We start from the raw sequence: 52,980 nt of genomic DNA on the forward strand, positions 1-52,980 counted from the left end.
GATGTCGGTGACCCGGACGGCGCGCCCGGCGTCCCCGTTGAGGACCGGCCGCCGCTCCACGCGCCCGCCGTAGGAGAGCGTGCCGCCCAGCCGGACGCCGAGGGCGCCGGCGAAGGAGGCCTCCACGGGCCCGGCGTTGGGGCTGGGATGCCGGGCCGCGTCCGCCTTCCAGGCGCGCAGCGCACCGCGCGGGTCGGGGCCGGCGAGGGCGGCGAGGACGGCGGTCAGGCGCGCCCCGGGCCACCCGGCGACGTCGTCCAGCCGGGCCGAGGCCCATCCGTAGCTCCGGTACCGGGGCGACCGGTGGCCCACCATCGCGTCCAGGGTGTTGACGGCGCGGAACCCCAGGAGGCCGGGCACCCCGCCGAGCGCACCCCACACCAGGGCGCCCACGACGGCGTCGGAGGTGTTCTCGGCCACGGACTCGACGACGGCCCGGGCGATCCCGTCGGCGTCCAGGGACTGCGGGTCCCGGCCGCACAGGTGCGGCAGCCGCGCCCGGGCCGCCTCGACGTCCCCCGCCTGGAGGGCGCGCCCGATGGTCCGGGCCTCCTTCACGAGGGAGGTTCCGCCGACGACGGCCCAGGTCGCGACGGCGGTCAGCGCCGCGCGGGCGGCGGGGGAGCGGCGTACGGCCCGCTCGGCCACGGTTCCCAGCGCGACGGCGCCACCGGCGCAGACGGCCGTGTGGAGGGCTCCCCACCCGCGGTGGTCGCGCCACAGCCCGCGCTCGACAGCCCCCGCCGCCCGTCCGAACAGGGCGACGGGATGGCCCCGGCGCGGATCGCCGAGGAGCAGATCGCCGAGGAGGCCGGCAGCGGCGCCGTACGCGTAGGAGCGATCGGCACCCATTGGCTCAGCCGGCCGTGGGCCGGGGGACGGTCCTGGTGCGTGTCCTCGATCGGCAGCCGAGCATGGCGATACGTGTCCTCACTCAGGGTGTCCGCGCCCTGGTTCGACGAGACCGGCGGCGAGAGTTCCTGGCTCCCGGGGGTTTCTACCCCGGTGACAGTGGCGGGACCGCGCCGGATTCGCACCGGCTTCCTCTCCTGCCGCCGTAGATGGCGTGGGCAGTCCACCACGGGCCGTGAACGGCCGTCAACCTGGCCGTGACCTGGGACGCCCGACTGTGCACAAGCCCACACCGGCCGGCTTCCGGCATGCGCGAGGCCCCCCACCGGAACGTGCCGGTGAGGGGCCTCGACCGCGGTCGATCAGGCCTTGGCCATGATCAGGTAGATCCCGTACGCCACCGCGGCCGCGCAGGCGGCGAAGCAGACGTACGCGCCCGTCAGGGCCAGGCCCGCGGAGCCGCCCTGTGCGGCGGCCTTCTCGCGCCGCACCAGGCCGTTGACGCCGAGCGTGAACACGGCCACGAGGCCCACCGTGAACACGAGGCTGACACCGAAGACGGAACCGATGGCCGCCCAGTCGATCTTCATATCAGTACTGCTTTCCTGTCACCGGGTGCTCGGGTCAGACCTTGGCGGCCGGCGGGGCCGCCTGGGTCGCGGAGGCGGGTTCGGCGCCGGCCGGAGCCGGGATGGTGGCCGCCAGGTCCTCGGCGGCCGCCGTGGGAGGCGGGATCACCGCGGCGATCGCGGCGGTCACCACGCCGGCCGGCTCGGTCTCGTCGACCTCGTTGACGTTGCTGTGGTCGACGACCTGGCGGCGCGAGAGCTTCCAGATGGCGGCGCTGGAGCCGACCAGGAACACGGCGACGACCGCGGTGCCCCAGTCGCCGAGGTCCGTCACGGCCTCGGCGCCCGCGCCGACCAGCGCGGCGGCCGGCAGGGTCAGCGCCCAGGCGACGACCATCCGGGTCGCCGTGGACCAGCGGACCACTCCGCCCTTGCGGCCCAGGCCCGTGCCCATCACCGAGCCGGAGACGACGTGGGTGGTGGAGAGGGAGAAGCCGAGGTGCGACGAGGCGAGGATGGCGGTGGCCGCGCTGGTCTGGGCGGCGAAGCCCTGCTGCGGCTCGAGGTCGGTCAGGCCCTTGCCCATGGTGCGGATGATGCGCCAGCCGCCGATGTAGGTGCCGAGCGCGATGGCCAGGCCGGCGGAGAGGATCACCCAGGTGGGAGGGTTGGAGCCGGGGGCGATGGCACCGCCCGCGATCAGCGCGAGGGTGATGATGCCCATCGTCTTCTGCGCGTCGTTCGTGCCGTGCGCGAGGGAGACCAGGCCGGCCGAGGCGATCTGGCCGGCGCGGTAGCCCTTGCGGGAGGCCTCGCCGTCGGCGTTCTTGCCCATGCCGTAGGAGAAGCGGGTGGCGAGCATCGCCGCGACGCCGGCCACGATCGGCGCGGCGACGGCGGGCAGCAGCACCTTGGTGACGAGGACGTCACCGTGGACGGCGCCGAAGCCCGCGGAGGCGATGGTGGCGCCGATCAGGCCGCCCATGAGGGCGTGCGAGGAGCTGGAGGGCAGTCCCACCAGCCAGGTCAGCAGGTTCCAGAGAATCGCGCCGACCAGGGCGGCGAAGATGACCTCGGGACGGATGCCGTTCTCATCGACGAGCCCCTTGGAGATCGTGTTGGCGACCTCCACGGAGAGGAAAGCGCCTACAAGGTTCAGCACGGCGGACATGGCCACCGCGACCTTGGGCTTGAGCGCGCCGGTCGAGATGGTGGTGGCCATCGCGTTGGCGGTGTCGTGGAAACCGTTCGTGAAATCGAACGCGAGTGCGGTTACCACCACAATCGCGAGGATCAGCGAGAAGCTTTCCATTTACCCAGGCAATCGTTCGAGCGTCATTGGCTGGATGAACGTAGGCAACCTGGGTGAACGGAAGGTGAACTGGGCCGGGCATCAGGGTGTCGGAAACAGGGGTGTGCCATTCCGGTCGCTCCCCGCCGCCACCGTCCGTGCCCGGCCGGTGGCAGGATCGGTACGGAACCGGCCGCGGCAGGCCGCCCAGGAGGGGAGCGAGCGGTGAGGGACGAGGAATCGCGGGTCTGGGAGACGTTGGTCACCACCGCCCGCCGGACCGTCGCCGACGGCCTGGTCGTCGGCACCTCCGGCAACGTCTCCGCGCGCGTCGGCGACCTCGTGCTGGTCACCCCCTCGGGCGTGCCCTACGACCGGCTGACCGGGGACGACCTCACCGCCGTCGACCTCACCGGGCGGCAGGTGCGCGGCACGCTCGTGCCGACCAGCGAGCTGCCGATGCACCTCGCCGTCTACCGCACCACCGACGCCCGCGCCGTCGTCCACACCCACGCCGTGCACGCCACGGCCGTCTCCACCCTGGTCACCGAGCTGCCCCCGATCCACTACATGGCCGCCGCGCTCGGCGGCCCGGTCCGGGTCGCCCCCTACGCCACCTACGGCACCGCCGAACTGGCCGAGAACATGCTGCGCGCCCTCGCCGGCCGCTCCGGCTGCCTGCTGCAGAACCACGGCACGATCACCTACGGCGCCGGCCTCGACCAGGCCTACGACCGCACCGCCCAGCTCGAGTGGATGTGCCGGCTGTGGCTCACGGCGTCCGCGGTGCCGGGCCGGACGCCTTCTCTGCTCAGCGAGGCACACATGGCCGAGGCCGGGGCACGTTTGAAGGGGTACGGCCAACGGAGGTGACCCTTGCTGTCCCGTTCCCTGTCCCCCCTGCTGCACGGCCCCCTGTTCCGGCGCCCGCCGTTCCCGGCCCGGTCCGGCCCTCGGCTGGCCGGTGACGGCGACCGCCCCGACACTGGAGCCGTGCGCACCGTCAGAGCGACCGCCGCCGCGCTCACCGCCGTCCTGGCCGCCGGCGCGGCCTCCGTGGCCGCCGGACGCCTCGCCAGCGACGCCGCGCTGAAGGCGCCCGCGGGCCGGCCCCTGCCCACCGAACCGCGGCTGACCGTGCACGCCACGGCCGCGGGGCAGATCACCCTCACCCGCGACCTGGCCTCGCTGCGGCCCGGCACCTACGGCCTGGCGGGCGACGGCTCCCACGCGGTCGTCGGCCCCGTCCTCGACGCGCCCGCACCCAGCGCGGACACGGTCGTGCGCCGCCTGGAGCGCGTCACGCACGGCACCCTCGCGCCCGGCGACTCCGTCCGGCTCACCCCGAACCTGTACGTCGGCGACCCGGGCACCGCCCTGGGACTCGAACACGCCGACATCGACATCCCCGGCGAGCTGGGCGCGCTGCCGGCCTGGTTCGTGCCCGGCGACCGGGACACCTGGGTGATCGCGGTGCACGGCCTCGGCACCACGCGCGAGCAGGCGCTGAACGTCATGAGATTCCTGCACGGCCGCCGTCTGCCGGTCCTCGCGCTCGCCTACCGCGGCGACCCGGGCGCCCCGCGCCCGCCGGACGGGCTGAACCACCTCGGCGAGACGGAGTGGCGCGACGTGGACGCGGCGATCCGCCACGCCGTCCGCCACGGCGCCCGCCGGGTCGTCCTGCTCGGCTGGTCCACCGGCGCCACCATGGCCCTGCTCGCCGCCCAGCACTCCGCGGTGCGTGAGCGCGTCGCCGGACTCGTCCTCGACTCGCCGGTGCTCAGCTGGCAGGCCACCCTGCGCGCCCTCGCCCGGGCCCGCCGCACCCCCGGGCCCCTGCTGCCGCTCGCGGTGCGGGCCGCGCAGGGCAGGGCCGGGCTGAACGCCGACCTGGCGGCCGGCCTCACCGATCCCGGCCGGCTCACCGTGCCGACGCTGATCGTCCACGGCCCGGACGACACGGTGGCCCCCTGGGTGTACTCCCGGCGTCTCGCCGACCGGCGTCCCGACGTCGTCGCCCTGCACACCGTCCCGCAGGCGCCGCACGCGGCCATGTGGAACGCGGACCCCGCGGAGTACGAGGAGCGCCTGCGCCGGTTCCTGACGCCGCTCATGTGACGCATCCCCGGTTCTCGACCGGGTTCCCGAGCCTGCTCCCGATCCGGCTTCCGCTCCGGTCGCGAACGAGGCGGAAGCCCCGGTTCCAGTGGTTCCGTTCACGGCTGTACGACTGGCCTGATGAGGACCACCGGCCCAGCCGGGAACGGTGTGCCTTGGCCAGCCCCGTCGCCCCGCGTGACATTCCGTTTGGGTTTTCGGACCGTCAACCGGAAGACTGCACCCGTGACGTCCCGTATCCCGCGCGACTCCAGGCTTCGACTCGTCCGACCGCGACCCCTGGCCGCCGCCCCCAGAGCTGTGAACCAGCGGCGCTCGCGCCGCCCCGCACCCCGGCCGCCGGAGGGCACCCCGGCCCCCGCCGAACTGGCCAGAATGGCGCGCATCGGCCTGGCCGGCGCGGTCCGTGTGGCCCGCTGGGCCGACGCCGCCCTCGGCCCCGGGAGCGACGCGGCCACCGCCGACGGCAAGGCCACGCTCTCCGAGGCGACCGCGGAACGTGCCGCCGCCGCGCTCGGGCTGAGCGCCGCTCAGATCCGCGCCGACTGGGACACCGCCCGCCTCGCCGGACTCGTCGAGGTGCACGGGGACAGCGCGCGCCCCGGCTGGCGCCTGCGCGCCTGGGACCGGGACGACAGCGCCGTGCTGCGCGGCTGGGTGGCCCTGTTCGACGCCTGGTCGCTCGCCTGCCCGGAGCCCGCCGGCCACGAGGCCGCCGGCGTCGCCGAGGTCGTCTCGGCCATGCCCCAGGTGCTCTCCTTCCTCCAGCTCTCCGCCGGCCCCGTGCCCGTCGACCAGCTCCTCGACCTGCTCCAGCAGCGGGTCACGGAACTGCGCACGGCCCGCTGCGAGGTCCCCTACGAGCCCGCCGCCGCGGGCCCCGCCGAGCCCGCGGCCACCGCCCCCGCCGGCGCCGCGGTCGCCGGGGCCACCGTCCTCGCCGAGGACCCCGCGGGCGCCGGGGAGGCCTCCCTCGCCCCGCTCCTCGACTGGGCCCTCCAGGCGCTCGCCTCCGTCGGCGCGCTGACCTACGGGGACGGCCAGGCGACGCTCACCCCGCTCGGCAGCTGGGCGGTCTGGGTCAAGCTGGAGCAGATCTGCGTGGCCGCGCAGAGCCCCGCCGGGAACATCGAGCAGTCCGCCGAGGACATGCTCCGCGGCTGCGCCCAGCTGCGCCCCAACGCGGCCCGCGCCGAGTACCGCGCCTGGCTCGCCGCCCGCCCCGTCGGCAGCGCCGTCACCGAACTGCTCGCCGCCGCCCGCGGCGAGGACGCCCTGCTGCGCGGCCTCGCCTTCGAGGCGCTGCGCGTCGTCGGCGCCCCCGCCGAGCCGGACGTGCGCGCCGTCGTCGAGGAGCCCGCCCTGCGGCCGTACGCCCTGCTGTGGCTCGCCGAGCACGACGGCGTCGACCCCGAGGACGCCCACGAGGTGCTCACCCGCGAGGAGGCCACCTGGCTGTGGGTCGACACCGCGGCCGCCGTCAGCGACCACGGCGAGACCGCGATGCTGGTACGGCACCTGGAGGCCGCGGTGCAGCCCACCGTGCCCGCGCTGCTGGACGAGGTCCGCGCCGTGGGACACCCGCGCACCGTGCAGGTCCTGGTCGCCCTCGCCGCGGCCCACCCCGACCCCGCCCTCGCCAAGGCCGTGCGCCGCGCCGCCTTCCAGGTGCACACCGGCGGATAGACCGCCGGGCGGGCGGTCCTCAGACGCCGGTCTGCGGGGCGTACGTCCCGAAGCTCCACACGTTGCCCTCGGTGTCCCGGGCCATGTAGTCCCGCGAGCCGTGGTCCTGGTCCGTCGGGGGCATCAGGATCTCCACGCCGTGCTCCACGGCCCGCTGGTGGTGGGCGTCGACGTCGTCCACGGCGACGTACACCCCCGCGGGCCCCGCGTCCTTCATCACCGCGTCGAAGAGCCCGCCGCGCCCCCTGGACCCGATCATCACCGCCCCGCCGCCCTGCACGAGCTCGGCGTGCAGCACCATGCCGCCCTCCGTCTCGTACACCGACAGCTCGGTGAAGCCGAGACCCTCCGTGAGCTGCCGGATCGCCGCCTTCGCGTCCGCGTACAGCAGCGTGGGGAACACGCCCGGCCGTCCACCCGTACCTGCCATGCCGATCACTCCCTCGTGTGCCGGTTCCGCCGGACCCCCGAGTCTTCCAGCCGCCACCGACAACGCCCCGCCCCCGACGCCCCGCCCCCGGACACGCGGACGGGGAAAACCGCTTGCACGGCCCCGTTAGACTGGTCCCCATGGCCATTCTCCTCGCGCATTAGACGGCGGGAACGTCCGCAGCCGCCCACCGCCAATCCCAGTACGCCCTGGAGTCTGTCCGTGATCACCGCCTCCGGTATCGAGCTGCGCGCCGGTGCGCGCGTCCTCATCGAGAACGCCACCTTCCGTGTCGCCAAGGGCGACCGCATCGGCCTCGTCGGCCGCAACGGCGCCGGCAAGACCACCCTCACCAAGTGCCTGGCCGGCGAGGGCATCCCGGCCGCCGGCCAGATCGCCCGCTCCGGCGAGGTCGGCTACCTCCCGCAGGACCCCCGCACCGGCGACCTCGACGTCCTCGCCCGCGACCGCATCCTCTCCGCGCGCGGCCTCGACGTGCTGATCCGCAAGATGCGAGAGAACGAGCAGCGCATCGCCAACGGCCAGGGCGCCACGCGTGAGAAGGCCCTCAGGCAGTACGAGCGCCAGGAGACGGAGTTCCTCACCAAGGGCGGCTACGCCGCCGAGGCCGAGGCCGCCACCATCGCCGCCGCGCTCAACCTGCCCGACCGGGTCCTCGGACAGCCGCTGCACACGCTCTCCGGTGGTCAGCGCCGCCGTATCGAGCTGGCCCGCATCCTGTTCTCGGACGCCGACACCCTGCTGCTGGACGAGCCGACCAACCACCTCGACGCGGACTCGATCACCTGGCTGCGCGACTACCTGAAGACGTACCGCGGCGGCTTCATCGTGATCTCCCACGACGTCGACCTGGTCGAGACGGTCGTCAACAAGGTCTTCTACCTGGATGCCAACCGCGCCCAGATCGACGTCTACAACATGGGCTGGAAGCTCTACCAGCAGCAGCGCGAGTCCGACGAGAAGCGCCGCAAGCGCGAGCGCGCCAACGCCGAGAAGAAGGCCGCCGCGCTCAACGCGCAGGCCGACAAGATGCGCGCCAAGGCCACCAAGACGGTCGCCGCGCAGAACATGGCCCGCCGGGCCGAGAAGCTGCTCTCCGGGCTCGACGAGGTCCGGATGTCCGACAAGGTCGCCAAGCTCCGCTTCCCCGAGCCCGCGCCCTGCGGCAAGACCCCGCTGATGGCCGAGGGCCTGTCGAAGTCGTACGGCTCGCTGGAGATCTTCACCGACGTCGACCTGGCCATCGACAAGGGCTCCCGGGTCGTCATCCTCGGCCTCAACGGCGCCGGCAAGACCACCCTGCTGCGCCTGCTGGGCGGCGTGGAGCAGCCGGACACCGGCCAGGTCGTCCCCGGCCACGGCCTCAAGCTCGGCTACTACGCCCAGGAGCACGAGACCCTGGACCCCGAGCGCACGGTCCTGGAGAACATGCGCTCGGCCGCGCCCGACCTGGACCTGGTCGAGGTCCGCAAGGTGCTCGGCTCGTTCCTGTTCTCCGGCGACGACGTCGACAAGCCGGCCGGTGTCCTCTCCGGCGGCGAGAAGACCCGGCTCGCGCTCGCGACCCTGGTCGTCTCCTCCGCCAACGTCCTGCTGCTCGACGAGCCGACCAACAACCTCGACCCCGCCAGCCGCGAGGAGATCCTCGGCGCCCTGCGCACCTACAAGGGCGCGGTCGTCCTCGTCACGCACGACGAGGGCGCCGTCGAGGCGCTCCAGCCGGAGCGGATCATCCTGCTGCCGGACGGCGTCGAGGACCTGTGGGGCTCCGACTACGCCGACCTCGTCGCCCTGGCTTGATCGAAAATCTGATCCACTGCGTATGGATCATTCGGCCGAGCCGTGATCCATCATCTGAGTGAGATCTCCTCGTATCGAGGTGTGTCCTACATCCATCCGCCGGCTGATCCCCCAGCATGCGGGGGGTCGGCCGACGCGCGCCTCTGACCTGGTACTTCGCGATTCCACCCGTTCGGCCCTGCGGACACGAGCCCCTGGAATACCGTCTTCCGCTTGTGGGGATCGGCTCCTGTCGTCACAACGATGTCTCACGGACCTTGCCGAATGGGTGGCCATCCCGCCCCGGAGGGGTGATCATGAGGAGACCAGAGCGCACTTCCCATGAGGAGGCACGGGTGGCCGAGACTCTGAAGAAGGGCAGCCGGGTGACCGGCGCCGCGCGCGACAAGCTCGCGGCAGACCTGAAGAAGAAGTACGACTCCGGTGCGAGCATCCGGGCGCTGGCCGAGGAGACCGGCCGCTCGTATGGCTTCGTGCACCGGATGCTCAGTGAGTCGGGCGTCACGCTTCGTGGGCGTGGTGGAGCGACCCGGGGCAAGAAGGCCGCTACGTCCTGACTCCGGGCGGCCCATCGGCTTCGATGGTGGCCACCCGGTCGGCCTGGTGATCGGCCGGGTGGTTACTGTGCAGTCACTTAGCATGCCGGTACGGCACTGCGCACTGACCGCACCCATCGGAGGCGCCCCATGGCTTCGCCCGACCAGGACCTCGCTCCTGTACTCGACAAGGACGGCGTACGGCTCACCGTCGACGACGCGCTCGCGACGGTGACGCTGGCCAACCCGGCCAAGCGCAACGCGCAGAGCCCCGCCCTCTGGCGGGCGCTCACCGAGGCCGGCCGGCTGCTGCCGGGCTCCGTCCGGGTCGTGGTGCTGCGCGGCGAGGGCAAGTCCTTCTCCGCCGGGCTGGACCGGCAGATGTTCACTCCGGAGGGGATCCCGGGCGAGCCGACCTTCATCGACCTCGCGCGCCGTGACGACGCCGGGCTCGACGCGACCATCGCCGAATACCAGGAGGCTTTCACCTGGTGGCGGCGCAACGACCTCGTGTCCATCGCCGCCGTCCAGGGACATGCTGTCGGTGCCGGTTTCCAGCTCGCGCTCGCCTGTGACCTCCGGGTGGTCGCCGACGACGTGCAGTTCGCCATGCGCGAGACCAGCCTGGGCCTGGTCCCGGACCTGACCGGTACGCATCCGCTCGTCGGTCTCGTCGGATACGCCCGCGCGCTCGAGATGTGCGTGACCGGGCGGTTCGTCGGGGCCGAGGAGGCGGTGGGGTCCGGCCTGGCCAACCTCGCCGTGCCCGCCGGTGAACTCGACGCCGCCGTACGGGACCTGGCCGCCGCGATGCTGGCCGCGCCCCGCGACGCCGTGGTGGAGACCAAGGCGTTGCTGCGCGGCGCACAGGGCCGGGACTACGAGTCCCAGCGCGCCGCCGAGCGGGCCGCCCAGGCCCGGCGCCTGCGGGACCTGGCCGGCCTCGGCGAGTGACCCGCGGGCCGGGCACCGGCCACCGCACGGATCCGCCGGGCCGCCTGCGCGGCCCGGCACTCCCGTCGGGTGCGCGCGGGACCGGCCTCCTCAGAAGCCGTGCCGCATCCCGCCGTCCACCGGCAGCATGATCCCCGTGAGGTAGGAAGCGGCCGGGGACAGCAGGAACGCCGCCACGCGCCCGAACTCCTCCGGCGTGCCGTAGCGCCGCAGGGGGATCCGCGACTCGTTGGCGGCGCGGGTGGCCTCCGGGTCCGCGGACAGGGAGTCCAGCTCGCGCACGCGGTCGGTGTCGATGCGGGACGGCAGCAGCCCCACGACCCGGATCCCGCGCGGCCCCAGCTCGTCGGAGATCGACTTCGCGAACCCGGCGAGCCCCGGCCGCAGCCCGTTGGACAGCGTCAGGCCCGGGATCGGCTCGTGCACCGATCCGGACAGCACGAAGCCGATGACACCGCCCGCCTCCAGCTCGGCCGCCGCCGCGCGGGCGAGCCGTACCGCACCGAGGAACACCGACTCGAACGCGTCCCGCCACTGCTCGTCGGTGTTGTCGGCGACGAAACCGGGCGGCGGGCCGCCGACGCTGACGAGCACCCCGTGGAAGCCGCCGAAGTGCTCCCGTGCCGCCGCGACGAGCCGCTCGGGCGCCCCCGCCTCGGCGTTGTCCACGGCCACGCCCACCGCGTTCGGGCCCAGCTCGGCGGCCGCGTCGGCCACCCGCTGCTCGTCACGGCCGGTGACGACCACCTTCGCGCCGTCGGCGACGAGCTCCCGTGCCGCGGCGTTGCCCAGCCCGCGGGTGGCGCCCGTGACGACGTACACCCGGTCCTTCAGTCCAAGATCCATGGTTCCCATCCTGCCGTGCGGTCATCCGGCCGTGTCCCCGGCCCCCGGGTCCCCGAAGAGGATCATGGCGGTGTTCACGAGGGCGATGTGGCTGAAGGCCTGCGGGAAGTTGCCCAGCTGGCAGCCGCCCACCGGGTCGTACTCCTCGGCCAGCAGCCCGACGTCGTTGACGAGCCCCGCCAGCCGCTCGAACAGCTCCCGCGCCTCCTTGGCGCGGCCCGTCAGGTGCAGGGCGTCGGCCAGCCAGAACGAGCAGGCCAGGAAGACGCCCTCGCCGTCCGGCAGCCCGTCGACCGCCGAGCCCTCGGTGTCGTAGCGGCGCAGGAACCCGCCGTGGCCCAGGTCGTCGCGCAGGGCGTCGACCGTGCCCACCACCCGCGGGTCGTCCGGGGGCAGGAAGCCCACCCGCGGAATGAGCAGCAGCGCCGCGTCCAGTTCCCGCGAACCGTAGTACTGCGTGAAGGTGTTCCGCTCGGGGTCGTACCCCTTCTCGCACACCTCCCGGTGCACCTCCTCGCGCAGCCGGCGCCAGCCCTCCAGGTCGCCCTTCAGGCCGGGGTGCTCCTCCAGGGTGCGCACGGCGCGGTCGGCGGCCACCCACACCATCACCTTCGAGTGGACGAACTGGCGCCGGCCGCCGCGCACCTCCCACAGCCCCTCGTCCGGCTGCCGCCACTGCGCCTGGAGGAACTCCATCAGCGCGCACTGCAGCGCCCACATGTGCGGCCGGGACGGCAGCCCCGAGGCCCGGGCGAGTGCCAGCGAGTCCATCACCTCGCCGTAGACGTCGAGCTGGAGCTGGTCCGCCGCGCCGTTGCCGGTGCGCACGGGCGTGGACCCGGCGAAGCCGGACAGCCAGGGCAGCTCGGTCTCCGACAGCCGCCGTTCACCCGCCACGCCGTACATGATCTGCAGGTCCGCCGGGTTGCCCGCCACCGCCCGCAGCAGCCAGTCGCGCCAGGCCGCGGCCTCCTCGTGGTAGCCCGCGGACAGCAGGGCGCCGAGGGTCAGGGTGGAGTCGCGCAGCCAGCAGTAGCGGTAGTCCCAGTTGCGCACGCCGCCGAGCTTCTCGGGCAGTGAGGTGGTCGGCGCGGCCACGATCCCGCCGGTCGGGGCGTAGGTGAGCGCCTTCAGGGTGATCAGGGACCTGACCACCGCGTCCCGGTGCGGACCGGCGTAGCGGCAGCGCGACGTCCAGCGCCGCCAGTCGGTGACGCTGCTGCTCAGCGCCTCGTAGGGGTCGACGAGCGGGGGACGCGGCTCGTGCGAGGGGTGCCAGGTGAGCACGAACGCGACCCGCTCGCCCTCGGCGACCGTGAACTCGGCGTGGGTGCCCATGTGCTCGCCCCAGGTGTGCACGGCCGGCTCGGAGCGCAGCCACGCCGAGTCCGGTCCGGCGACGGCCACCCGGTGACCGTCGGAGCGGCGCATCCAGGGGACGATCGAGCCGTAGTCGAAGCGCAGCCGCAGCGTGCTGCGGACGGTCACGCGCCCGCTGACGCCCTCCACGACGCGTACGACGTCGGGGGCGCGCTCGCGCTGCGGCATCAGGTCGGTCACCCGGACCGTGCCGTCGGCGGTCTCCCACTCGGTGTCCAGCACGAGGGTGCCGGGCCGGTAGGCGCGGCGGGTGGAGGTGTCCGCGCCCTTCGGCGCGATGCGCCAGTACCCGTTGTCCTCGTCGCCCAGGAGCCTCGCGAAGCAGGCGCCGGAGTCGAAGCGCGGCAGGCACAGCCAGTCGATCGAGCCGTCCCTGCCGACCAGGGCCGCGGTCTGTTCGTCGCCGATGAGGGCGTAGTCCTCGATGCGCGCGTTCACGGGGAGCGGTTTCCCTGCGGAAATGGGGGCCAATCAGGTGGTGCGCCGGGGGAGTGACGCCGCGGCGGCCTGCCGCGGGGCGCTCAGACCGTGGCCGGTTCCGATTCCTCCGTCTCGTTCTCGGCCGTGGCCTCCTCCTGGTCGCGGATCTCGCGCCGCACCAGGAACCACCAGCCGACCGGGACGCCCGCGGCGAACAGCCACCACTGGATCATGTAGGCGTAGTTCAGCGGGGCGTCCTCGCTGCCGGGGTCGGAGATCTGCTCCGGGGAGCCCCCCTTGGGCGCGGGCGCCGTCTGCTGGATGTAGCCGCCGAGCACCTCCGCGCCGAGCCGCCGCGCCTCCTGAGCGCTGTTGATCAGCATGATCTGCCGGTCCGGGAGGCCCTTGATGTTCTTGATGCCGCTCGCGGCGGTGGTCTCGTCCGCCATCAGCCGCCCGCTGACGGTGGTCCGCCCGGCGGGCGGCGCGGGGATCTTCGGGAAGGCGGTCTGGGCGCCGTCCGCGGGGATCCAGCCCCGGTTGACGAGCAGCACCTTGCCGTCACTCAGCACGAACGGGGTGAGGACGTGGAAACCGACCTCGCCGTCGGAGCCGGTCCGGCGCCGGACCACCACTTCGCGGGAGGTGTCGAAGGTGCCGGTCGCGGTGACCGTGCGGTACCTCTCGGTGCGGGTCACGGCGTGTCCGGGGGAGGTGAGGCGCTCCACCGGCACCGGCTTGGCGCGCAGTGCGGCCGAGACCAGGTTGTTCCGGGCGGTGCGCTCCTCGTACCGGTGCTGCTGCCAGAAGCCGAGCCTTATCATCGCCGGGATCAGTGCGATCGCGACGAGGGTGAGGATCACCCACTGGCGGGTCAGCAGGAAGCGGTAGCGGTGCACCCCACGACGGTACCTCCGGGCCGCGGGGTGCATTCAGGCGGGTACCGGGTCACACCCGGTCGACGATGCCCACCTTTCCCTCGGCGCGGGCGCAGTGGGCGCCGCAGTAGAACTTGCCGTCGGCCTCCACGCCCTGCCCGATGATCTGCACCCGGCAGTGCTCGCAGATCGGGGCCATGCGGTGGATCGCGCACGAGAAGCAGTCGAAGACGTGCACGGCTCCCTGTGCGTGGACCTCGAAGGTCATCCCGTAGTCATTGCCGCAAACTTCGCATTTCGCCATGCGCCACAGGGTGAGCCGTCACCCGGGTCCGGGCGAGCGCGTGCCGGGCGAGTCGCGGGCCAATCACCCGGTCGTACGATCATCCCCCCGGCGGGTCGCCCGGGTCACTCCCCAGCGGGCTCCACATCCCTCAGCAGCTGCCCGAAGGCGGCCTCGTCGACGATCGGCGTGCCGAACTGCCGGGCCTTGACCACCTTGCTCGTGCCCGAGTCCGGGTCGTTGGTGACCAGCAGGCTGGTCAGCCGGGAGATGCTGCCCGCCACGTGCAGTCCGGCCTCGGTCGCCCGGTCCTCCAGCAGCTCGCGCTCGGTGGAGGTGTCACCGGAGAACGCCACCCGCATGCCCTGTTTGAGTCGTTCGCCGTCCTCGTACCGGCCCGGGTTGGGGTACGGGCAGGCGGGTCTCTTCCGGGCGGGACGCCAACCGCCGGGCCGGTAGCCGCCGTAGCCGCCCGTGGACTGCCGGGGCACGGGCCGGTCCGACCACTCCGTCAGCGGCCGGCACTCCAGCAGCGGCAGCCGGACGCCGCCCGCCGCCGCGGCCCGCAGGCTCGGCCGGAACACCTCGGCGAGCACCCGCGCGTCGTCCAGCGCGTGGTGCGCCCGCTGCTGGACGACCCCGAAGTGCGCCGCCAGCGACTCCAGTTTGAAGTTGGGCAGCACCAGGCCCAGTTCCTTGGACAGCGCGATGGTGCACAGCCGCTGCCGCACCGGGGCCTCGCGCCGGGCGCGCGCGTACTCGCGCGCGATCATCTGCCAGTCGAAGACCGCGTTGTGCGCGACCAGCACCCGGCCGTCCAGCCGGGCCGCGAACTCCTCGGCGACCTCCCCGAAGAGCGGCGCCCCGTCGAGCACCTCGCTCGTCAGGCCGTGTATCCACACCGGGCCCGGATCGCGCTCCGGGTTGACCAGCGTGTACCAGTGGTCCTCGACCTCGCCGCGCTCGTCCAGCCGGTACACGGCCGCGGAGATGATCCGGTCGTCCCGGGCCAGGCCGGTGGTCTCCACGTCAACGACCGCGTATCCCTTCGGATACGCGGCCGGCCACTGGGTGGGGGAGGACACTGCGGTCGCACGGTCTTCGAGCATGGTCACTGAGGATAAGGGCCCCGACCGACACCGCGGTCCCGCAGGTGCCGGCCAGGGGCCTGCGACGCGCCCTGCCGCTCGAGGCCCGCACGCGCGTGCGCGTGCGGAAAACCGGCCGCGGCGCTCCGCCTGGCGCGGACGGCACGGTGCCGGGGACCTCCCGAACACCGGTCGACCGCAGGCCGCTTGGAGTGCCGGGCGCCGGTGCTTGCGCCGCGGACGGTTCCCCTGCCGTGGGCGGTTCCGGGTCGCGGTCCGCCCGCCGTCCCCCGTACGTCTGCCGCAGGTGACGGGCCGCCAGGAAAAGCGTCGCCGGAACGTGGGGGCGGTGGCGGCAGGGGCGTCGGTACGGGTGTCGTGAGCGTCGGGATGGGAAGCTGGACCGTGTGATGGAACCCACCCACGACGAGGCCCACGCAGGAGCGCTCGGCTCCCGGCTGAACTGGCTGCGCGCGGCCGTGCTGGGCGCGAACGACGGCATCGTCTCCACCGCGGGCCTGGTCGTCGGCGTGGCCGGCGCCACCCAGGACCGGGCCGCCCTGCTCACCGCGGGCCTGGCCGGGCTGCTGGCCGGATCGATGTCCATGGCGGCGGGCGAGTACGTCTCCGTCTCCACCCAGCGCGACTCCGAGCGGGCCGCGCTGGCCATGGAGAAGCGCGAGCTGAGGGAGGAGCCGGAGGCCGAACTGCTGGAGCTGACCGGGCTGCTGGAGGAGCGCGGCCTGTCCCGGGAGGTGGCCCGGGAGGCCGCCGAGCAGCTCACCGAGCGGGACGCGCTGCGGGCCCACGCGCGCGTGGAGCTCGGCATCGACCCGGACGAGCTGACCAACCCCTGGCACGCCGCCTGGGCGAGCTTCGTGGCGTTCACGGTGGGCGCGCTGCTGCCCCTGCTGGCCATCGTGCTGCCCCCGCCCGCCTGGCGGCTCCCGGTCACCGTCCTGTCCGTGCTGGGCGCCCTCGTGTTCACCGGCTGGAGCAGCGCCCGCCTCGGCTCCGCCGCCCCGAAGCGCGCGGTGCTGCGCAACGTGGCGGGCGGGGCCCTGGCGATGGCGGTCACGTACGCGGCGGGCAGCCTGCTGGGGGCGGCCGGAGTGTGACGCCCCGCGGGGTCCGGGTACCCCCGGTACGGCGGGACCGCCCGGCCGCGTACCGTGAAGGGCCGCCCACCACCCCCGGGCGCACCGCACGACCCCGCACGAGAAGGACCCTCGCCATGCGCGCCACCACCATCCACGCCCCCTACGACCTGCGCGTGGAGGACGTCCCCGAGCCGGCGGTGCAGCTGCCCACCGACGCCGTCGTACGGGTGCTGCGCGCCTGCATCTGCGGCAGCGACCTGTGGGCCTACCGCGGCGAGGCCGCCCGGCAGCCGGGCCAGCGGATCGGGCACGAGTTCCTCGGTGTGGTCGAGGAGACCGGCGCCGAGGTGGGCACGCTCCGGCGCGGCGACCTCGTGGTGGCGCCCTTCATGTGGTCCGACGGCGTCTGCGACTACTGCCGCGAGGGTCTGACGACGTCCTGCGAGCACGGCGGCTTCTGGGGCTCCGTCGGCCACGACGGCGGCCAGGGCGAGGCCGTGCGCGTGCCGTTCGCCGACGGCACCCTGGTGCGGCTGCCGAAGGAGGCGGCCGGCGACGACCGCCTGCTGTCGGCCCTGCTCACCCTCTCCGACGTCCTGGGCACCGGCCACCACGCCGCCCTCGGCGCGGGCGCCCGCCCCGGCGCCACGGTCGCCGTCGTCGGCGACGGCGCGGTCGGTCTGTGCGCCGTCCTGGCGGCCAGGCGGCTGGGCGCCGAGCGGATCATCGCGCTCGGCCGGCACGAGGCCCGTACCGGCATCGCCCGCCGCTTCGGCGCCACGGACGTCGTCGCCGAGCGCGGGGAGGCGGCCGTCGAGGCCGTCCGCGCGCTCACCCGCGGCCAGGGCGCGCACGCCGTCGTGGAGGCGGTCGGCACGGAGCAGTCCATGCGGACGGCCGTGCACATCACCCGCGACGGCGGCGCGATCGGCTTCGTCGGCGTGCCCCACGGCAGCGGGACCGGCCTGGACCTCGGCGTCATGTTCGACCGGAACATCGCCCTGCGCGGCGGCGTCGCCCCGGTCCGCGCCTACATCCCCGAGCTGCTTCCCGACGTCCTCGACGGCACGATCGACCCCTCGCCCGTGTTCGACCTGACCGTCGGCATCGAGGGCGTACCGGACGGCTACAAGGCCATGGACGAGCGCACCGCCCTGAAGGTGCTCGTCACCAACGGCTAGGCGTTCACGACCAGCGGATCGGCAGCGGCAGCGCCGTCAGCAGGCCCGAGACCGCCACCACCGCCCCCAGCGCGGCCAGCTCGGCCCGTGCGGGGACGCGGGCGGTCAGCGGGTCGGCCGCCCGGCCGAGCCGGATCCGCGCCCACAGGGCGAGCGCGGCGACGACGGCGACCAGCAGCACCTTGGCCAGCAGGGCGCGCCCGTAGGCCGTCGCCGTCAGCTGGTCCAGGACCGTGGCCGCCGGCATGCGCCGCAGCGCACTCCACACGCCCGTCGCGGTGAGGGCGGCGAGCAGAGCGGCCGCCACGCGCGCGTAGCGCCCCAGCAGCGCGGCCCCGGCCGCGTCGCCCCGCCACCGCCGCACGGTCCGCAGCGCGTGCAGCAGCCCGCCCGCCCACAGCGCAGCGCAGGTCAGGTGGACCAGCGTCAGGACGGAGCCGGTCAGCGGGCTCTGCTCGCTCACGGGATGCGCGCGCAGCACCTCGGCGACCACCACCGCGGCCAGCGGCCACACCTGGGCCGCCGGGCGCCGGGAGCGCGCGCACAGCGCCGCCGACAGGAAGGCGTTGACCTCCAGCAGCGCCTGCCTGCCGTCGCGGGTGCCGTACAGGCCGCCGGCGTCGATCTGGCCGAGACGGTGCGGGACCAGACCGCCGGCGGCGACCACCGCGGCGAGCGCCAGCGCGGCGACGAAGCCGACGGCGTTCGCGAACGGCGCCCAGCTGCTCGGCCGTGCGGGCGGGGCGCCGGGCAGGCGCCGGGCCAGCCGGAGCACGAACAGCTCGCCGAGCGGGACGCTCAGCGCGGCGAACAGCGTCCCGCGCAGCAGGGCCGTGCCGCCCGCTCCGGGGGCCGCGGCCTCGCCGGTGCCGTGCAGTGCGGCGGACGGGCCGAGCAGGGGGATCAGGGCGGCCAGGGCCACCAGCACCAGTGCGGTGACGGCCCGGCCGGTGCCGGGCCGCCGGGCCGCGGTGTTCGTGTCGGCCGCCGCGCCGGCCGGTGGTGACGGGCTCACCCCGTGATCCTGGCGAGCCGCCACGGAACGGGGCAAGTCCGGGTGGCCAAGCGGAGCCACGGCCTCCCGTCCTGCGTGCGTTTCCGGCCGCCGCTGCGGTCAGCTCCAGCGCGCGGGGCTGGTACCCCACGGCACCGGGGGCCGGCTCCAGCCGGTGGGGCCGCCCGCGAAGGACACCGGCGGCAGGGCGTACCGCAGCCGCCCCAGCGGGCCGTCCGTCTCGGCGAGCCAGGCCTCGGGGCCCGGATACGGCTCCCCGGCCGGGTCCGGGTCGTCCGGGATCCCGTCCGTCAGCCAGCGTGCGGTGCGGGCCAGCGCCAGCCGCACGCACCGGCCCTGCCCGTCGTACGACCGCTCGGTGACCGCCCGCAGGACGGCCGCCGCCAGCAGGTACCCCGTGCCGTGGTCCAGGGCCTGCGCGGGCAGCGCGCCGGGCTCCCGCGCCGAGCCCTCGGCCACCGCGATGCCGGTCGCGACCTGCACCAGGCTGTCGAAGCCGCGCCGCCCGCTCCAGGGCCCGTAGGCGCCCCAGGCCGACACCTGCGCCACGATCAGACCCGGGCGCCGCTCGGCCAGGGCCTCGGGGGAGAGGCCGAACCGGTCCAGGGCGCCCGGCCGGTAGCCGGTGACCACCACGTCGGCCGAGGCGAGCAGCTCCTCGAAACGCTCCCGGCCGGTGTCGAGGTCGAGGGTCGCCGACCGCTTGCCGAAGCCCGTGTCGGCGTGCTGGTCCGGCAGTTCGGGCAGGTGCGGGGCGTCCAGGCGCAGGACGTCCGCGCCGAGCAGGGCGAGGGTGCGGGTGGCGACCGGGCCGGCGAGGACCCGGGTGAGGTCCAGGACGCGCAGCCCGGCGGCGGGCAGCAGGGGAGCGGTGGCCGGGTCCGGCGCGGGCAGTACGCGCGCGGGTGCCGCGTCCGGCAGCTCCCGCTCGACCAGCGGCCGGGCGGCCACCTCGGCGGCCTGCTCGTGCGCCGCCCACTCCCCGGGGGTGCGCAGGGCCACGGCGAGGCCGCCGGCGCGGTACACCGCCTCCTCCGACTCCACGGCGGTCCGTTCGGCGAACCGTGCGGCCACGGCGTCCACGCCGGCGTCGTCCGGCAGGCCCAGTGCGGTCAGCAACCGGGCGCGGTGGTGCGGGTAGTTGGCGTGGGTGCGCACCCAGCCGTCGGCCGTCCGCCAGAACCGGGACAGCGGCGCGAACAGGACCGGGGCCCGTCCGTCGATCCGCACCAGCCGCTCGCTGTGGAAGGCGGCGGCGAGCGCACCGTCGTCCACCCGGACCTGCGGGACCCGCGCGAGCCCGGCCCGGCGCGCGCCCAGCTCGGCGGCGGCCAGCGCACAGGCGCCGACGCAGGCGCGCGCCAGCCGGCGTACGGGCAGCCGGGCCTCGAGCGCTCCGGGGCGGGCGACGACCGACACACGCGACACCAGGGCGGGATCGCCGCCCACGGCACTCCAGGCGTACTTGAGTTCAGTCATGACTGCACTATGCGGTATTGACTGAATCAACATATGGACCGGGCTGCCGGCTCCGTCGAGCCGGCAGCCCGGCGATCAGCCTCCGATCGCTGCCCGACCGCTACTTCACGGCGCGCAGCGCGTCGACGACGCCGAAGCCGTAGAAGCCGTTGACCCGCTTGCCGCCGACGCAGGTCGCGTCCACGACCCCGTCGCCGTTCCCGTCGTACGGCTCGGCCGGGCAGCCCGGGTTGTCGGCCTGGGCCTTCAGCAGGGCCTGCAGCTGGGCCGGTGTGGCGTGCGGGTGCGCCGACTTCAGCAGCGCGGCCACTCCGGCCACGTGCGGGGACGCCATCGAGGTGCCCTGCAGGAAGCCGTACTGGCCGCCCGGCAGCGTGGACAGGATGCGGCCGTTCTTCGACGGCGTGTCCGGGATCTGGTACTTGTCACCGCCCGGCCCCGCCACGTCCACGACCCCCTGGCCGTAGCTGGAGTAGTACGACTTGGCGTCCTTGACGCCCACCGCGCTCACCGTGACCACGCCCGGCAGCTGGGTCGGCACGTCGAAGCATTCGTGCGGGTCGACCGTACGGGTCGTGGCCGTCGAGTCGTCCGGGCTGGAGTCGTCCACGAGCGCGTGCGAGTCCAGGTCGTCGTTGGAGTTGCCGGCCGAGGCCACGTTGAGCGTGCCCTTGCGCTGTGCGTACAGCTGGGCCCTGTTGACCGCGTCGACGATGGCCCGTTGATCGGGATCGTCCATGCAGTTGTACATCCACGGGTCAACGTAGTAGCTGTTGTTGGTGACCTCGATGCCGTGGTCGGCGGCGAACACGAAGGCGCAGACCACGCTCTCCGGATAGAAGAGCTGCGTCGAGTCCGGCTGGGCCACCGTGATGCTCGCGACCTTCACCCCCGGCGCCACCCCCGCCACGCCGATGCCGTTGCGGGCCGCGGCAATCTCCCCCGCCACATGGGTGCCGTGGTAGTGGTCGGCGTCGGCCGGCCGCCAGGCACCGTACGTCGTGTCCGCCTTGCCGCTCACGCAGTTCGCCGACTGGGAGGCGGAGAAGTTCGGGGCGATGTCCGGGTGGGTGTCGTCCACGCCCGTGTCGATGACCCCCACGGTCACGCTCCGGCTGCCCGGGTCGATCTTCGCGGCCTTGTCGGCGCCGATCGACCGCAGGTCCCACTGGTCGGCCTCCAGGGGCTCCTCGCCCGCCGTCGCCCGCTGGGTGATCTTCGCGGCCTGCGCCTTCGACAGGACCTGCACCGCGCCCTCGTCCGTCGTCCCCGCCGCGGTCAGGGGCGCCGTGCGCGTCGCACCCGCCGACTGCACGCCCCGCACGGCACGCATCTGCCGGCCGAAGTCCGGGTTCGCGGAGTGGACGACGATCACGCCGATCCGGTCGTAACTCGCCACGACGCTGCCGCCGTTGCGGGTGATCGCCCGCTGCACCGACGCGAGCGTGCGGTGGTCCGTCCGGGTGTTGACCACGTACGCGAGGCTCGGGCCGTCCGCCGCTCGCGTCGTCGCGGCCGGCGGAACCGCCGCCGAGGCCGTCTGCGGCAGGAAGCCGAGCGAGGCGGTCAGCGCCAGCGCGGCCGGCACGGCGAGCGCGAGCCGCCGTCTGGAGCGCGAATGAACCATGGGATCTCCACATCATCCGGATACGGAACCGCCCGAGACACGGATGGTGCTCGGGCAGGTACATGACGGGTGGTGCAGGCCGAAGCTATCCCGCCGATCCGATCTCCGAAAGAGCCCGGCCGACTTGAACCGCTCCGCGCGTGGCGTCGTGACCGTGGACGAGGGGCCCATCAGGATCGTGCCCCCACGGGACTCGCGCACCGGAGTCGCACCCTCACCCCCGGTGACGGATCCCGTCCCCGTAAGGCCGGCAAGCGCATGTCCGTGAAGCGAGGAGACCTCCGTGGCCACCGAGACACCGCCCCCCGCGAAGCCCCAGGCCCCCCTACCCTCCGCCGAGCAGTTCACCGAGGTGCGCGACAGCGCGGAGTTCGGTGAACTGCGCCGTGCCCACCGCTCCTTCGCGTTCCCCCTCACCATCGCCTTCATCGCCTGGTACCTGCTCTACGTCCTGCTCTCCAACTACGCGGGCGGCTTCATGGGCACCAAGGTGGCGGGCAACGTCAACATGGCCCTGGTGCTCGGCCTCGCCCAGTTCCTCACCACCTTCCTGATCGCCTGGTGGTACGCGCGGCACGCCGCCGCCAGGCTCGACCCCAAGGCGGAGGCCATCAAGTCCCGGATGGAGGGCGCGGAATGAGCCCGGCAGTCACTCTCGCCGCCGGCGAGGCGAGCCAGCACCGGCCGCTGATCATCACCCTGTTCGCGGTCTTCGTCGCCGCGACCCTGGTCATCACCGTCTGGGCCGGCCGCCAGACCCGCAGCGCCGCCGACTTCTACGCCGGCGGACGTCAGTTCACCGGCTTCCAGAACGGCCTCGCCGTCTCCGGCGACTACATGTCCGCCGCGTCCTTCCTCGGCATCGCCGGCGCCATCGCCCTGTTCGGCTACGACGGCTTCCTCTACTCCATCGGCTTCCTGGTCGCCTGGCTGGTCGCGCTGCTCCTGGTCGCCGAACCGCTGCGCAACTCCGGCCGCTACACCATGGGCGACGTACTGGCGTACCGGATGCGCCAGCGCCCGGTCCGCACGGCGGCCGGCACCTCCACGATCGTCGTGTCGATCTTCTACCTGCTGGCCCAGATGGCCGGCGCCGGCGTCCTGGTCTCCCTGCTGCTGGGCATCACCAGCGACGCCGGCAAGATCGGCATCGTCGCCCTGGTCGGCGTCCTGATGATCGTGTACGTCACCATCGGCGGCATGAAGGGCACCACCTGGGTCCAGATGGTCAAGGCCGTGCTGCTGATCGCGGGCGCGATCCTGCTGACCTTCCTGGTGCTGCTGAAGTTCCACTTCAACGTCTCCGACCTGCTCGGCCGGGCCGCCGACAACAGCGGCAAGGGCACCGCCTTCCTGGAACCCGGGCTGAAGTACGGCGCCACCGGCACCACCAAGCTGGACTTCATCTCGCTCGGCCTCGCCCTGGTCCTCGGCACCGCGGGCCTGCCGCACATCCTGATCCGCTTCTACACGGTCCCGACCGCCAGGGCCGCCCGGAAGTCCGTCATCTGGGCGATCGGCCTGATCGGCGCCTTCTACCTGATGACCCTCGCCCTCGGCTTCGGCGCGGCCGCGCTGATCAAACCGGAGGAGATCATCGCCTCCAACAAGGCGGGCAACACCGCGGCCCCCCTGCTCGCCCTCCACCTGGGCGGAGTGGACTCCGACTGGGGCGCCGTCCTGCTCGCCACCATCTCGGCGGTCGCCTTCGCCACCATCCTGGCGGTGGTCGCGGGCCTCACCCTGGCCTCGTCGTCCTCCTTCGCCCACGACATCTACGCCAACGTCATCAAGAAGGGGCAGGCCACCGAGAAGCAGGAGGTGGGCGCGGCCCGCTGGGCGAGCGTCGGCATCGGCGCGGTGTCCATCGTCCTCGGTGCGCTGGCCCGCGACCTGAACGTGGCGGGCCTGGTCGCCCTCGCCTTCGCCGTCGCCGCCTCCGCCAACCTGCCGACGATCCTCTACAGCCTGTTCTGGAAGCGGTTCACCACCAGCGGCGCCCTGTGGTCGATCTACGGCGGCCTGGTCACCGCGGTCGGCCTGGTGCTCTTCTCCCCGGTGGTCTCCGGCTCGCCGGCCTCGATGTTCCCCGACGTCGACTTCCACTGGTTCCCGCTGGAGAACCCCGGCATCATCTCCATCCCGGTCGGCTTCCTTCTGGGTGCCGTGGGCACTCTGCTGTCGAAGGAGGTCCCGGACGCGGACAAGTACGCGGAACTGGAGGTGCGGTCCCTCACCGGAACGGGAGCGCACTGAGGTTCCCACCGGCGGCCGCGTCGTGAGGGACTGTAGGGTCCTACGACGCGGCCGCGCCGTACCTCGTGGGATCGGGATGCTGTCGCTGTCAGTGGTCTGGCCTAGGCTCACAAGTGACGGAAAATGAAGCTCCGCGACGAGGGAGGGGGCCACGTGCTCATCGACACATACGGCCGGGTGGCCACCGACCTGAGGGTCTCGCTGACCGACCGGTGCAATCTGCGGTGCACGTACTGCATGCCCGAGGAGGGCCTGCAGTGGCTGGCGAAGCCCGACCTGCTCACGGACGACGAGATCGTCCGCCTGATCGACGTCGCCGTCCGCCTGCTCGGCATCCGCGAGGTCCGCTTCACCGGCGGAGAGCCCCTGCTGCGGCCGGGCCTCGTCGGCATCGTCGAGCGTGTCGCGGCCCTGGAGCCGCGCCCCCAGACGTCCCTGACCACCAACGGCATCGGCCTCGGGCGCACCGCGTCCGCCCTGAAGGCGGCGGGCCTGGACCGGGTCAACGTCTCCCTGGACACCCTCCGCGCGGACGTCTTCAAGGCCCTCACCCGCCGCGACCGCCACCAGGACGTCCTCAAGGGCCTCGAGGCCGCCCGCGCGGCCGGTCTGACCCCGGTGAAGGTCAACACGGTGCTCATGCCGGGCCTGAACGACGACGAGGCCCCCGACCTGCTGGCCTGGGCCGTGGAGAACGACTACGAACTGCGGTTCATCGAGCAGATGCCCCTGGACGCCCAGCACGGCTGGAAGCGCGAGGGCATGGTCACCGCCGGGGACATCCTCGTCTCCCTGCGCACCCGGTTCGAGCTGACCCCCGAGGGCGCCGAGGAGCGCGGCTCGGCCCCGGCCGAGCGCTGGATCGTCGACGGCGGCCCGCACCGCGTCGGCGTCATCGCCTCCGTCACCCGCCCGTTCTGCGCGGCCTGCGACCGCACCCGGCTGACCGCCGACGGACAGGTCCGCACCTGCCTGTTCGCCACCGAGGAGACCGACCTGCGCGCCGCCCTGCGCTCCGGCGCCGACGACGAGGAGATCGCCCGGATCTGGCGCCTGGCGATGTGGGGCAAGAAGGCGGGAGCGGGCCTGGACGACCCGTCGTTCGTCCAGCCGGACCGGCCGATGTCGGCGATCGGGGGCTGAGCCGGGCGCCGGCTAGGCCCCCTCGGGCTCCTGCCAGTCCGCGAACCCCACCACGTCCTTCAGGAACCCCCGCATCCCGAGGAACTGCGCCAGGTGCTCGCGGTGCTCCTCGCACGCGAGCCAGGTCTTGCGCCGCTCCGGCGTATGGATCTTCGGGTTGTTCCACGCCAGCACCCACACGGCGTCGGCACGGCAGCCCTTGGCGGAACAGATGGGCGTCTCACTCACAGGTTCGTCTCGCAGAACGGGGCGCAGAAAGGTGCGGAACGGGGTGCGAACAAGGCGACGCCGAGCAGCCACGGGGGGAGCTGCCCGGCGTCGGTCTGTCGCTCCGACGGGGGATGCGGAGCGCATACGCAGTATGTCACGGGTCACCCATCGCCCGGCACCGGAACTGCATGATTGATCTGAGGTTTTCTTGAGCTTGGCGGGCCGTCCCCGGCTCCCCGCGCATACGCCGTGGTCACGCCCCGTCGGGCCGTTCCCCGTGCACACCCGCCGCCGGATCCGGCGACACGCCCTCCGCGGCGGGATCCGTCCCCGCCGCCTCGTCCTGCGCGCGCGGGGGAGTGATCATCGGCCGCATCGGCACGCTGACGAAGGTCGACGGGAGCGAGGGCGGCCGCTCCCGGCCCGCGTTGGCGACCACCACGGCGATGTAGGGGAGCACCGCGCCGGCCACCAGCGCCACGATGGCGAAGTACCGCTCGACGTTCCACAGGGTGGCGGCCAGGATCACCGCGATCGTGCGGATCGTCATCGAGATGACGTACCGCCGCTGCCGGCCCCGTACGTCCTCGGCCAGCCCGGTCCGCGCGCCGGTGATCCGGAACACCGGGGCGCTGCCGCCGTGCTGCTTGCGCATCACACTCCACCATCCGCCCGCATCGCAGTCCCACCGTCACCGGTCCCGTCCTGCCGCACGCGCGGCGGGAAACCGGGCCGGGACACCTCCACGGTACGCCGCGCCGGCACCGCCCACGAGACCGGGTCGCCGCACCGCCCGCACGACTCCGCGCACGCCCGCGGCCGTGCGGGGGCGCCCGACATGCGCCGTGGGGCGGACGCGCCGAGACTGGGCGTAACCCCCGCGCCGAGCCGTTCGCGTCGAGTCGTTCGCGTCGAGCCGTTCGCAGAAGCCGTACAGGAGGAGCCATGGGCTGGTTGTGGGCGATCATCGTGGGATTCGTGCTGGGCCTGATCGCCAAGGCGGTCATCCCGGGCAAGCAGCACAGCCCCCTGTGGCTGACCACCATCTGCGGCATCCTGGGCGCCATCGTGGGCAACGCGGTCGCCCGCGCCCTCGGCGTGGAGGCGACCCGCGGCATCGACTGGAGCCGGCACATCTTCCAGATCGTCGCAGCGATCATCATCGTCGCCGCGGTCGACGCCCTGTACATGGCGACCCTGGGCAAGAGGAAGCAGCAGCGGGCCCGGGCCTGACGGCGCCGGGCCCGGACCGCCGGGGCGTCAGCCGGTGACCTCCACCGCGGCCAGGTTCTTCTTGCCGCGTCGCAGCACCAGCCACCGCCCGTGCAGCAGGTCCTCCTTCGCCGGGACGGCGTCCTCCGCGGTGACCTTCACGTTGTTGACGTAGGCACCGCCTTCCTTGACCGTCCGGCGGGCGGCCGACTTGCTGGCCACCAGCCCGACCTCGGCGAGCAGGTCGACCACCGGGGCCGGCTCGGCGACCCGGACGCGCGGCAGCTCGGACAGCGCCGCGGCCAGCGTCCGCTCGTCCAGCTCCACCAGCTCGCCCTGACCGAACAGCGCCCGCGACGCGGCGATCACGGCGGCCGTCTGGTCCGCGCCGTGCACCAGCGTCGTCAGCTCCTCGGCCAGCGCGCGCTGCGCGGCCCGGGCCTGCGGGCGCTCCTCGGTCTGCCGCTCCAGCTCCTCCAGCTCCTCACGGGAGCGGAAGGACAGGATCCGCAGGTACTTCGAGATGTCCCGGTCGTCCACGTTCAGCCAGAACTGGTAGAACGCGTACGGCGTCGTCATGTCCGGGTCGAGCCAGACGGCGCCGCCCTCGGTCTTGCCGAACTTGGTGCCGTCCGCCTTGGTCATCAGTGGGGTCGCCAGCGCGTGCACCGACGCCTCCGGCTCCAGCCGGTGGATCAGGTCGAGACCGGCCGTGAGGTTGCCCCACTGGTCGCTGCCGCCCTGCTGGAGCGTGCAGCCGTGGCGCCGGTACAGCTGCAGGAAGTCCATGCCCTGCAGGATCTGGTAGCTGAACTCGGTGTAGCTGATGCCCTGGTCGGACTCCAGGCGGCGGGCCACGGAGTCCTTCGTCAGCATCTTGTTGACGCGGAAGTGCTTGCCGATGTCCCGCAGGAACTCGATCGCGGAGAGGCTCGCGGTCCAGTCCAGGTTGTTGACCATGACCGCCGCGTTCTCGCCCTCGAAGGACAGGAACGGCTCGATCTGCCGGCGCAGCTTGTCCACCCAGCCGGCCACCGTCTCCGGGTCGTTGAGCGTGCGCTCGGCCGTCGGGCGCGGGTCGCCGATCAGGCCCGTCGCGCCGCCGACCAGCGCCAGCGGCCGGTGCCCGGCCTGCTGGAGCCGGCGCACGGTGAGCACCTGCACCAGGTGCCCCACGTGCAGCGACGGCGCGGTCGGGTCGAAGCCGCAATAGAACGTGACGGGACCGTCCGCGAGCGCCTTGCGCAAAGCGTCCTCGTCGGTGGACAGGGCGAACAGCCCACGCCACTTCAGCTCGTCGACGATGTCCGTCACGGTTCTCTTGTCTCCTCGGTGATCTCCGGGTGGCCGGGTGGGACCCGACCACGAACGCCTACGAGGTTATACGCCCTGGCTGACAGAGCTCATGTTGAAATCGGGGATCCGCAGCGACGGCATCGCGGCCCTGGTGAACCAGTCGCTCCACTCGCGCGGCAGCGTCTTCTCGGTGCGCCCCGCCTCCGTGGCGCGGCCCAGCAGCCCGACCGGCGACTCGTTGAACCGGAAGTTGTTCACCTGACCGGTGACCTCGCCGTTCTCCACGAGGTAGACGCCGTCGCGGGTCAGCCCCGTCAGCAGGAGCGTCGCCGGGTCGACCTCGCGGATGTACCACAGGCAGGTCAGCAGCAGCCCGCGTTCCGTGTCCGCGACCATCTCCTCCAGGGAGCGGTCCCGGCCGCCGTCCAGGATCAGGTTGCCGAGCGCGGGGGCGACGGGCAGCCCGGTCAGGCCCGCGCTGTGCCGGGTCGTGGTCAGGTTCTTCAGCACGCCCTCGCCGATCCACTCGGTGGCGTGCGCGGGCAGCCCGTTGTCGAACACCGACTGGTCGCCGCCGGAGGAGTGGGCGACCACGAACGGCGGGCACTCCAGACCCGGCTCGTGCGGGTCGCTGCGCAGGGTGAGCGGCAGCTCGCTGAGCTTCTCGCCGACCCGCGTGCCCCCGCCCGGCTTGGAGAACACCGTGCGCCCCTCGGCCGCGTCCCGGCCCGAGGCCGACCACAGCTGGTAGATCAGCAGGTCGGCGACCGCGGTCGGCGGCAGCAGCGTCTCGTAGCGGCCCGCGGGCAGCTCCAGCCGGCGTTCGGCCCAGCCGAGCCGTACGGCCAGCTCGGCGTCCAGCGCGCCCGGGTCGACGTCCTTGAAGTCCCGCGTGGACCGGCCGGCCCACACCGAGCGGGTCCGGTCCGGCGACTTGGCGTTCAGCTCCAGCGTGCCGGTGGGCTGGTCGTGCCTGAGGCGCAGCCCGGTGGAGGTGCCCAGGTACGTCGACACCATCTCGTGGTTGGCGAAGCCGTACAGCTCGCGCCCGCCGGCCCGCGCGCGGGCGAAGGCCTCGCCGAGCGCGGGGGCGAAGTCGGCGAACACGGCGGACGAGGTCTCGGCGGGCGCGTCGGTGAAGTCCGGCGCCTCGGGCACACCGCCGACCAGCGGCTGCGCGTCCTCGGCGGGCCCGGCCCCGCGCGCGGCGGCCTCGGCGGCCCGCACCAGCGGCTCCAGCTCGCCGGCCGTCACCGCCGACCGCGACACGACACCCGAGGCCGTGCCCTCCTTGCCGTCCACGGTCGCGATCACCGTGAGGCTGCGGCCGCGGGTGACGCCGTTGGTGGTGAGCGCGTTGCCGGCCCAGCGCAGGTTGGCGGTGGAGTACTCGTCGGCGATGACGACGCAGCCGTCGGCCCGGGACAGCGCGAGCGCCTGCTCGACGACCTCGTGCGGCTTGTGGGTACGGGCGCTCATCGGCCGGCCTCCTGCGTGGTGTTCAGAATGTTGACGCCCCGGAAGAGGGCGGAGGGGCACCCGTGGGACACGGCGGCCACCTGACCCGGCTGGGCCTTGCCGCAGTTGAAGGCACCGCCCAGGACGTAGGTCCCCGGACCGCCCACGGCGGCCATCGAACCCCAGAAGTCGGTGGTCGTCGCCTGGTAGGCGACGTCCTTGAGCTGCCCGGTGATCCGCCCGTTCTCGATCCGGAAGAAGCGCTGCCCGGTGAACTGGAAGTTGTAGCGCTGCATGTCGATCGACCAGGACCGGTCGCCGACGACGTAGATGCCCCGGTCGACGCCGCCGATCAGGTCCTCGGTGGACAGTCCGGCGGGGTCCGGCCGCAGCGACACGTTCGCCATCCGCTGCACCGGCACGTGCCCCGGCGAGTCGGCGAACGCGCACCCGTTGGACCGCTCGAACCCGGTGAGCTTCGCGATCCGGCGGTCCAGCTGGTAGCCGACCAGCGTCCCGTCCTTCACCAGGTCCCAGGACTGCGCCTCGACGCCCTCGTCGTCGTACCCGACGGTCGCGAGGCCGTGCTCGGCGGTGCGGTCGCCGGTGACGTTCATCAGCTCGGAGCCGTACTTCAGCTTGCCCAGCTGGTCGAAGGTGGCGAAGGAGGTGCCGGCGTAGGCGGCCTCGTAACCGAGGGCGCGGTCCAGCTCGGTGGCGTGCCCGATGGACTCGTGGATGGTCAGCCACAGGTTGGACGGGTCGACGACCAGGTCGTACAGGCCCGGCTCCACGCTCGGCGCCCGCATCTTCTCGGCGAGCAGCTCCGGGATCCGCTCCAGTTCCCCGTCCCAGTCCCAGCCGGTCCCGGTGAGGTACTCCCAGCCGCGCCCGGCCGGCGGCGCGAGGGTCCGCATCGAGTCGAACTCCCCGCTCGACTCGTCCACCGAGACGGCCGTCAGCTGCGGGTGCAGCCGCACCCGCTGCTGCGTCGTCACGGTGCCGGCGGTGTCGGCGTAGAACTTGTTCTCGTGCACGGTGAGCAGCGAGGCGTCCACATGGTTCACCCCGTTCGCCGCGAGCAGCCGCGCGCTCCAGTCCGCCAGCAGCGCCGCCTTCTCCTCGTCCGGCACGGTGAACGGATCGATCTCGTACGACGAGATCCACGTCCGGTCGGCGTGCACCGGCTCGTCGGCCAGCTCGACGCGCTCGTCGGATCCGGCGGCCCTGATCACCTGCGCCGACAGCTTCGCCATCGCCACCGCCTGCGAGGCGACCTTGGCGGCCGCGTCCAGGCTCAGGTCCACCCCGGAGGCGAAGCCCCACGTGCCGCCGTGCACCACCCGGACCGCGTACCCGAGGTCGGTGGTGTCCGACGACCCCGCCGGCCTGGCGTCCCGCAGCCGCCAGGAGGCACTGCGCACCCGCTCGAACCGGAAGTCGGCGTGCTCGGCCCCGAGCGCCCGCGCGCGGGCGAGCGCGGCGTCGGCCAGGGCCCTTAGCGGAAGCGCCGTGAAGGCTTCGTCGATGGAATGAGGCACGGAGGTCTCCCTGCTGTCGTCGCCTGTCGGGTCCGATCATGTCGCGGGAGCGGTCCCGCGGACCACAGGGTTTCGCCCCGCCCGGCCGTTTTCTGTAGGGACCCGACAGCGACTCACCCGCGCCACTGTCGGTGCCCGCTTGCCCCCGGGCACGGCGCTACCGATAGGTTTTCGATGAAGCCGCCTGTCATCGAGGTGTCCGGGCGGATCGTCGGACCGCAGCAGACCTATCGAAAGGGTGATCCGTTGAGCCGCTCGGTTCTCGTCACCGGAGGAAACCGGGGCATCGGCCTCGCCATCGCCCGCGCGTTCGCCGACGCCGGCGACAAGGTCGCCATCACGTACCGCTCGGGTGAGCCGCCGGCCGCCCTGACGGAACTGGGCTGCCTGGCCGTCAAGTGCGACATCACCGACGCCGAGCAGGTGGAGCAGGCCTACAAGGAGATCGAGGCCGAGCACGGCCCCGTCGAGGTCCTGATCGCCAACGCCGGCGTCACGAAGGACCAGCTCCTGATGCGCATGTCGGAGGAGGACTTCACCTCCGTCCTCGACACCAACCTCACCGGCACCTTCCGCGTCGTCAAGCGCGCCAACCGCGGCATGCTGCGGGCCAGGAAGGGCCGCGTCGTCCTCATCTCCTCCGTGGTCGGCCTGCTCGGCTCGGCGGGGCAGGCGAACTACGCCGCCTCCAAGGCCGGCCTGGTCGGCTTCGCGCGCTCCCTGGCCCGTGAGCTGGGCTCGCGCAACATCACCTTCAACGTCGTCGCGCCCGGCTTCGTCGACACCGACATGACCAAGGCGCTCAGCGACGAGCAGCGCGAGAACATCGTGTCGCAGGTGCCGCTCGGCCGGTACGCGCAGCCGGAGGAGATCGCCGCGGCGGTGCGGTTCCTCGCGTCGGACGACGCCTCGTACATCACTGGAGCCGTCATCCCCGTTGACGGCGGACTGGGAATGGGTCACTGATCACCATGAGCGGAATCCTCGAGGGCAAGCGCGTCCTGATCACCGGTGTGCTGACGGAGGCCTCCATCGCCTTCCACGCCGCGAAGCTCGCCCAGGAGCAGGGCGCCGAGGTCATCCTCACCGCCTTCCCGCGGCCCACGCTGACCGAGCGCATCGCCAAGAAGCTGCCGAAGCCCGCCAAGGTCATCGAGCTGGACGTCACCAACGACGAGCACCTCGGCCGGCTGGCGGACGTCGTCGGCGAGGAGCTGGGCGGCCTCGACGGCGTCGTGCACTCCATCGGCTTCGCGCCGCAGGACGCGCTCGGCGGCAACTTCCTCAACACGCCGTTCGAGTCCGTGGCCACCGCCATGCACGTCTCGGCGTACTCCCTGAAGTCGCTCACCATGGCCTGCCTGCCGCTGATGCAGAACGGCGGCTCCGTCGTCGGCCTCACCTTCGACGCGCAGTTCGCCTGGCCGCAGTACGACTGGATGGGCCCGGCCAAGGCCGCGCTGGAGGCCACCAGCCGCTACATCGCCCGCGACCTGGGCAAGCAGAACATCCGCTGCAACCTCATCTCCGCGGGCCCGCTCGGCTCCATGGCCGCCAAGTCCATCCCGGGCTTCAGCGACCTGGCCGCCGTGTGGGACACCCGCTCCCCGCTGGAGTGGGACCTGAAGGACCCCGAGCCGGCCGGCCGCGGCATCGTCGCGCTGCTCAGCGACTGGTTCCCGAAGACCACCGGTGAGATCGTCCACGTCGACGGCGGACTGCACGCCATCGGCGCCTGACCTCGGTCCGGCCCACGACGGACACCGGCGCCCCGTCCCCCGCGGTCAGCGGAGGGCGGGGCGTCACCCGTTCGGCGTACCCGGCCGGGCGGCGCCGGGAGCGGGCCGCGCACCCTGGAGGCAGCGTTCACCCTCGCGCATCCCTCCGCAGCCCGGCCGAGGAGGTTCCCTTGTGCGCCTGTCCCGCAGCCTGGCCCCGGTGACCGTGGCCCTCGCCCTCGTCCTGTGCTTGCCGTCCGACGCGGCGCCCCACGCGCGCGGGAGCGACGGCAAACCGCCCGCCCCGGACCTCTTCGGCGCCGCGTGCCGCACGAGCGTGCGCGGGTCCCACGTGGTGGCCTACTGCCACAACCCCTACACCGGCACGGACCGCGTCCGCCTGCACATCGAGTGCGCCCGCTGGTGGGACATCGACACCGACAGCGCCCCCGTGGACACCGCTCCCGCCATGACCGTACGACTGGCCGGCCGGTGCTGGAAGGAGGTCCGCTCGGTGTGGATCAGCCACCAGAAGCGGCGCTGAAGCGGTCCGGGCGGCACAGGAACGGATAGCTCGCGGCCTCCGCGGCCGCCGCCTCCGCGTCGCCCGCGCGGATCGCGTCCACCAGCCGGGTGTGGTCCATGTGCGCCCGGGGCGTCAGCTCCGCGCCGACGTCCGCGCGCAGCCAGTCCCGCAGCACCTCGCCCAGGTCGGCGTACATCGCCGTCATGACGTCGTTGTGGGAGGCGGCCACGACGGCCAGGTGGAAGGTCGCGTCGGCCGCCACGAACGCCTCCGCGTCGCCCGACTCCCAGGCCTCCTCGCGACGCGCCAGCAGGGTGTCCAGTTGCGTGAGGTCCCTCCCGGTGCGCCGCTCGGCGGCCAGCTTCGCCGCCGCCGACTCCAGCGTGGACCGCAGCTCGGCGATGTGCCGGGGATCGGCGCCGGCGAACCGGCGGTGCATCACACCGGCCAGCTCGCTCGTCGCCGCGACGTACGTGCCCGAACCCTGGCGGATGTCCAGCAGACCGTTGTGCGCGAGCGCGCGGACGGCCTCGCGGACCGTGTTGCGGGCGACACCGAGCTGCTCGACCAGCTCCGGTTCGGTCGGGATGCGCGAGCCGACCGGCCACTCGCCGGAGCTGATCTGCTGACGCAGCACGGCGATGACCTGCTCGGACAGCGCGGAGCGGCGCGGGTGGCTCAAGGGCATGGCACACCTTCGCACGACGGGCCCGGAAGCCGGACCCCCGGGAATGGACAACCAATCATCCCATGATTCTATGATGTGCGGCATGGTGAGTGAGGAAACGCGGACCGCGGACACCCGTACGGGGATGTCCTCCACCGAACGCGGTACGACCGCGCAGGCGGAGCCCCGCAAGGCGCCGCCCGCGCGCGCGTGGACGACCCGGCTGGTCGTCGCCGGCATCGTGCTGTCCGCGCTGAACCTCCGCCCCGCCATCACCAGCCTCGGCGCGCTCCTGGAGGAGGTCCGCGACGGGCTCGGCATGAGCGGCGGCGTGGCCGGGCTGCTCACCTCCGTGCCCCCGCTCTGCTTCGCCGTCTTCGGCGTCACCGCGGCCCGCCTGGCACGCCGCTTCGGTCCCGCCGCCGTCGTGTGCGCCGGCATGGCCGCCATCACCGCGGGCCTGCTGATACGGCCGTACGCGGGCGGCACGGCCGGCTTCCTGGTCTTCAGCGCCCTCGCCCTGATGGGCATCGCCGTCAGCAACGTGCTGATGCCGGTCATCGTCAAGCGCTGGTTCCCGGACCGGGTCGGCCCCATGACCGGCCTGTACTCGATGGCCCTCGCCCTCGGCACCTCCGCCGCCGCGGCCGTGACCGTGCCCGTGACCGGCGCGCTGGGCGGCGACTGGCACGCCGGGCTCGTCGTGTGGGCGGGCCTCGCGGCCGCCGCAGTGCTCCCTTGGCTGCCGCTGGTGCGCGAGCGGGGCACCGCGCCCGCACCGGAACCGGCGCGGGAACCGGAGCCCGCGGCCACCCGGCTGAGGATCACCCGCAGCCGCACCGCCTGGGCGCTCGCCGTCTTCTTCGGGCTCCAGGCGACCGCCGCCTACATCACGATGGGCTGGATGGCGCAGATCTTCCGGGACGCCGGCGTCGCGGCCGGCACGGCGGGCCTGCTCCTCGCCGTCACCATGGTGATGGGCGTGCCGCTGGCCTTCGTCATCCCGCGCATCGCCGCCCGGCTGCCCCACCAGGGGCCGATCGTGCTGGTCCTCGGCCTGTGCGGCCTCGCCGGGTACGCCGGCCTGTACCTCGCCCCGGCCGGCGGCGCCTGGGCCTGGGCGATCCTGCTCGGCGTCTCCAACTGCGCCTTCCCGCTCGCGCTGACGATGGTCGGCATGCGGGCCCGGACCGGCCCGGGCGTCGCCCAGCTGTCCGCGTTCGCGCAGAGCACCGGCTACCTGATCTCCGTCCCCGGCCCGCTCCTGGTCGGCGTGCTCTACCAGCACAGCGGCGGCTGGGGGCTGCCGATCGCCCTGATGGCGGCCCTGATGGTGCCGCAGATGGCGGTGGGCGTCCTGGCGGGCCGGGACCGCACGGTGGAGGACGAGGCGGCGCGCTAGGCGGCCGCCGGGCGGCCCCGTGCGCACGGGCGCGGGCCGGGGTGCGAGACTGGGCGCATGCAGCCTGTGCTCGACCCGAACCCGCAGAACGGCCAGAAGAAGATGCTGCTCGTCTTCGGCGCGTTCTTCGCCATCTTCGCCGTCATCGCCATCATCGCGACCCTCGTCTCGCCGTGAGCGTCGCCCGGCCGTGAGAACCGCACGCCGACCTGGCCTGTCGCGGCGGACGGTGGGGGCAGCCCCACCATCCCCTAGGGGGCCAGGGTCAGGGTCAAGTGGGTGGCTCTCCGGATGGGGCGGCGGCCGCGGATTGCGTAGCTTCGAGTGGTGACCGCGGCACGCGGCCAGAACCACCCGGAGACCCACGGAGGCGACCATGCCGGCCCGCACGCACCCCCGGCCCCACCCGGCGCGCCCGGGCAGCGTCGACATCCGGCTGCCCTGGTGGGCGCTCGCGCTGCCCGCCCTCGGCTTCGTCGCCCTGCTCACCCTGATACTGAACCCCTCGGACGCCCATGCGGCGAGCGGCGACCCGGCGGTCACCCAGCTGCTCCTCGAGCGCGTGCAGCAGTTCCTCGCGCGCTGATCCGGCGCCCCCGCGCGGGAGTGAATGCGCCGGTCGTTTCCCCATGTCAACTCCCTGCGCCACATGGCCTGTTTCGTGCGAAGCTGGGTGCCATGAGCGTCGCAGAACCCCGCAGGATCGTCCTCTTCCGGCATGCGAAAGCCGACTGGCCCCAGGTGTCCGACCATGAGCGCCCGCTCAACGAGCGGGGCCGCAAGGACGCCGCAGTCGCCGGACGCAAGCTGGCCGACACCGGCATCACCTTCGACCTGGCCCTGTGCTCCACCGCCGTGCGCACCCGCGAGACCTGGAAGCTCGCCGTCCACGAACTCGCGCACCGGCCGAAAACCGTCTACGAGGAGCGGGTCTACGAGGCCTCGCCCGGCGAGCTGATCGCCGTGCTGAACGAGATCCCGGACGACGTGCAGACCGTGATCCTGACCGGGCACAACCCGGGCGTGCACGGCCTGGCGGAGGTCCTGGCCGGCGACGCCGGGGACGACACCCGGCAGCGGATGAACAGCCGGGGCTTCCCCGCCGCCGCCTTCGCGGTGCTGACCTTCGACGGCCCCTGGAAGAGCCTGGAGCCGGGCACGGCCACCCTGGCGGACTACTGGGCACCCTCCGAGTGACGACACGCGTCGCGGAGCATGCGGCAGGGCCCGGCACCACGGGTGGTGCCGGGCCCTGCGCGTACCGGGTCACGGGGACCCGGGGTCAGCCCTCGTCGTGCGTGTCGGCCGCCTCGACCTCTTCACGGGTGACGCCCAGCAGGTAGAGCACCGTGTCGAGGAAGGGGAAGTTCACCGCCGTGTGAGCGGCCTCGCGGACCACCGGCTTGGCGTTGAAGGCGACCCCGAGCCCGGCCGCGTTCAGCATGTCCAGGTCGTTGGCGCCGTCCCCGATCGCCACCGTCTGCGACAGCGGCACCCCGGCCTCGGCGGCGAACCGGCGCAGCAGCCGCGCCTTGCCCGCGCGGTCCACGATCTCGCCGGTGACCCGGCCGGTCAGCTTGCCGTCGACGATCTCCAGCGTGTTGGCCTGCGCGAAGTCCAGCCCGAGCCGTTCCTTCAGATCGTCCGTGACCTGGGTGAAGCCCCCGGAGACGACGCCGACCTGGTAGCCGAGCCGCTTCAGCGTACGGATCAGCGTGCGCGCGCCCGGTGTCAGCCGGACCTCGTTGCGCACCTTGTCCACCACCGAGGCGTCCAGCCCGTTCAGCAGCGCCACGCGCGCGTGCAGCGACTGCTCGAAGTCCAGCTCCCCGCGCATCGCCGCCGCCGTCACCTCGGCGACCTTGTCCTCGCAGCCGGCGTGCGCGGCGAACAGCTCGATGACCTCGTCCTGGATGAGGGTGGAGTCCACGTCCATGACCACGAGCCGCTGGGCGCGGCGGTGCAGGCCCGCCGAGACCACGGCGACGTCGACACCCAGTGCCGCGGCGTCCGACGCCAGGGCCGTGCGCAGCGGCTCGGTCTCCACGCCGGAGACGGCGAACTCCACCGCGGTCACCGGGTACTTGGCGAGCCGGAAGATACGGTCGATGTTGCCACCGGCCTTGGCGATCCGGGCGGCGATGGCCGCCGTCGACTCGGCCGTCAGCGGATGGCCGAGCACGGTGACCAGCGAGCGCCCGAGACCGCGCGGACGGTTGTCGCCGTGGCCGGAGATGATCTCCGCCTGCATCTTCACCGACTCGGCCCAGCTGTGCACGGTCGCCCGCAGATCGCCCTCCAGGCCGGCCGGCGGCTGGGTGACCAGCGCGCACAGCACCAGGCGGCCCCGGGTGACGACCTGCTCGATGTCGACCACGTCGACGAGGTAGGCGGCAAGGGTGTCGAAGAGTCCGGCCGTGATGCCCGGCCTGTCCTTGCCGAAGATCTTGACGAGGAGAGTGGGGACCTCGGAGGTCTGCGAAGCGCTCATGGTGTCACCACCGTATCCGGCACCCAGTGCCGTCCGCCCGCGAGGTCCGCCTGACGGACACGGAACAATGGGTGTCCACCCGATGTCGGGAACCAGGCCTCCCGGCGACCTCCGCCGCCGGCCCGGCCCGGTTCTACGACGACTGTGCCATGCCGCCGGCCGCGGAGGGAGCCGGAGCGCGCCACTGGACCCGGCCGGCGCCGGGGTGTGACCAGGGGCGGCGACGCCGGGCCGGGGCCCGGCACCCTGGGAAGGCAGCCGGACGACGCACGGCCGCCTGCCGGGTGGGCCAGGAGCGGACGGTCCCGCGGGCGGCCGGGCCGGGCAGCGCGCGAAGCCCGCAGGCGCGGCCTCACCTCCTACCGATCGGGTCCCGCCCTCACCGTCCACGCCTCCGTGGTGGGGCAGGCGGGGGAGGCGGTGGCGGTCCCTCGTCGGACGCGTTCCGGGCGCGGCGCTGAGGCGGAGTGTCCGGAAGCGGGCCGATCGGGCGGGTGATGGTGGGGGCGCCGTACACGTCGTTGCCGGGGGAGGGCGGCCGCGCGTCCTCCGGTTCCGGCCGAGGTACCTCCGGCAGCCGGAGGTAGGGGTTCGTGTCGGGGTTCGGCGGCCGGTACGGCCTGCTCGGGGCGTACGGCCCGGCCTCGCCGCCGTACCCCGGACGCCCGGGCACCCCACCGCCGTATCCGGAGCCGTCACCCCCGTCTCCCCCGTCAGCCACAGCTCCGCCCGTGTCCCGCCCCGGCCACACGGCCCTCGTTCCCGCCGCCCCCACGGCCAGGGCGAGCAACGCCCCCACCGCCCCGGCACCCGCGCCCCACACCGCCCCCAGCAGCAGCGCCATGCCCGGGTGCCCGTGCAGCTCGATGCCCGCGCCGAACGCGTCGAAGCCCAGCACGGACAGCGAGGCGTGCACCGAGACGTCCGCCAGCCAGGCGAGGAACGGCAGCGCGAGCGCGCAGACGGTCCCCAGCCGCAGCGCGCAGCGCCCGGCGAAGCCCGCCGCGCCCGTGCCGCCGCCCACCGGTGTCCGCACCGCCGTCAGCACCCCCGCCAGCAGCATCATCAGCGCCGCGGCCACGAGCAGCAGCCACACCCGGCCGTCGAGCCCCGCCAGGCGGCCCAGCGTGACGGGCCGGCCGGACCCCGTGCCCAGGAGCCGGTCCAGCGGATGGGGCAGCACCGTGCCCAGGGCGCCGCTGGCCCGGCCCGTCCAGGGGACGAACAGGCCGAGGAGCACGCCGAGCCACACCCCGTTCGGGGCCCCGAGCAGAGCCGCGCCGGCGATCCGCCCGGGATGGTCGTCACCGAGCGCCGCGTAGCCCGCCGCCGCGAGCCCGGCCGCCTCGGCCACCAGCAGCACGGTCACGAGCGCCGAGACGGCCGGCCGCACCGTCCGGTGCACGGCGTCCCAGCCGGGCGGCAGCGGAGTGCGCCGGGAGGCCAGCAGGGCGATCAGCAGGACCCCGGCCGACCAGCCGAGCCCGCCCAGCAGCGTGGGCGCGGTGTCCACGGTGAAGCCGACGGCGGCCTTCGCGTGGATCAGGTCGCCGATCCGGTCCGGCAGCAGCCCCCCGACGTCCCCCAGGCCGGGGACGGTCAGGCCACCGCCCTTGCCGCCCCCGCCGGTCAGCCGGTCCAGGCCGAGCGAGCCGCCGTCGATGGTGACGACGTCGTGCCCGGCCCAGGCGAGACCGCCCAGCACCGCCACGAACAGCGCGACCACCATCCCCGCCCGGGCGAGGAGTTCGGACGGGGCGACCACAACTCCGGCCGTGCGCAGCGACCGCAGGAAGAACCACGACAGCAGCAGGGCACCGACCAGGCTCACCCCGAGTGGCGTGATCTCGACGGCCGTGTGCGCCTGAGCCCCTTTCAGTCCAAAGGCGGAGACATCGCCCGACGGCGACACCGAACCACCCGCACCGAGGGCCACAACAGCCGCTGTCATGGGGCCCAGTGAGCCCGCAGCGTCCGCCCGCAGCAGATGCAGACCGAGCGCGGCCGTGCCCGCCATCCCCATCAACGCCCAGCTCACGGAGGCGATGGCGGACAACAGGATGTCGGCCCACGGCAGCGCACCGCCGTGCCGTGCGGTCCCTGCGCCCCTCGCAGCGCTCATGGCAGACCCCCCGATCCGCGGCGCGGCACCACAGCCGCGCTTGTCCCCCTCGCGGGGGATTACCACTCTCCGCCCCGGTTTCAACCCCGTCAACGGGGCGGGCCGGAGCGCGCACCGGCGCTCGACGCAAGGCCCGGCTTTCGGTCAGGGGGGCGAGCCTGAAATAGTTCCCCCCGATGTTCGACATCCCTAGACTCCCTGCGATGGGGGTAATTCGGGGGACAACTCAGTGGGGCATGGAGTGCCGGAACTCGTACTGGAATCAAACGGACGGACCTGGACGCTCGACCCGTCCAGGCCCTACACCCTCGGCCGCGATCCGCAGGGTGACATCGTCTTCGACGACGCCAGGGTCTCCTGGCGACACGCCACGGTCAGCTTCGACGGCCGCAGTTGGGTCATCGAGGACCACGGCAGCACCAACGGCACGTTCGTGCGGGGGCAGCGGATCCAGCGGACGGAGATCGGTCCCGGCTCGTCGCTGCACCTCGGCAACGCCACCGACGGACCGCGCCTGAACCTCTCGGGCGCCACCGTGGCCCAGCCCCAGCAGCAGCCGCAGGGCGCGCCGTTCGCCGCGCAGGGGGCGGGTCCCGGCTGGGCGCAGCCGCAGGTCCCGCACCAGGCCGTGCCGCAGCAGGGCCCGCGGGCCGACTGGCAGCAGCCGCCGCAGCAGCCCTCGCCGTTCCCGCAGCAGCAGAACGGGCCGGCCGAGGGACTCGCGCAGAAGACGCCCGGTGGCGCGGCGGGGGCGCCGCCGGTCTACGGCGACCGCAGCCCGACCACGTTCCACCAGTTCGCCGTCGGCCGCGTGATGCGCATCGGCCGTGCCCTGGAGAACGAGCTGGTCGTCTCCGACCTGCAGGTCTCCCGGAACCACGCCGAGTTCCACTCGACGCCCGACGGCCGCTTCGAGATCCGCGACCTCGGCTCGCACAACGGCACGTACGTCAACGGCCAGCCGATCGCCAAGGGCGGCTCGGTGCTGCTCGGCCCGAGCGACATCGTCGGTGTCGGCCACTCCACGTTCCGCATCGTCGGCGACCGCCTCGAGGAGTTCGTCGACACCGGTGAGGTCTCCTTCTCCGCCCGCCACCTGACCGTCACGGTCGACGGCGGCAAGCAGATCCTGAAGGACGTCTCCTTCGGCGTCCCGGAGAAGTCCCTGATCGCGGTCATCGGCCCGTCCGGTTCCGGCAAGTCGACCCTGCTGAAGGCGCTCACCGGCTACCGGCCCGCCAACCAGGGCGAGGTCCTCTACGACAACCGGAACCTGTACAAGCAGTTCGCCGAGCTGCGCCAGCGCATCGGTCTGGTCCCGCAGGACGACATCCTGCACAAGGAGCTGACCGTCAAGAAGGCCCTGAAGTACGCGGCCAAGCTGCGCTTCCCCGCCGACACCACGGCCGCCGAGCGCGACGCCCGCATCGACGAGGTGCTGCGCGAGCTGAAGCTCGACATCCACAAGGACAAGAAGGTCACCTCCCTGTCGGGCGGCCAGCGCAAGCGCGTCTCGGTGGCCCTGGAGCTGCTCACCAAGCCGTCGCTGATCTTCCTGGACGAGCCGACCTCGGGCCTCGACCCGGGCATGGACCGCGACGTCATGCAGCTGCTGCGCGGCCTCGCCGACGACGGCCGCACGGTCCTGGTGGTCACCCACTCGGTGGCCGAGCTGGCGATCTGCGACAAGCTGCTGGTGATGGCGCCGGGCGGCGCGGTCGCCTACTTCGGCCCGCCGGAGGAGGCGCTGAACTTCTTCGGCTACGACAGCTGGGCCGACGTCTTCTCCGCCTTCGAGAACTACCGCGACTACGACTGGGCGGGCCGCTGGAAGGGCTCGCAGCACTACCAGATGTACGCCGCGGACATCGACGCCGTCGCCCCGCAGTCCGTACACATGCCTCCGCCGCAGGCCATCAAGCCGCCCAAGCCGCAGGGCTGGGGCTCGCAGCTGATGACCCTGATCCGGCGGTACGTGTCGGTCATCGCCTCCGACAAGGGCTTCCTGGCGCTGACGGTGATCCTGCCGGCCGTGCTCGGCGCGGTCAGCCTGCTCATCGACCACAACCGGGGCCTGCTGGTGAACGCGGCGGTCAACCCGAGGACCGGGGCGCACGTCCCGAACGGCACGGCCACCACCGTTCTGCTGATCCTCGCCGTCGGCGCGTGCTTCGCGGGCGCCGCGAACTCCGTCCGTGAGCTGATCAAGGAACGGGTCATCTACGAGCGGGAGCGCGCGACGGGCCTGTCCCGGTCGGCCTACCTGATGTCCAAGGTCGTCGTCCTCGGGGCCGTGACCGTGCTCCAGGGCCTGATGGTCGGCGTGATCGGCTTCTCCAGCCGCGAGATCCCCGACCGGGGGCTCGTCCTCGGCGGCTCGACCCTGTTCGAGCTGTGCGTGCCGATCATGGCGCTCGGCTTCACCTCGATGATGGTCGGCCTGGTGATCTCATCGCTGGTGAAGACCGCCGAGAAGACCATGCCGCTGCTGGTGATGTTCGCGATCATCCAGGTCGTCTTCACCGGCTGCCTCTTCACCCTGCACGGCACGCTCGGCGTCAACGAGTTCTCCTACCTGATGCCGTCGCGCTGGGCGGTGGCCGCCGCGGGCGCCACGCTGGACTTCAACAACATCGCCCCCAACACCGACGACCCGACCAGCACCGACCCGCTGTGGAACCACGCGGCCTCGGCCTGGGGCGTCGACATGGTCATGCTGGTCGTACTGGGTGTGGTCTGCGGCTTCTTCGTGGCCCGGTTCCTGCGCCGGCACGAGCCGGAGGTCATGCGGAAGTAAGGGCCGTTGCACAGCGCGAAGGGCGGCATCCCCCCGAGGGGTGCCGCCCTTCCGCGTCACGTCAGAGGTCCGCGCCGGCCTCAGTACGCGCTGTTGACCTTGTCGATCGAGCCGTACTTGTCGGCCGCGTAGTTGGCGGCGGCGGTGATGTTGGCGACCGGGTCGTAGATGTTCCACGAGGTGCCGGAGACGTGGTACGCGTTGAAGGTCGGCGGGATCACCTGCAGCAGACCCTTCGACGGGATGCCGTTGACCGCGTTGACGTCCCAGTCGTTGATGGCCCGGGGGTTGCCCGAGGACTCCCGCATGATGTTGCGGTGCAGGCCGTTGTAGCTGCCCGGGATGCCCTTGGAGTGCATGATGTCCAGCGCCTGCCGGATCCAGCCGTCCAGGTTGTCGGAGTAGGTCTTCGCGGCGACCATCTGCATCGCCGGGCGCTGCGCGGAACGGCTCGCGGCCTCCTTGGCGGTGCGCTCCTGCGCGGCCTTCCGCGCGGCGGCGTCGGCGGCGGCCTTCCGCTTCGCCTCGGCCTGCTGCCTCACCTGGGCCTGCTTGCGGGCGACGGCCTGGTCGGCGGCCTTCTTGCGGGCGGCGATGTCGTCGAGCTTGACGGTCTGGCCGGCGAGCTGGCCGGTGAGCGAGCCCCGGACGTCCTGGACCTGGGTGGCGGCGGCGACCTGGGCGGTCGTGGCCGGGGAGCCGGTGGTCACGGTCTCGGCACTGCTGGGAACGGCCGAGAAGGCGAGGGCGGCGGCACCGAGGGTGCTGACACCGGCGATCGCGATCTTGTGCTGCTTCGTCAGGGTGCGACTGAGACGGCGATTGAGGATGTTCTTGGGCATGGCGTGATGGACCTCTTCGAGATAGCGCGGAGGTCGCTCCTGCGTCCGCCGGGGGAATCGGCTCCTCCCACACGAACGCCGCGGGGGAGAACCCACGGCGCTGAGCGACGGAAGCAATTCTTAGCGGCCGCAAAATGGCCAGGCAAAGGTGTGACGTACGATCCCGCATAGTGGATCAGGGAGGGGCAAAACGGGACAGACCAGGCTGTCTGTCCCGTTCATATAGGGCCGGTTTATCTCCTATGCCCGTTCGTACGTGATGTGGCTCCTATGCGCGGGCTCACATCGGCGGCGCGTTGGTCTCACCACGAGTTGCCGCCGCAACGCACTCAGTGAGGATCCTCCCCGGGGAGCACGAGATGCACGTCGCCGAACTCGTGCCACAGATAGCGCCCGCGCAGCGCCTCCTCGTAGGCGCGCGCGACCGCCGCCCGCCCCGCGACCGCCTCGAGCATCAGCAGGTGCGAGGCCCGCGGCTCGTGCAGCCCGGTCAGCAGCCCGCCGACCGCGCGTACCCCGCGCTCGGGCGTCACCACCAGGTCGGTCCACCCATCGGCCGCCCGCACCACCCCGTCCGGCCCCACCGCCGACTCCACGGCCCGCACGGCCGTCGTCCCCACCGCGATCACCCGCCCCTCCCCGGCCCTCCCGGCGTTGATCAGCCGCGCCGACGCCTCCGGCACCGCGAACCGCTCCGGGTACGGCGGCTCGTGGGCCTCCGCCGACGCCACCCCGGTGTGCAGCACGACCGGCGCGAACCCCACCCCGCGGCTCACCAGCTCCGTCACCAGCCGCGCGGTGAACGGCCGGGCCGCACTCGGCATCTCCGCGCTGCCCGCCCGAGCACCGGGGCCCTTGGGCGTACACCGCACGCCCGGGGCCCACGGACCGGGGTGCCCTACCCCACCGGTCCTAGGCCCAGCGGCCCAGGGCCCCCGCCACCGGCCCGATCCGCCCCGCCGCAGCCCGCCGGTACCGTGAGCACATGAGTCACGGCCCCCGGTCCGGCCTCGCCGCGGTGAGTTCCGCGCTGCTGGCCATGAGCAGGCACCTGGAGGTGCGCGACGTCCTGAAGACGATCGTCGCCTCCGCCCGCGAACTGCTCGACGCGCAGTACGCCGCCCTCGGCGTCCCCGACGACCACGGGGGCTTCGCCCAGTTCGTCGTCGACGGCGTCAGCGACGCCCAGTGGAAGGCCATCGGCCCGCTGCCGCGCCGGCACGGCATCCTCGCCGCGATGCTGGACGAGGCCCGCCCCGAGCGCCTCGCCGACGTGCGCAAGGACCCCCGCTTCGAGGGCTGGCCGGCCGCCCACCCCGACCTGGCCGACTTCCTGGGCCTGCCCATCCGCGACGGCGACGAGGTCATCGGGGCCCTGTTCCTCGCCAACAAGCGCTGCCCCAAGCCCGCGGGCACGTGCGGCTTCACGCAAGAGGACGAGGAACTCCTCTCCATCCTCGCCCAGCACGCCGCCATCGCCCTCACCAACGCCCGCCTCTACGAGCGCAGCCGCGAACTGACCATCGCCGAGGAACGCTCCCGCCTCGCCCACGAGCTGCACGACGCCGTCAGCCAGAAGCTCTTCTCCCTGCGCCTGACCGCCCAGGCCGCCGCCACCCTCGTCGACCGCGACCCCGCCCGCGCCAAGGGCGAGCTGCAGCAGGTCGCGGCGCTCGCCGCCGAGGCCGCCGACGAACTGCGCGCCGCCGTCGTCGAGCTGCGCCCCGCCGCCCTCGACGAGGACGGCCTCGTCGCCACCCTGCGCACCCAGATCCAGGTGCTCGACCGGGCCCACAGCGCGCGCGTGACCTTCACCGGAAACGGCTTCCGCGCGCTGCCCGCCGCCCAGGAGGAGGCCCTGCTCAGGGTCGCCCAGGAAGCCCTGCACAACGCCCTGCGCCACTCGGGCGCCGCCCACGTCGACGTCACGGTGGACCGGCGCGGCAGCGGCGCGGTGCTGCGCGTCACCGACGACGGCGGCGGCTTCGACCCGCGGTCCGTCCGCCGCGCCGGACGCCATCTGGGCCTGGTCTCGATGCGGGACCGGGCGAGCGGGGTCGGCGGCACGCTGACCGTGGAATCGGCGCCCGGCAAGGGCACCACGATCGAGATGGAGGTCCCCGGTGGCTGACGCGATCAGGGTGCTGCTCGTCGACGACCACCAGGTCGTCCGCCGCGGCCTGCGCACCTTCCTGGAGGTCCAGGACGACATCGAGGTCGTGGGCGAGGCCGCCGACGGCGCCGAGGGGGTCGCCCGCGCCGAGGAACTGCGGCCCGACGTCGTCCTCATGGACGTCAAGATGCCGGGCACGGACGGCATCGACGCCCTGCGCCGGCTCCGGGAACTGGCCAACCCCGCGCGCGTGCTCGTCGTCACCAGCTTCACCGAGCAGCGCACGGTCGTCCCGGCCCTGCGCGCGGGCGCCGCCGGATACGTCTACAAGGACGTGGACCCCGACGCCCTGGCCGGCGCCATCCGCTCCGTGCACGCCGGGCACGTCCTGCTCCAGCCCGAGGTCGCCGGCGCCCTGCTCTCCCAGGAGGAGACCAACTCCGGACAGGGGAGGGGGGGCTCGCTCACCGAGCGGGAGCGCGAGGTGCTCGGCCTGATCGCGGACGGCCGCTCCAACCGCGAGATCGCCCGCGCCCTCGTCCTGTCCGAGAAGACCGTCAAGACGCACGTCTCCAACATCCTCATGAAACTCGACCTCGCCGACCGCACCCAGGCCGCGCTGTGGGCCGTACGCCACGGCGTGACCGGCTGAAACGCCCACCCCAACGCCTCACCGGCGGCGACGCGAAAGGTTCCGCTCCGGGCTGAGATTCATACGGTCGTGGGAATGTAACCCGGATGGCGCATCCTCCGGCGATCTCCGGCGTTCTCCAGTGCGTGCTGCGGCGATCGCCGCGGTGAACGCTCAGGAGGGGTTGGAAAGTGAAGAACCTGAAGAAGGCGGCGGCCGTGACGATGGTGGCCGGTGGCCTGGTGGCCGCCGGTGCGGGGATGGCCTCCGCCACGGACGGGGCCTGGGCGGGCGGCCAGGCCCACCACTCTCCGGGTGTCATCTCGGGCAACGTCGTGCAGGCCCCGGTCCACGTCCCGGTGAACGCCGTCGGCAACACCGTGAACGTCATCGGCGCGCTGAACCCGGCCTTCGGCAACCTGGGCCTCGACCACTGAGCCCCGGCCGTCCATGACCCAGGCCTCCCGAGTGCACCGGGAGGCCTGTCGTGTCCCGCAACGCCGGTCGCCGGCCGCCCCTCACCGGGCGCCGCGCTCCCGCTCCTCCACCAGCGAGTTGTACGCCGCCACCTGCGCGCGCCGGGCCGTCCGCTCCACGGGCCGCAGCGCCTGCGACCGGGCCGCCATCTCCGAGGAGCTGACCGCACCTCCATGCCCGCGGTCGTGGGCCAGGGACACCAGCAGCCCCACCCGCTGCGCCAGCTCCAGCACCCGCACCGCACGCGGCGGATACCCCGGCGCCAGCACCTCACGGCCACGCTCGGCCCGCGCCCGGTACGCGTCGATCGCCGCCTCCGCCACCGGCCCCGACCCGGCGACGTCCAGCTTCGACAGCACCTCGGTCGCGTCCCGGAGGGCCTCCGCCAGCTCACGCTCCGCCTCGCCCAGCGAGGGCACGTCCGCGGGCGGCGCCTCCCGCACCGGCAGCACCTGCCAGACCACCTCGGCATGGACATCTCCGGCCGGCCCCGCCTCGTACACCTGAGGGACCAGCCCGAACGCGGCACCGAAGCAGACCACCGCCTCCTCGGCCTCCAGCGCCCGCGCGTTGAACTCCGGCGGCCCGCTCAGCCCCAGCGGATGCCCCGGCGCCGGCAGCGCCAACCGCAGCCCGGTCACCCCCAGCGCCCGCAGCCGCCCCAGCGCGAGCGTGAGCCCGACCTGCGCGGACTCCCCGGGCAGCCCCTCCACCCGGTGCACCGTGTCCCCGCCCACGATGGCGAGGGCGGCGTCGTCCGGCGAGACGTGTCCGGCCAGAAGGGCGTTTCCCCAAGCGGCGAGGCGTCCTGAACGCGGTTCCGAGAGCATGCCCCCCACCCTAAGGACCGGACCGATGGAATGGGGCGGGGCACTCGTGGCGTAGATTTCATAGGGGCTGCGCCCATCGGCGCGGCGGACCGAGCCACAGGCGTACGCCACAGCCGAGACCGGCACACTGCAAGGGGAGACAACGCGCTCATGAGCGATGTTCTGGAGCTTCAGGACGTATCCGTGATCCGCGAGGGCAGGGCCCTGGTGGACCAGGTCTCCTGGTCGGTGAAGGAGGGCGAGCGCTGGGTCATCCTCGGCCCCAACGGCGCCGGCAAGACCACCCTCCTGAACGTCGCCTCCAGCTATCTCTTCCCCAGCAAGGGCACCGCCACCATCCTCGGCGAGACCCTCGGCAGGCCCGGCTCCGACGTCTTCGAGCTGCGCCCCCGCATCGGCGTCGCCGGCATCGCCCTGGCCGAGAAGCTCCCCAAGCGCCAGACGGTCCTGCAGACGGTCCTCACCGCCGCCTACGGCATGACCGCCGGCTGGCAGGAGGAGTACGAGGAGGTCGACGAGCAGCGCGCCCGCGCCTTCCTCGACCGCCTCGGCATGAGCGACTACCTCGACCGGAAGTTCGGCACCCTCTCCGAGGGCGAGCGCAAGCGCACCCTCATCGCCCGCGCCCTGATGACCGACCCCGAGCTGCTCCTCCTCGACGAGCCCGCAGCCGGCCTCGACCTCGGCGGCCGCGAGGACCTGGTCCGCCGCCTCGGCCGGCTCGCCCGCGACCCCATCGCCCCCTCGATGATCATGGTGACCCACCACGTCGAGGAGATCGCCCCCGGCTTCACCCACGTCCTCATGATCCGCCAGGGCAAGGTCCTCGCCGCCGGCCCGATCGAACTCGAACTCAGCTCCCGCAACCTCTCCCGCTGCTTCGGCCTGCCGCTCGTCGTCGAACAGGTCGGGGACCGCTGGACCGCCCAGGGACTGCCGCTGTCCTGACGCCGGGTCCGCTCCCGTTCGCGCCCTGTCCGCCGTCCGGCCGCGGACCTACCATGACCATGTGAACGACATCGACGCATGGGTGTGGTGGCTCGTCGGCGCGGCGGCGCTCGGAATCCCGCTCGTCGTCACCGCCATGCCGGAGTTCGGCATGTTCGCGGTGGGAGCCGTCGCGGGCGCGGTGGTCGCCGGTCTCGGTTTCGACGTGGTCGTCCAGGTCCTCGCCTTCGTCGTCGTCTCCGTCGCCCTCATCGCCGTGGTCCGGCCCATCGCCGCCCGGCACGGCAGCCAGCGGCCCCGACTCGCCACCGGCGTCGACGCCCTGAAAGGCAGACAGGCCGTCGTCCTGGAGCGCGTCGACGGCTCCGGCGGGCGCATCAAGCTCGCCGGAGAGGTCTGGTCGGCCCGCGCCCTCGACACCGGCCGCGCCTACGAAGTGGGCCAGGAGGTGGACGTGGTGGAGATCGAAGGGGCTACCGCGATCGTCATCTGAGGTATCCGGCCCCCGAGTTGGGCAGCGGTCTGTCAGACTCGACCAGCAAGATCTTCAACGACAACAGGATCTGCCGAAGGTGCCGAGGCGGAGAGGGGTACGGGGAACCGATGGAACCGGTCATCATCGTCCTGGTCATTCTGGTGGTGTTGGTCTTCATCGCCCTGATCAAGACCATCCAGGTCATCCCACAGGCCAGCGCCGCCATCGTCGAGCGCTTCGGCCGCTACACGCGGACACTGAACGCGGGCCTCAACATCGTGGTCCCGTTCATCGACACCATCCGCAACCGCATCGACCTGCGCGAACAGGTCGTGCCGTTCCCGCCCCAGCCGGTGATCACCCAGGACAACCTGGTCGTCAACATCGACACCGTCATCTACTACCAGGTGACCGACGCCCGGGCCGCCACCTACGAGGTCGCCAGCTACATCCAGGCCATCGAGCAGCTCACCGTCACCACCCTGCGCAACATCATCGGCGGCATGGACCTGGAGCGCACCCTGACCTCCCGCGAGGAGATCAACGCGGCCCTGCGCGGCGTCCTCGACGAGGCCACCGGCAAGTGGGGCATCCGCGTCAACCGCGTCGAGCTCAAGGCCATCGAACCGCCCACCTCCATCCAGGACTCGATGGAGAAGCAGATGCGCGCCGACCGTGACAAGCGCGCCGCGATCCTCACCGCCGAAGGCACGCGCCAGGCCGCCATCCTCACCGCCGAGGGCGAGAAGCAGTCACAGATCCTGCGCGCCGAGGGTGAGGCCAAGGCCGCGGCCCTGCGCGCCGAGGGCGAGGCCCAGGCGGTCCGTACGGTCTTCGAGGCGATCCACGCCGGCGACCCGGACCAGAAGTTGCTGTCCTACCAGTACCTGCAGATGCTCCCGAAGATCGCCGAGGGCGACGCCAACAAGCTCTGGATCGTCCCCAGCGAAATCGGCGACGCCCTCAAGGGCCTGTCGGGCGCGATGGGCAACTTCGGCCCCCTGGGCGGCGGTTCGGGCAACGGCGGCGCCTCGGTCCCACCCCAGAACAACGGCCCGAGCACGGAACGCCGCGAGAAGCCGAGCATCGACTGAGGACCGCTTCACGACACCGGTTCCCCGCGCCCCGCAAGGGGCGCGGGGAACCGCGCGATCAGCCACGAACAACCGGCAGCCGCCACCGGAGAGCACCCGGCGGACGACTAGGCCGCATCCCGACCGAGCCACTCAGGCAGCGCACCGAACTCCTCCTGCCCCAGAGCCAGGAGCATCGCATCCGCCGGCGTCGGCTCGAACGGCTCTCGCAGCAGAGCCATCCCCGCCTCCTCGGGCGTCCGGTTCGCCTTGCGGTGGTTGTCCTCCGCGCACGCGGCCACCGTGTTCAGCCACGTGTCCTGCCCACCCTGCGACCGCGGCAGCACGTGGTCGACGGTCGTCGCCCTGCGCCCGCAGTACGCGCACCGGTGCCGGTCCCGGACCAGCACGCCCCGCCTCGACCACGGGGCTCGTCTTCGGAACGGCACCCGTACGTACCTGCAGAGCCTGATCACCCGGGGCGCGGGTATGTCCACATCGGCACCGCGCATGCGCAGTTCGGGGTGGGCCTGCTCGACGACGGCCTTGTCCGTCAGCACCAGAACGACGGCTCGGTTCAACGTCACCGTCGACAGCGGCTCGAAGCTCGCGTTCAGCACCAGCGTGTCACGCATCCAGCCCACCTCCCGTGTGCACCGGCCCACCCCCCGGCGGGCGCGGATCAACTCTGGACGGGCGCGCCGAGATGGACAACGCAATAAAAAGATGCCCGCCCCTGATCACTTCCAAGACCAGAGGCGGGCAAACGCTCCATGAACGCTCGGCTGAAACCGACCGGTGCGTCAGCTGCCGGTGTTCTCGTACTCCCCGATGAGCTGGGCGCGCGCGAGCGTGTGGAACCGCAGGTTGAAGCCGACGGCGGCCGGAGAGGCGTCCGAGTCCGGGCCGAGCTTCTCCTGGTCCACCGCGTACACCGTGAACACGTACCGGTGCGGACCGTCCCCGGGCGGCGGGGCGGCCCCGCCGAAGTCCTTCGACCCGTAGTCGTTCCGCGCGTGCACGGCGCCTGCGGGCAGCCCCTCGAACGCGCCGCCGCCCGCACCCGCGGGCAGCTCGGTCACGGACACCGGGATGTCGAACAGAACCCAGTGCCAGAACCCGCTGCCGGTCGGCGCGTCGGGGTCGTAGCAGGTCACGGCGAAGCTCTTGGTCTCCGCGGGGAAGCCCTCCCACCGCAGCTGCGGCGAGGTGTTGCCCTCCGCGTACACCTGAGCGCTCTTCAGCGTCGCACCCTCCTCGATGTCCTCGCTCGTCACCGTGAACGACGGCACGGGCGGGTGGAAGTCGTGGGGGAGCGGCCGCCGCTTGAGCTCGGTCACGTCGGTACCTCCTGATCGATGATCTGGAACCAGCAGTTCCCGAGCCTAGAACCAGTTCCGCTTGCTGCCGACCTCGGACAGCCACTGGTTGAGGTAGGCCGCCCAGTCGGTCCCGTGGAAGTCGTTCAGTCCCACCTGGAACGACCGGTAGGTGTCCGAGCCCTCGCTGAACAGACCCGGCTTCTTGTCCATCTCCAGGACGACGTCCATCGCGTGCTCGTCGGCCACGAAGCTCAGCTCGACCTGGTTCAGCCCCCGGTACTGCGACGGCGGGTAGAACTCGATCTCCTGGTAGAACGGCAGCCGCTGCCGGGTGCCCCGGATGTGGCCGCGCTCCATGTCCGCGCTCTTGAAGCGGAAGCCCAGCTGGATGAAGGCGTCCAGGATCGCCTTCTGCGCGGGCAGCGGGTGCACGTTGATCGGGTCCAGGTCGGAGGAGTCCACCGCGCGGGCGATCGCCAGCTCGGTGGTGACGCCGATGTTCATGCCGCGCAGCGACTGCCCGTCGATCATCGTGACCGGCGTCTCCCAGGGGATCTCCAGGCCGAACGGCACGGCGTGCACGGCGCCGGCCTGCAGCTCGAAGGCGCCGCCGAGCCGCACCTTGGTGAACTCGATGTCCTGCTTGTACTCCTCGTCGCCGCTCTCCACCTCGACACGCGCCTGCAGGCCGACGGACAGCCCCTCGATGTCCTGGTTCACGGACCCGCCCTGGATCCGCACCTCGCCCTGGACGACCCCACCCGGCACGACGTTGACCTCGGTGAGCACCGTCTCGACCGAGGCACCGCCGGCTCCGAGGCTCGCGAGCAGCTTCTTGAACGCCATTGACTCTCCCTTTACGAAGGACCCTCGATCCCTACAAACGCGCTCCGCCCCCGACCGGTTCCGCCCGGTGCCGACCCGGCCGCCGAACGGCCTGGACTACCCTCGGAGAGCATGATCGCGCCCCCGGACCGTACGCCACTGCTCCGTGACTTCTTCGACCGGCCCGTTCTGGAGGTGGCCCCCGACCTCCTCGGCCGCACCCTGGTCCGCGCGACGCCCGACGGCCCGATCGCCCTGCGCCTCACGGAGGTCGAGGCGTACGACGGCCCGAACGACCCCGGCTCGCACGCCTACCGCGGCCGCACCGCGCGCAACGCCGTGATGTTCGGACCGCCCGGACACGTGTACGTCTACTTCACCTACGGCATGTGGCACTGCATGAACCTCGTCTGCGGACCCGAGGGCAGGGCGAGCGGTGTCCTGCTGCGCGCCGGCGAGATCGTCGAGGGGGCCGAGCTGGCTCGCAGGCGCCGCGTTTCGGCCCGCAACGACAAGGAACTGGCCAAGGGCCCGGCCCGCCTGGCGACCGCGCTCGGCGTCGACCGGACCCTGGACGGGACGGACGCGTGCTCCTCGGGCGAGACGACGCTGCGGATGCTGACCGGGGCTCCCGTACCTCGCGACCAGGTACGCAACGGCCCGCGCACCGGGATCGCCGGCGAGGGCGGCGACGGGGACGTCCACCCCTGGCGCTTCTGGGTCGCCGACGACCCGACGGTCAGTCCCTACCGGGCCCACGTGCCCCGGCGCCGTCGAAGTTGACTCTGCGGTGGAAGGTGCGTAACGTAGCCCAAGCCGCTGAACCGGGTACGGCGATCGCCTGCAGCCGGAGCGGCCAACCCACTACCTAGCTACAACCCCTCGACGGGGTCGATTCCGACGCGCCCGCGCGCCCGAATTCGAATCCGTGAGACTCGATTATGAGTTGCCGAGGGAATCGGCTAACGTAGTGAATGTCGAAAGGGCGAACGGCGAAAGCCGAAAACCCCGAAGACACCCCGCCGACCGGGAATCAGACGCCGAAAGG

52 protein-coding genes, 1 pseudogene and 1 riboswitch (1 of these 54 only partly in view) are annotated in these 52,980 nt (G+C 72.9%); of the genes and pseudogenes, 27 read left to right on the forward strand and 26 right to left on the reverse strand.

The window, feature by feature from the left end:
* The 3 genes from AQJ66_RS30970 to AQJ66_RS30980 form a co-directional block, all read right to left on the reverse strand.
* On the reverse strand, positions 1 to 852 hold the 5' portion of the coding sequence (locus tag AQJ66_RS30970) for a cobalamin biosynthesis protein (protein ID WP_061928568.1). It extends 93 nt beyond the left edge of the window; the window shows 852 of its 945 coding nt (coding positions 1-852); the start codon lies at positions 850 to 852; the stop codon falls past the left edge of the window.
* A 103-nt stretch (positions 853 to 955) separates the two neighbouring features.
* Positions 956 to 1,095, reverse strand: a riboswitch (cobalamin riboswitch).
* Positions 1,096 to 1,214: 119 nt separating this feature from the next.
* A complete protein-coding gene (locus AQJ66_RS30975) occupies positions 1,215 to 1,442 on the reverse strand; it encodes a hypothetical protein (RefSeq protein WP_061928570.1) in 228 nt (75 codons plus the stop codon).
* A gap of 34 nt (positions 1,443 to 1,476) precedes the next feature.
* Positions 1,477 to 2,733, reverse strand: coding sequence for an inorganic phosphate transporter (locus AQJ66_RS30980; RefSeq protein WP_061928572.1), 1,257 nt, complete (start codon positions 2,731 to 2,733; stop codon positions 1,477 to 1,479).
* A gap of 204 nt (positions 2,734 to 2,937) precedes the next feature.
* Between AQJ66_RS30980 and AQJ66_RS30985 the strand changes: the two genes are divergently transcribed.
* The 3 genes from AQJ66_RS30985 to AQJ66_RS30995 all read left to right on the forward strand — a co-directional run bounded on the left by AQJ66_RS30985 (position 2,938) and on the right by AQJ66_RS30995 (position 6,519).
* On the forward strand, positions 2,938 to 3,585 hold the full coding sequence (locus AQJ66_RS30985; protein ID WP_208611490.1) for a class II aldolase/adducin family protein: 648 nt from the start codon (positions 2,938 to 2,940) through the stop codon (positions 3,583 to 3,585).
* Between the two features lie 120 nt (positions 3,586 to 3,705).
* The gene (locus AQJ66_RS30990) at positions 3,706 to 4,833 is read left to right on the forward strand and encodes an alpha/beta hydrolase (protein WP_061928674.1); all 1,128 of its coding nucleotides are present in this window, start codon (positions 3,706 to 3,708) and stop codon (positions 4,831 to 4,833) included.
* A 225-nt stretch (positions 4,834 to 5,058) separates the two neighbouring features.
* Positions 5,059 to 6,519: a hypothetical protein gene (locus AQJ66_RS30995; protein WP_208611491.1), complete on the forward strand. Its 1,461-nt coding sequence runs from the start codon at positions 5,059 to 5,061 to the stop codon at positions 6,517 to 6,519.
* Positions 6,520 to 6,538: 19 nt separating this feature from the next.
* Here AQJ66_RS30995 and AQJ66_RS31000 read toward each other — a convergent pair whose 3' ends face one another.
* Positions 6,539 to 6,949 (reverse strand): VOC family protein, encoded by a 411-nt coding sequence (locus tag AQJ66_RS31000; RefSeq protein ID WP_061928676.1) that lies wholly within the window; start codon positions 6,947 to 6,949, stop codon positions 6,539 to 6,541.
* Positions 6,950 to 7,171: 222 nt separating this feature from the next.
* Between AQJ66_RS31000 and AQJ66_RS31005 the strand changes: the two genes are divergently transcribed.
* The 3 genes from AQJ66_RS31005 to AQJ66_RS31015 all read left to right on the forward strand — a co-directional run bounded on the left by AQJ66_RS31005 (position 7,172) and on the right by AQJ66_RS31015 (position 10,260).
* Positions 7,172 to 8,770 carry an ABC-F family ATP-binding cassette domain-containing protein gene (locus AQJ66_RS31005; RefSeq protein ID WP_061928578.1) on the forward strand — a complete coding sequence of 533 codons (1,599 nt, stop codon included), beginning with the start codon at positions 7,172 to 7,174 and terminating at the stop codon, positions 8,768 to 8,770.
* Positions 8,771 to 9,105: 335 nt separating this feature from the next.
* The gene (locus tag AQJ66_RS31010; RefSeq protein ID WP_010355597.1) at positions 9,106 to 9,327 is read left to right on the forward strand and encodes a helix-turn-helix domain-containing protein; all 222 of its coding nucleotides are present in this window, start codon (positions 9,106 to 9,108) and stop codon (positions 9,325 to 9,327) included.
* Positions 9,328 to 9,456: 129 nt separating this feature from the next.
* Positions 9,457 to 10,260 (forward strand): enoyl-CoA hydratase/isomerase family protein, encoded by an 804-nt coding sequence (locus tag AQJ66_RS31015; RefSeq protein ID WP_061928580.1) that lies wholly within the window; start codon positions 9,457 to 9,459, stop codon positions 10,258 to 10,260.
* Positions 10,261 to 10,350: 90 nt separating this feature from the next.
* Here AQJ66_RS31015 and AQJ66_RS31020 read toward each other — a convergent pair whose 3' ends face one another.
* From AQJ66_RS31020 to AQJ66_RS31040, 5 genes are all read right to left on the reverse strand, one after another.
* Complete coding sequence (locus tag AQJ66_RS31020) at positions 10,351 to 11,106, reverse strand: SDR family oxidoreductase (protein ID WP_061928582.1); 756 nt, start codon at positions 11,104 to 11,106, stop codon at positions 10,351 to 10,353.
* 21 nt (positions 11,107 to 11,127) lie between these two features.
* Complete coding sequence (locus tag AQJ66_RS31025; RefSeq protein ID WP_061928584.1) at positions 11,128 to 12,924, reverse strand: glycoside hydrolase family 15 protein; 1,797 nt, start codon at positions 12,922 to 12,924, stop codon at positions 11,128 to 11,130.
* A gap of 83 nt (positions 12,925 to 13,007) precedes the next feature.
* On the reverse strand, positions 13,008 to 13,805 hold the full coding sequence (locus AQJ66_RS31030) for an SURF1 family cytochrome oxidase biogenesis protein (RefSeq protein WP_079060531.1): 798 nt from the start codon (positions 13,803 to 13,805) through the stop codon (positions 13,008 to 13,010).
* A gap of 49 nt (positions 13,806 to 13,854) precedes the next feature.
* Positions 13,855 to 14,088: a hypothetical protein gene (locus AQJ66_RS31035; RefSeq protein WP_061928587.1), complete on the reverse strand. Its 234-nt coding sequence runs from the start codon at positions 14,086 to 14,088 to the stop codon at positions 13,855 to 13,857.
* 104 nt (positions 14,089 to 14,192) lie between these two features.
* The gene (locus tag AQJ66_RS31040) at positions 14,193 to 15,176 is read right to left on the reverse strand and encodes a DEDDh family exonuclease (protein ID WP_061928678.1); all 984 of its coding nucleotides are present in this window, start codon (positions 15,174 to 15,176) and stop codon (positions 14,193 to 14,195) included.
* Between the two features lie 386 nt (positions 15,177 to 15,562).
* Between AQJ66_RS31040 and AQJ66_RS31045 the strand changes: the two genes are divergently transcribed.
* Both AQJ66_RS31045 and AQJ66_RS31050 read left to right on the forward strand, forming a co-directional pair.
* Complete coding sequence (locus AQJ66_RS31045; protein ID WP_061928589.1) at positions 15,563 to 16,273, forward strand: VIT1/CCC1 transporter family protein; 711 nt, start codon at positions 15,563 to 15,565, stop codon at positions 16,271 to 16,273.
* A 116-nt stretch (positions 16,274 to 16,389) separates the two neighbouring features.
* The gene (locus AQJ66_RS31050) at positions 16,390 to 17,436 is read left to right on the forward strand and encodes a zinc-dependent alcohol dehydrogenase family protein (RefSeq protein WP_061928591.1); all 1,047 of its coding nucleotides are present in this window, start codon (positions 16,390 to 16,392) and stop codon (positions 17,434 to 17,436) included.
* A gap of 4 nt (positions 17,437 to 17,440) precedes the next feature.
* Here AQJ66_RS31050 and AQJ66_RS31055 read toward each other — a convergent pair whose 3' ends face one another.
* From AQJ66_RS31055 to AQJ66_RS31065, 3 genes are all read right to left on the reverse strand, one after another.
* Positions 17,441 to 18,451 (reverse strand): CopD family protein, encoded by a 1,011-nt coding sequence (locus tag AQJ66_RS31055; RefSeq protein ID WP_061928593.1) that lies wholly within the window; start codon positions 18,449 to 18,451, stop codon positions 17,441 to 17,443.
* 99 nt (positions 18,452 to 18,550) lie between these two features.
* Positions 18,551 to 19,930 (reverse strand): CoA transferase, encoded by a 1,380-nt coding sequence (locus AQJ66_RS31060; RefSeq protein WP_061928595.1) that lies wholly within the window; start codon positions 19,928 to 19,930, stop codon positions 18,551 to 18,553.
* Positions 19,931 to 20,030: 100 nt separating this feature from the next.
* On the reverse strand, positions 20,031 to 21,557 hold the full coding sequence (locus AQJ66_RS31065; RefSeq protein ID WP_061928597.1) for a S8 family peptidase: 1,527 nt from the start codon (positions 21,555 to 21,557) through the stop codon (positions 20,031 to 20,033).
* Positions 21,558 to 21,840: 283 nt separating this feature from the next.
* On the opposite strand from AQJ66_RS31065, the gene AQJ66_RS31070 reads away from it, so the two are divergent.
* The 3 genes from AQJ66_RS31070 (at position 21,841) to moaA (ending at position 24,956) form a co-directional block, all read left to right on the forward strand.
* Positions 21,841 to 22,197, forward strand: a complete 357-nt coding sequence (locus AQJ66_RS31070) for a DUF485 domain-containing protein (protein ID WP_061928599.1) — start codon at positions 21,841 to 21,843, stop codon at positions 22,195 to 22,197.
* On the forward strand, positions 22,194 to 23,813 hold the full coding sequence (locus AQJ66_RS31075; RefSeq protein WP_061928601.1) for a solute symporter family protein: 1,620 nt from the start codon (positions 22,194 to 22,196) through the stop codon (positions 23,811 to 23,813). Before AQJ66_RS31070 ends, AQJ66_RS31075 begins: the two co-directional genes overlap by 4 nt.
* Positions 23,814 to 23,966: 153 nt before the next feature.
* On the forward strand, positions 23,967 to 24,956 hold the full coding sequence (gene moaA, locus AQJ66_RS31080; RefSeq protein WP_061928679.1) for a GTP 3',8-cyclase MoaA: 990 nt from the start codon (positions 23,967 to 23,969) through the stop codon (positions 24,954 to 24,956).
* 12 nt (positions 24,957 to 24,968) lie between these two features.
* On the opposite strand, the gene AQJ66_RS31085 is transcribed toward moaA, so the two are convergent.
* Together AQJ66_RS31085 and AQJ66_RS31090 are read right to left on the reverse strand one after the other, a co-directional pair.
* On the reverse strand, positions 24,969 to 25,184 hold the full coding sequence (locus AQJ66_RS31085) for a hypothetical protein (protein ID WP_061928603.1): 216 nt from the start codon (positions 25,182 to 25,184) through the stop codon (positions 24,969 to 24,971).
* 235 nt (positions 25,185 to 25,419) lie between these two features.
* Entirely contained in the window at positions 25,420 to 25,821 is a 402-nt protein-coding gene (locus AQJ66_RS31090; protein ID WP_061928605.1) for a DUF3099 domain-containing protein, read from the reverse strand.
* A gap of 290 nt (positions 25,822 to 26,111) precedes the next feature.
* Between AQJ66_RS31090 and AQJ66_RS31095 the strand changes: the two genes are divergently transcribed.
* The gene (locus tag AQJ66_RS31095) at positions 26,112 to 26,399 is read left to right on the forward strand and encodes a GlsB/YeaQ/YmgE family stress response membrane protein (RefSeq protein ID WP_061928607.1); all 288 of its coding nucleotides are present in this window, start codon (positions 26,112 to 26,114) and stop codon (positions 26,397 to 26,399) included.
* 27 nt (positions 26,400 to 26,426) lie between these two features.
* On the opposite strand, the gene tyrS is transcribed toward AQJ66_RS31095, so the two are convergent.
* The 3 genes from tyrS to AQJ66_RS31110 form a co-directional block, all read right to left on the reverse strand.
* Positions 26,427 to 27,692, reverse strand: a complete 1,266-nt coding sequence (gene tyrS / locus AQJ66_RS31100; protein WP_061928609.1) for a tyrosine--tRNA ligase — start codon at positions 27,690 to 27,692, stop codon at positions 26,427 to 26,429.
* Positions 27,693 to 27,758: 66 nt separating this feature from the next.
* Positions 27,759 to 29,153, reverse strand: a complete 1,395-nt coding sequence (locus AQJ66_RS31105; protein WP_061928611.1) for a TldD/PmbA family protein — start codon at positions 29,151 to 29,153, stop codon at positions 27,759 to 27,761.
* Positions 29,150 to 30,673 (reverse strand): TldD/PmbA family protein, encoded by a 1,524-nt coding sequence (locus AQJ66_RS31110; protein ID WP_061928613.1) that lies wholly within the window; start codon positions 30,671 to 30,673, stop codon positions 29,150 to 29,152. Before AQJ66_RS31110 ends, AQJ66_RS31105 begins: the two co-directional genes overlap by 4 nt.
* Positions 30,674 to 30,919: 246 nt before the next feature.
* Here AQJ66_RS31110 and fabG point away from each other — a divergent pair, with 246 nt between their 5' ends.
* From fabG to AQJ66_RS31125, 3 genes are all read left to right on the forward strand, one after another.
* Positions 30,920 to 31,639 carry a 3-oxoacyl-[acyl-carrier-protein] reductase gene (gene fabG / locus AQJ66_RS31115; protein ID WP_061928615.1) on the forward strand — a complete coding sequence of 240 codons (720 nt, stop codon included), beginning with the start codon at positions 30,920 to 30,922 and terminating at the stop codon, positions 31,637 to 31,639.
* A gap of 5 nt (positions 31,640 to 31,644) precedes the next feature.
* Positions 31,645 to 32,412 (forward strand): enoyl-ACP reductase FabI, encoded by a 768-nt coding sequence (gene fabI / locus AQJ66_RS31120; RefSeq protein WP_061928617.1) that lies wholly within the window; start codon positions 31,645 to 31,647, stop codon positions 32,410 to 32,412.
* 172 nt (positions 32,413 to 32,584) lie between these two features.
* Positions 32,585 to 32,935: a hypothetical protein gene (locus AQJ66_RS31125; protein WP_061928619.1), complete on the forward strand. Its 351-nt coding sequence runs from the start codon at positions 32,585 to 32,587 to the stop codon at positions 32,933 to 32,935.
* Here AQJ66_RS31125 and AQJ66_RS31130 read toward each other — a convergent pair.
* Complete coding sequence (locus AQJ66_RS31130; RefSeq protein ID WP_061928621.1) at positions 32,913 to 33,605, reverse strand: FadR/GntR family transcriptional regulator; 693 nt, start codon at positions 33,603 to 33,605, stop codon at positions 32,913 to 32,915. The two genes, AQJ66_RS31125 and AQJ66_RS31130, sit on opposite strands and share 23 nt — an antisense overlap.
* A gap of 124 nt (positions 33,606 to 33,729) precedes the next feature.
* Here AQJ66_RS31130 and AQJ66_RS31135 point away from each other — a divergent pair, with 124 nt between their 5' ends.
* From AQJ66_RS31135 to AQJ66_RS31145, 4 genes are all read left to right on the forward strand, one after another.
* Positions 33,730 to 34,986: a CynX/NimT family MFS transporter gene (locus tag AQJ66_RS31135; protein WP_061928623.1), complete on the forward strand. Its 1,257-nt coding sequence runs from the start codon at positions 33,730 to 33,732 to the stop codon at positions 34,984 to 34,986.
* Positions 34,987 to 35,043: 57 nt separating this feature from the next.
* The gene (locus AQJ66_RS40725; RefSeq protein WP_279617346.1) at positions 35,044 to 35,163 is read left to right on the forward strand and encodes an SGM_5486 family transporter-associated protein; all 120 of its coding nucleotides are present in this window, start codon (positions 35,044 to 35,046) and stop codon (positions 35,161 to 35,163) included.
* 199 nt (positions 35,164 to 35,362) lie between these two features.
* Entirely contained in the window at positions 35,363 to 35,572 is a 210-nt protein-coding gene (locus AQJ66_RS31140) for a hypothetical protein (protein WP_061928625.1), read from the forward strand.
* Between the two features lie 92 nt (positions 35,573 to 35,664).
* Complete coding sequence (locus AQJ66_RS31145; protein WP_061928627.1) at positions 35,665 to 36,183, forward strand: SixA phosphatase family protein; 519 nt, start codon at positions 35,665 to 35,667, stop codon at positions 36,181 to 36,183.
* Positions 36,184 to 36,268: 85 nt separating this feature from the next.
* On the opposite strand, the gene serB is transcribed toward AQJ66_RS31145, so the two are convergent.
* Both serB and AQJ66_RS31155 read right to left on the reverse strand, forming a co-directional pair.
* On the reverse strand, positions 36,269 to 37,477 hold the full coding sequence (serB, locus tag AQJ66_RS31150; protein WP_061928629.1) for a phosphoserine phosphatase SerB: 1,209 nt from the start codon (positions 37,475 to 37,477) through the stop codon (positions 36,269 to 36,271).
* A 379-nt stretch (positions 37,478 to 37,856) separates the two neighbouring features.
* Positions 37,857 to 39,599, reverse strand: a complete 1,743-nt coding sequence (locus AQJ66_RS31155; RefSeq protein WP_061928632.1) for a streptophobe family protein — start codon at positions 39,597 to 39,599, stop codon at positions 37,857 to 37,859.
* A gap of 241 nt (positions 39,600 to 39,840) precedes the next feature.
* On the opposite strand from AQJ66_RS31155, the gene AQJ66_RS31160 reads away from it, so the two are divergent.
* Positions 39,841 to 42,396 (forward strand): ABC transporter ATP-binding protein/permease, encoded by a 2,556-nt coding sequence (locus AQJ66_RS31160; protein WP_061928634.1) that lies wholly within the window; start codon positions 39,841 to 39,843, stop codon positions 42,394 to 42,396.
* A gap of 80 nt (positions 42,397 to 42,476) precedes the next feature.
* Here the strand turns inward: AQJ66_RS31160 and AQJ66_RS31165 are convergent, their stop codons facing one another.
* A complete protein-coding gene (locus AQJ66_RS31165) occupies positions 42,477 to 43,238 on the reverse strand; it encodes a transglycosylase SLT domain-containing protein (protein WP_061928636.1) in 762 nt (253 codons plus the stop codon).
* Between the two features lie 329 nt (positions 43,239 to 43,567).
* Positions 43,568 to 44,077, reverse strand: a pseudogene (locus AQJ66_RS31170) (S-adenosylmethionine:tRNA ribosyltransferase-isomerase); the annotation flags it as partial.
* Positions 44,078 to 44,223: 146 nt separating this feature from the next.
* Between AQJ66_RS31170 and AQJ66_RS31175 the strand changes: the two are divergent.
* From AQJ66_RS31175 to AQJ66_RS31185, 3 genes are all read left to right on the forward strand, one after another.
* On the forward strand, positions 44,224 to 45,369 hold the full coding sequence (locus AQJ66_RS31175; RefSeq protein ID WP_061928638.1) for a GAF domain-containing sensor histidine kinase: 1,146 nt from the start codon (positions 44,224 to 44,226) through the stop codon (positions 45,367 to 45,369).
* The gene (locus tag AQJ66_RS31180; RefSeq protein WP_061928639.1) at positions 45,362 to 46,003 is read left to right on the forward strand and encodes a response regulator; all 642 of its coding nucleotides are present in this window, start codon (positions 45,362 to 45,364) and stop codon (positions 46,001 to 46,003) included. The genes AQJ66_RS31175 and AQJ66_RS31180 overlap by 8 nt, the downstream gene beginning before the upstream one ends.
* 170 nt (positions 46,004 to 46,173) lie before the next feature.
* A complete protein-coding gene (locus AQJ66_RS31185) occupies positions 46,174 to 46,419 on the forward strand; it encodes a chaplin (RefSeq protein WP_061928641.1) in 246 nt (81 codons plus the stop codon).
* 81 nt (positions 46,420 to 46,500) lie between these two features.
* Here the strand turns inward: AQJ66_RS31185 and AQJ66_RS31190 are convergent, their stop codons facing one another.
* Positions 46,501 to 47,289 (reverse strand): hypothetical protein, encoded by a 789-nt coding sequence (locus AQJ66_RS31190; protein WP_061928643.1) that lies wholly within the window; start codon positions 47,287 to 47,289, stop codon positions 46,501 to 46,503.
* Between the two features lie 150 nt (positions 47,290 to 47,439).
* Here AQJ66_RS31190 and AQJ66_RS31195 point away from each other — a divergent pair, with 150 nt between their 5' ends.
* From AQJ66_RS31195 to AQJ66_RS31205, 3 genes are all read left to right on the forward strand, one after another.
* On the forward strand, positions 47,440 to 48,237 hold the full coding sequence (locus tag AQJ66_RS31195; RefSeq protein WP_061928645.1) for an ABC transporter ATP-binding protein: 798 nt from the start codon (positions 47,440 to 47,442) through the stop codon (positions 48,235 to 48,237).
* Positions 48,238 to 48,298: 61 nt separating this feature from the next.
* Positions 48,299 to 48,730 carry an NfeD family protein gene (locus AQJ66_RS31200; protein WP_061928647.1) on the forward strand — a complete coding sequence of 144 codons (432 nt, stop codon included), beginning with the start codon at positions 48,299 to 48,301 and terminating at the stop codon, positions 48,728 to 48,730.
* 110 nt (positions 48,731 to 48,840) lie between these two features.
* The gene (locus AQJ66_RS31205) at positions 48,841 to 49,806 is read left to right on the forward strand and encodes an SPFH domain-containing protein (protein WP_061928649.1); all 966 of its coding nucleotides are present in this window, start codon (positions 48,841 to 48,843) and stop codon (positions 49,804 to 49,806) included.
* Positions 49,807 to 49,913: 107 nt separating this feature from the next.
* On the opposite strand, the gene AQJ66_RS31210 is transcribed toward AQJ66_RS31205, so the two are convergent.
* The 3 genes from AQJ66_RS31210 to AQJ66_RS31220 form a co-directional block, all read right to left on the reverse strand.
* Positions 49,914 to 50,420: an HNH endonuclease gene (locus tag AQJ66_RS31210; protein ID WP_061928651.1), complete on the reverse strand. Its 507-nt coding sequence runs from the start codon at positions 50,418 to 50,420 to the stop codon at positions 49,914 to 49,916.
* A gap of 168 nt (positions 50,421 to 50,588) precedes the next feature.
* Positions 50,589 to 51,125: a YbhB/YbcL family Raf kinase inhibitor-like protein gene (locus tag AQJ66_RS31215; protein ID WP_061928652.1), complete on the reverse strand. Its 537-nt coding sequence runs from the start codon at positions 51,123 to 51,125 to the stop codon at positions 50,589 to 50,591.
* A gap of 45 nt (positions 51,126 to 51,170) precedes the next feature.
* Positions 51,171 to 51,953 carry a sporulation protein gene (locus AQJ66_RS31220; protein ID WP_061928654.1) on the reverse strand — a complete coding sequence of 261 codons (783 nt, stop codon included), beginning with the start codon at positions 51,951 to 51,953 and terminating at the stop codon, positions 51,171 to 51,173.
* A 111-nt stretch (positions 51,954 to 52,064) separates the two neighbouring features.
* On the opposite strand from AQJ66_RS31220, the gene AQJ66_RS31225 reads away from it, so the two are divergent.
* Entirely contained in the window at positions 52,065 to 52,715 is a 651-nt protein-coding gene (locus AQJ66_RS31225) for a DNA-3-methyladenine glycosylase (RefSeq protein ID WP_061928657.1), read from the forward strand.
* Positions 52,716 to 52,980: the final 265 nt, after the last annotated feature.

It is taken from the genome of Streptomyces bungoensis, assembly GCF_001514215.1.
Lineage (GTDB): Bacteria > Actinomycetota > Actinomycetes > Streptomycetales > Streptomycetaceae > Streptomyces > Streptomyces bungoensis.

Bases quoted from the DNA above. Each gene is read 5' to 3' on its own strand.
- AQJ66_RS31155 (WP_061928632.1), bottom strand. From the start codon at position 39,599: ATGAGCGCTGCGAGGGGCGCAGGGACCGCACGGCACGGCGGTGCGCTG.
- AQJ66_RS31165 (WP_061928636.1), bottom strand. From the start codon at position 43,238: ATGCCCAAGAACATCCTCAATCGCCGTCTCAGTCGCACCCTGACGAAG.
- AQJ66_RS31050 (WP_061928591.1), top strand. From the start codon at position 16,390: ATGCGCGCCACCACCATCCACGCCCCCTACGACCTGCGCGTGGAGGAC.
- AQJ66_RS31175 (WP_061928638.1), top strand. From the start codon at position 44,224: ATGAGTCACGGCCCCCGGTCCGGCCTCGCCGCGGTGAGTTCCGCGCTG.
- AQJ66_RS31130 (WP_061928621.1), bottom strand. From the start codon at position 33,605: ATGCCCTTGAGCCACCCGCGCCGCTCCGCGCTGTCCGAGCAGGTCATC.
- AQJ66_RS31145 (WP_061928627.1), top strand. From the start codon at position 35,665: ATGAGCGTCGCAGAACCCCGCAGGATCGTCCTCTTCCGGCATGCGAAA.
- AQJ66_RS31060 (WP_061928595.1), bottom strand. From the start codon at position 19,930: ATGACTGAACTCAAGTACGCCTGGAGTGCCGTGGGCGGCGATCCCGCC.
- AQJ66_RS31000 (WP_061928676.1), bottom strand. From the start codon at position 6,949: ATGGCAGGTACGGGTGGACGGCCGGGCGTGTTCCCCACGCTGCTGTAC.
- AQJ66_RS31105 (WP_061928611.1), bottom strand. From the start codon at position 29,153: ATGAGCGCCCGTACCCACAAGCCGCACGAGGTCGTCGAGCAGGCGCTC.
- AQJ66_RS40725 (WP_279617346.1), top strand. From the start codon at position 35,044: ATGCAGCCTGTGCTCGACCCGAACCCGCAGAACGGCCAGAAGAAGATG.
- AQJ66_RS30980 (WP_061928572.1), bottom strand. From the start codon at position 2,733: ATGGAAAGCTTCTCGCTGATCCTCGCGATTGTGGTGGTAACCGCACTC.
- AQJ66_RS31065 (WP_061928597.1), bottom strand. From the start codon at position 21,557: ATGGTTCATTCGCGCTCCAGACGGCGGCTCGCGCTCGCCGTGCCGGCC.
- AQJ66_RS31140 (WP_061928625.1), top strand. From the start codon at position 35,363: ATGCCGGCCCGCACGCACCCCCGGCCCCACCCGGCGCGCCCGGGCAGC.
- AQJ66_RS31220 (WP_061928654.1), bottom strand. From the start codon at position 51,953: ATGGCGTTCAAGAAGCTGCTCGCGAGCCTCGGAGCCGGCGGTGCCTCG.
- AQJ66_RS31040 (WP_061928678.1), bottom strand. From the start codon at position 15,176: ATGCTCGAAGACCGTGCGACCGCAGTGTCCTCCCCCACCCAGTGGCCG.
- AQJ66_RS31090 (WP_061928605.1), bottom strand. From the start codon at position 25,821: ATGCGCAAGCAGCACGGCGGCAGCGCCCCGGTGTTCCGGATCACCGGC.
- AQJ66_RS31195 (WP_061928645.1), top strand. From the start codon at position 47,440: ATGAGCGATGTTCTGGAGCTTCAGGACGTATCCGTGATCCGCGAGGGC.
- AQJ66_RS31190 (WP_061928643.1), bottom strand. From the start codon at position 47,289: ATGCTCTCGGAACCGCGTTCAGGACGCCTCGCCGCTTGGGGAAACGCC.
- AQJ66_RS31095 (WP_061928607.1), top strand. From the start codon at position 26,112: ATGGGCTGGTTGTGGGCGATCATCGTGGGATTCGTGCTGGGCCTGATC.
- AQJ66_RS31210 (WP_061928651.1), bottom strand. From the start codon at position 50,420: ATGCGTGACACGCTGGTGCTGAACGCGAGCTTCGAGCCGCTGTCGACG.
- serB (WP_061928629.1), bottom strand. From the start codon at position 37,477: ATGAGCGCTTCGCAGACCTCCGAGGTCCCCACTCTCCTCGTCAAGATC.
- AQJ66_RS31135 (WP_061928623.1), top strand. From the start codon at position 33,730: ATGTCCTCCACCGAACGCGGTACGACCGCGCAGGCGGAGCCCCGCAAG.
- fabI (WP_061928617.1), top strand. From the start codon at position 31,645: ATGAGCGGAATCCTCGAGGGCAAGCGCGTCCTGATCACCGGTGTGCTG.
- AQJ66_RS31205 (WP_061928649.1), top strand. From the start codon at position 48,841: ATGGAACCGGTCATCATCGTCCTGGTCATTCTGGTGGTGTTGGTCTTC.
- AQJ66_RS31035 (WP_061928587.1), bottom strand. From the start codon at position 14,088: ATGGCGAAATGCGAAGTTTGCGGCAATGACTACGGGATGACCTTCGAG.
- AQJ66_RS31225 (WP_061928657.1), top strand. From the start codon at position 52,065: ATGATCGCGCCCCCGGACCGTACGCCACTGCTCCGTGACTTCTTCGAC.
- AQJ66_RS31015 (WP_061928580.1), top strand. From the start codon at position 9,457: ATGGCTTCGCCCGACCAGGACCTCGCTCCTGTACTCGACAAGGACGGC.
- AQJ66_RS30975 (WP_061928570.1), bottom strand. From the start codon at position 1,442: ATGAAGATCGACTGGGCGGCCATCGGTTCCGTCTTCGGTGTCAGCCTC.
- AQJ66_RS31020 (WP_061928582.1), bottom strand. From the start codon at position 11,106: ATGGATCTTGGACTGAAGGACCGGGTGTACGTCGTCACGGGCGCCACC.
- AQJ66_RS31075 (WP_061928601.1), top strand. From the start codon at position 22,194: ATGAGCCCGGCAGTCACTCTCGCCGCCGGCGAGGCGAGCCAGCACCGG.